Here is a 55787-nt window from a genome sequence, read left to right on the forward strand (position 1 = left end):
CCGATGTTGTTATAGCCCATTGTGGCGGCTTCCCACTGATCATTGGTGCCCATCGCCATCGGGATATAGGTGCCGTCTTCCTTGATCTTGTCGAGGGCGGCAAAGAATTCAGCCTCGGTGGTAGGAACTTCGATGCCCAGCTCGTTGAACGCATCCTTGTTGTAGATGAAGCCGTGAATCACCGACGCCATCGGGACGCAGAAGCTGGCCGATCCATCATCGGTTTGCCAGGCAGATTTGGCGACGTCGGAGAAATTGCCCATAGCGTCCAGATCGGACAAATCCGTCAGGTGGCCGTCTTCATAAAGCGCGAGCGACGCATCAAACGGACGGCAGGTGATTAGATCACCAGCCGATCCGGCCTCGAGCTTCGAATTCAGAACGGCGTTGTATTCCGCAGGGGCAGAGGGCGAGAAAATCACTTTGATGTCGGGGTGCTCGGCTTCAAAAGCCGGAATGATTTTTTCCTGCCACAGAGCCAGATCGTCATTGCGCCAGCTTTCGATTGTCAGGGTGGCCTCCTGCGCATAGGCGCTTGTGACCAAGGCCGTACTCATCAGAGCAAGGCTCAGAACTTTGCGTGTCATTTGGTTTCTCCCAGGTTGATGGTTTCTTGGTTTTGCTTAATCCGCTCCAGCGCGGGGCGGAGGTGATCATTCGCGTCGTGCAACATGGCCTGTGCCTCGCCCAGTGTCGGGACCCCTGCTGCAAGCAAGGCGGCGCATTTCAGATTGCCGCTGGCCGTCATCAATGCTGTTTCTGCTTGTTCGGGGTCAACGCCGGCCAGTTGACAAACAATCCCTTTGGCGCGGGCGCGGAGCTTATCATTATCAGCACGCAGATTGATCATCATGCCGTCCTGAATATGCCCCAACTCCATTGCCATCAGGGTCGACAGCATGTTCAGCGCGATTTTTTGTGCCGTGCCTGCCCCCATGCGGGTCGAACCCGATACCAGCTCGGGCGGTGTGGAAAGCAGAATGGGGTGATCAGACAGCCGCAACAGTTCGGTATCGCCGTTATTCGCGATCCCGACGATAGGGGCACCCTTGTCGCGCGCGATCTGGGCTGCGGCAACGGTATACGGCGTCGTACCGCTGGCAGAAACAGTGATCAAAGTGTCTTTGGGGGACAGATCCACAAGATCACGAGCAAGAGTGCTGGTCGCATCTTCAGTATCTCCGGGCATTTCGACACCCGTTGGCATGCCACCTGCCATATGAATGCGTATTTGGCTTGGAGGTATTGAATAAGTTCCGCCGAGTTCCAGCGCATCCGAAGCGGCCATCAGGCCAGATGACCCCGCCGCGAGATAATGCAAGACCCCGCCCGTGCGGATCGTTTGCGCCATTGCTTTTGCTCCGGTGCAAATGGGGGTGAGCGAGGTGAGCGGAGTGGTCGCGGCCTCAGACTGAGATAGGGCTAGCAACTCGGCAACTTCGGTCAAAGGGCGCGCGTCTAGCCCGATCGCATCCTTGTGCAGTTGTTCCGTTACTGGCGTGGCCACGTGATTCTCCCCTCAGTTCTGGACATCATACCTTTTAGATACCATTAGTCTACCATTTTCTTTTTGTGTCGATATGTTTCAGAATTTCAGCCATAATTCTGCAATTTGGTCGCAATTGGGTCTTCAAAAACTTCAATAGGTATTATAAAGGTATTTTCATGAGTCGTCTTGCTGATACCATAGTGCTCGCTGTAGATGGCGGTGGTACGCGTTGTCGTATCGCTGTTTCTGATGGCTCTGTTGCTCGCCAAATTGAGGTGGGGGCTGCGAACGTCTCGACCGATTTCGAAGCAGCTTGTGCCGAGCTGAATCGCGGTATTGCGGATCTGGCCAAGCAAGCCGGATTAAATGGCGCACAGATTGCAGGGACGTCGGCCTATTTAGGGTTGGCTGGGGTCACTGGCAAAACGCTGGCAGAGCGACTCGCAGCGAGGCTGCCGTTCGAACGCGCCCGAATTGAAGACGACAGGCCCTCCGCATTGAGGGGTGCGCTTGGGTCGAAAGATGGTTTCGTGGCGCATTGTGGTACGGGGTCGTTTCTCGCGTCACAGAGAGATGGTCAGATTCGCTTGGCCGGTGGCTGGGGGCCGGTATTAGGGGATCAAGCTTCGGCGCAATGGGTTGGCCGACAGGCTTTGGCGCGCACTCTCGAATGTGTCGATGGCATCGCGCCGAGCTCCGAGATGGCGAATGGTCTTTTGGCACGCTTTGATGGTGCCGCCGGGATTGTAGGGGCTGCATCCATGATGACGCCCACCGAGTTTGGTGCGCTGGCCCCTGTAGTCACGCTTAGCGCTGAGCAGGGGGATGCGCTTGCGCGCGCTATCATGGAGGCCGGTGCACGATATCTGGCGGATCAGATCGAGGCGATGGGCTGGAAGCCCGGTCTATCGATTTGTCTGACCGGAGGGATCGGTCCGCAATACGCGCCTTACCTCTCGGAGATCATGCAGCAGGACCTGACTGAACCACTGGGCGATCCATTGGCCGGTGCAATCGCGCTGGCCCGTGCGTTTCATGAGGAGATCGAACATGAGCGTTGCTGACTTCCTGAAACCCGAAGGATGGCTGGGTCAGACCGCTGGTCCGCGTTATGTGCAATTGCGCCATCGGTTGGAGCAGGGGATAGAAGAGGGAATTCTAGCCCCGAACAGTTCACTTCCACCCGAACGCGAGATCGCTGAGCTCACGGACCTGTCGCGCGTCACGGTGCGAAAGGCGATTCAGGAATTGGTGCGCAAAGGTGCGATTGAACAGAGGCAGGGTTCAGGCTCATTCGTGCGTCAGCCTGTTGCACGGGTTGAGCAATCATTGTCTCACCTGACCTCATTTACCGAGGATATGGAGCGACGTGGTTTTGAAACAACCTCGACCTGGTTGGAGCGCGGGGTGTTTCTGCCTTCTCCGGACGAGATGTTGGCACTAGGGCTTTCGACCAATGATCAGGTCGCCCGAATTCATCGTTTGCGCGCTGCTGGAGGACGGCCAATGGCGTTAGAGCGCGCAGCTTTGCCGCTGGATATCCTGCCCAACCCGACCGAAGTCACTGGGTCCTTGTATGCGTTCCTGGAAAGATCCGGGAACCGTCCGGTGCGCGCGATCCAAAAGATCTCGGCCATCAACCTTGAAGCCACCGAGGCACGCTTGCTTGACGTTGCAGAGGGTACAGCGGGGCTGCGCATTCAGCGTACCTCATACCTCGAAAGCGGGCGCGTCGCCGAACTCACCCGATCCATCTATCACGGCGATGCCTACGATTTTGTGGCAGAGCTGCGTCTATCAACCTGAAAGGCGGGACATATGTCCACCGAAAAAACTCAAATGCGGCGGGAAATCAACGAGATACCCTTTGCCGTTGATCGACTTTTAACCGAAGGTGCCAGGGCGATCTCCGCGACTGCTGGCGCGATCCGCGAGCATGATCCTAATTTCCTGATCTCAGTCGCACGCGGATCATCGGATCATGCCTGCAGCTATCTGAAATACGCGTCTGAACTGCTGCTGGGCCTGCCCATAGCGTCGGTCGGGCCGAGCGTCAAATCGATTTACGGGGTAGACATGCGCTGCCCCGGCGCTCTGTGTATCTCGGTGTCACAATCGGGCCAAAGCCCAGACATCGTTCAATTGACAAAATCCCTGACTGAAGGCGGATCATACTCGGTTGCAATTACCAATGATACGGGATCGGCCTTGGCCAAGGTCGCCTCTTCGGCTCTTTCGATCCACGCAGGCGCTGAACTGAGCGTGGCTGCCACCAAAACGTTCGTCACCTCTATGGTTGCCGGGCTTTGGTTGTTGGCCGAGGTCAAGGGCGATGAGGAATTGCTGTCTTCGATCCACAAACTGCCGGATGTTTTGTCGCGCGCCATCACATGCGATTGGGGGGCTGTCGTAGACGCCGTTGATGGCCAATCACTGTTCACGCTTGGGCGTGGCATGTCCTGGGCAATTTCGAATGAGGCGGCTCTGAAATTCAAGGAAACCTGCCAGATTCACGCGGAAAGTTATTCCTCGGCCGAGGTATTGCATGGTCCGGTTTCGATTGTCGATCAGGGGTTTCCAGTGATTGCCTTCGCCTCAGGTGATGCGGCCGAGGCCAATATTGCCGAGGTTGCAGATGCGCTTGCGGGCAAAGGGGCAAAGGTCTTTGCGACAACCAACAAGGTAGCTGATGCTGCGTCGCTGCCGCATGTGCGCACATCGCACTGGATGACGGACCCGGTCGCCTCGATTGCGTCTTTCTACGGTATGGTCGAGGCAGTAGCCACGCGGCGCGGTATCAACCCTGATGCACCACGCCACCTGCGGAAAGTGACGGAAACGGTATGACCGCTGCGACGATCACCTTCGCCGGAGGGCCGATTTTCGACGGCGAAATGCTGGTAGAAGGGCACGCGGCCCGCTTCGTCGGCGGGAGGTTGGATTGCATCTTGCCCGAATCTCAGCTGTCTGCGGGTGAAGTGATCGAGAACCTGTCGGGTGACATTCTCAGCCCTGGTTACGTAGATTTGCAGGTCAATGGCGGCGGAGGTGTCATGTTCAATGATGATCCGTCAGTCGAAACACTGCGGCGTATCGCAGGGGCACATCGCCAACTTGGGGCGACATCTATCTTGCCGACGTTGATTACGGATACACCTGAAAAGACCAGAGCCGCGATTGCGGCCGCAACGCAGGCCATCAAACAGGGGGTGCACGGGATTTCAGGACTGCACCTTGAGGGCCCGCACCTGTCCGTGCGTCGCAAAGGCGCGCATGACGCTGCACTGATCAGGCCCATGGAAGGTGCCGATCTTCAGCAACTGTTAGATGCAGCAAAGGTGCTGCCTGCGCTTATGGTCACGATTGCACCCGAAAGTGTCACGACGGCTCAGGTCGAAACGCTTACCAAAGCGGGAGTCATCGTCTCAATGGGGCACAGTGATGCTGCGTTTGAAACCTGTGTGGCTTACGTTAAGGCAGGCGCGCATTGTGCGACGCATCTGTTCAACGCCATGAGCCAATTGGGCAACCGCGAACCCGGCCTCGTTGGCGCCGTCCTTTCCCAAGGTGCAATGTCCGCAGGTCTGATTGCAGACGCGATTCATGTTCACCCAGAGACAATGCGCGCGGCCTTCGCCGCCAAGCAGGGGCCGGGCCGCCTGTTTCTGGTCAGTGATGCGATGGCCGTCGCTGGGACAGACTTGACAGAGTTCAAGTTGGAAGGGCGTATCATCCAACGAGAAAACGGCAGGCTAACCTTGCAGGACGGAACACTGGCTGGGGCTGATCTTGATCTGACCACTGCCTTGCGTGTGTTGACGACAAAAGTTGGAATATCACTGCCCGATGCCTTGGCAGCGGCAACGCGCATTCCCGGAGATATCATCTCGCAAAGAGCCATCTCTGATCTGAGCACGCTCACGCAGGCCATTCGAATTTCCCCGGATCTGTCACAGGCCCGACCGGTTGTTGCAGGTTGAACGCCATTTTTGGCGAAACTCATGACACCACAGATTTCGCATCTCGCCGCAGCCGCTGCGGTTGTGTAAGACGTTAGGCAAACACGGTTTGGGAATGTCCTAATGTTTCAAGATATTGGCAAAATCGACATGAGGGCGGCTGCCCAGATTTTGCCATGACCCAGAAGCGAGGCGTTTTCATTGGGCAGCGCAAGGATCGTATGGGCGCGCGCCTGTTGATGATCCTGACCTGTATTCGTCTGGCTGAAGATTTTGAGACCGACTACCGCGTGAACTGGTTCCCACAGGGCGCGGACGCACCGGAACTGGATCAGCCCGAGGAGCTGTTCACTACTGATTGGATGGATGCGCATTTTCTTAATCAGCCAGAGTTCGACGCACTGAATGAGACCGCTCTGCCGATTTGGGCTTTCCAGAACGACCCATCGCCAGAGCGGTTGATGGACCATTTAGCCTCGGGCCGTTCGGTACTGGTCGAAGAAGGGTTTGAGGTGTTGGCGTTCCCTTGGGAGGATATCGAAGCCATCCGCCCCCGTTATCGCGATTTCATCCGCGGTGTTGGGTTCGTCGATAAGGTTCGTCAGATCATGGATCGGGCGGATGAAAAACTTTCAGGGCAGGGGGTTTCTGCCTATCACATCCGTCGTGGCGATATCTTGAATGGATTGCCGTGGAAACACTCAACCTGGCCCGCCAAGATCGAGCCCGAAGAGTTTTATGAGGCCCATCTGGAAAAATCCAGGGGCCAGACGGCGATCATGTTCTCAGATCAGCCCGAGTTGATCGTACGGTTTAAGCAGCGGTTTCCGCAGCTTATGCAAATGTCGGACATTGCTGAGTTGTCGGGTCTGACACGAGCGCAACGAGACTTTCTGGAACTCTACGCAATGTCGCGGGCGGATCAGGTGATTGCACCTTATATTTCGGCCTTTTCGATGGCAGCGGCGCGGATATCGGGGCAGCAGCGCAAGGTGTTTCGCGATGTATTGACTGAGGAGGAATTGCAAGGGGCGAATGAGCGCGTCATCGAGCGGGTCGCGCAAGGACCAGCAGAGTTTCTGAACCCATCGGAGGCTGCGCATATCTATGCAAAAGCGGCGCAATATCTATCGGCTCGGGATCGCTGTGAAGAGGCGTATGAAAGTGCCAAACCCATCCTAGACACTGGGGCCGACAACGCCTTTATGCCGTTGCTGCAATCACTGAATTGTTTTTACCTGTCCAAGTGGCAGGAAAGCGAGACGCTTGCCCGTGAGGGGTTGGAGAATCCGCATCTCTGGCCCGAAGATTATGCAGTTATGTGCGCCTTGCGTGGCGCCATTCTGGGTGTGCAGGGCAAACGCTGGGCGGCGACACGGCATTTCGCAAAAGCGTTCTGGGCCAAGCCATTACGGCCGGATGTTGTAGTGCTGGGGTCCAGAATGTTGTACCGGTCACATCTGGCACATCGACTGCTGCCGCCGGTCGACTGGTCGCTACAGCGCATGGTACGCCAGCGCCGCTTTCCGCCGTTCAACAACCTGTATCTGGTTCAGCACAAAGTGGTATCATGGCGGCCGTGCAACTTTGATTTCGTTCTGCTGGATTGGGCGGAACTGGCGCTGGATCAACGCGCAAGACGTCTGTTTGATCAGCGTAAGAGGCTGGAAGCATTGAGCTCAGCATTGGACGAACTGCCTGACATACCCGCAGACGACCCGCGATTGCAGAGCGCGCAGGTGGTATTAAAAAAGCATCTGGGCGAGGTCTCCGGCGCCCAGGCCATCGACAGAACACGTCAGATCGTAGCCGAAATGCCGGAAAACACACTTTATCAGAAACGACTGGCCGAGCTTTATGAAGCGGAGGGCGATGCCGACGCCGCCCAAAAAACAATGGCCGAGGCGTTGGCCTGCGACCCCGAAAGCCCATTTCTTCTGTACGCAATGGGCCGTTTGCTGAAGCGGACGGGTCAGATCGGACAGGGCGAGAAGCTGATCTTGCAAGCCGCTGATCAGGATGAAGTCAGTGTCGCCATTCAGGGTATGGCGGGTCAGATCCACATGCGACGTGGAAACAAGAAAAAGGCGCGACCGTATCTTGAGAAAGCGCGCGATCTTTATCCGCCCTACAAGCGGTTTACCAATCAGTTGAACAGGCTTTCGGAGTAGACGCGGCCCTAGTCCAGCGCAATCTCTTGCCGCAGTTTTCCGGTTGTCTTGTCAAAGATCATAATACGGTTGTCTTCGGTCACGACCGCATACCAATTGTTGCCGATGGTCAATGCTTGGGCCTTTGCTCCGTCAGGTAACTCGATCTGATCGGGCAGCTTGGGTGTGCGATCGGATAGGCGGATGACAATCAGGGCGAATGTTACTAGAACCCCGCCAATCATAACCGCGGTCAACAGCATGACCATACGCCGCAGCAGTCGAAGCTGCGGTGTTTCCTGCGGTTCCTGAGGTTCGGAAGGGACAGTCATGGGCACTCGCCTGATAGAGTTTCAAATCGCGGCCGCTCCGCCGCCCCGCCTTGATAAGGCGCTTGCGCGGGATGTGCCAGCGGAAGAGAACCTGTCGCGTACCCGACTGACACGATTGATCAGCGAGGGGGCAGTCACCGTCGATGGAGCGGTCATAAAAGACCCCAAGGCCAAAATTTCCGAAGATGCACAGATCGGGATTACAGTGGCTGAGGCCGAAGACAGCCATATCGGCCCCGAGGATATCCCTCTGGAAGTTGTCTATGAGGATGACGATCTGATCGTGATCAACAAGGCCGCTGGTATGGTGGTGCATCCGGCACCGGGCTCTCCGAACGGCACGCTGGTCAATGCGCTGCTTCATCATTGCGGCGAAGAGCTATCAGGAGTCGGCGGTGTCAAACGCCCAGGAATCGTACATCGGATCGACAAGGAAACCAGTGGCCTGTTGGTCGTGGCCAAATCGGATGTGGCGCATCATGGGCTGGCGGCCCAGTTCGAGGCGCATAGCGTCGAGCGCTACTACCGCGCCATTTGTTATGGCGTGCCCGACGCCAACGATCCCCGATTGCGTGGGATAAAGGGCGTTAGCTTTGAGCCCGGCAACATTATGCGTCTGACGACTCAGCTGGCGCGACACAAAATGGATCGGCAAAAGCAGGCCGTGCTGTTTCACGGTGGTCGGCATGCGGTGACACGAGCGCGGATTGTCGAGGTATTCGGGTCGCCCGGTGGCCTATCGTTAGTCGAATGCTGGCTCGAGACGGGCAGGACACATCAAATCCGTGTCCATATGGCACACGCTGGCCATGGCCTTGTCGGAGACCCGGTTTATGGTGGCAAACGCAAACTGGCAGCGCGTGCGTTCGCACCCGAGGCGATTGAAGCTGTGCGAGCATTCCCGCGTCAAGCGCTGCACGCAGCGGTGCTTGGGTTCGAGCACCCAGTTTCCAGCGAAATGCTGCGATTTGAGGTGCCGTTGCCGCAGGATATGTCAATGCTGTTGGAAAACCTGAGAAAGCCGCTGAAATAATCTGCAAAGGCTTGTGAAATTCGCAATTTCAGCTTTCCTTTACATAGGGTTAATCCCAGACTTGTATTAGATCCTCTTGAATGTATCGGGTCTGGCACCCATATCCCATGTTAAGGGCTTAAACATTTGTCCAAGGGGCAGAAATAAATGGCAAATTATTCAAATCTTCCAGCACCGACACCTGAAGGTGGACTGAACCGCTATATGCAGGAGATTCGTAAGTTTCCTCTGCTGGAGCCAGAGGAAGAGTACATGCTGGCCAAGCGCTGGGTCGAGGAGCAGGATACCGAGGCAGCGCACAAAATGGTCACGTCACACCTGCGTTTGGCGGCCAAGATCGCGATGGGATATCGCGGCTATGGTTTGCCGCAGGCCGAGGTGATTTCCGAGGCCAATGTGGGCCTGATGCAGGCGGTCAAGAAATTCGACCCTGAAAAGGGATTCCGTTTGGCGACCTATGCCATGTGGTGGATCCGCGCTTCGATTCAGGAATACGTCCTGCGGTCGTGGTCGATGGTGAAGCTGGGCACAACTTCGGCACAGAAGAAATTGTTCTTCAATTTGCGCAAGGCGAAGGCGCGTATTGGCGCGTTGGAAGAGGGCGATCTGCGCCCTGAAAACGTGGCCAAGATCGCTGAAGACCTCGGTGTGACAGAAGATGAAGTGATCAGCATGAACCGCCGGATGTCCGGTGGTGATGCCTCGCTGAACGCGACCGTCGGGTCCGAAGGCGAAGGCACAATGCAATGGCAGGATTGGCTAGAGGATGAAGATGCTGATCAGGCTGGCGACTATGAGGCGCGCGATGAACTGGAAGCCCGGCGCGAGCTGCTTGCCGCTGCTTTAGACGTCTTGAATGATCGTGAAAAAGATATTCTGACCCAACGCCGGCTGATGGATCAGGCTGTCACGCTTGAGGAATTGAGCACGCAATACAATGTAAGCCGTGAACGCATTCGTCAGATCGAAGTGCGTGCATTTGAGAAGTTGCAGAAGAAGATGCGAGAGCTTGCGCGCGAGAAGGGCATGTTGAGTTCAAGTTGAGCCGCTCGCATTCGAAGCGCCAACCGGTCTGATCCACGTCAGGCCGGTTTTTTCTTGCCCAAGGGGTATGACAGTCCTGTCCTTCGCTGCTAATGATTGGTGGCGCTAACATCGCGAGGAGATGGTGATCATGCAAAAGCCGGTTCAATGGGGCATATTAGGGGCTTCGAAATTTGCGCTTCAGCACATGGGGCCAGCTATCCACGCCGCTGATGGTGCTCGCCTTGCTGGGCTGGCCACGTCCGATCCGACCAAAGCAGCGCCATTTCAACAGTTTTGCCCCGATATCAGCGTTTTCCATAGCTATGACACGCTGTTGGCTGATCCGGGGATCGAAGCTGTCTACATCCCATTACCTAATCATCTGCATGTCGAATGGAGCCTGAAGGCGCTGGATGCGGGCAAGCATTTTTTATGCGAAAAGCCGATGACCATGCGGGCTGATGAGTTTGAAACTCTGATTGCCAAGCGGGATCAGACCGGATTGCTGGCCGCCGAAGCTTACATGATCGTACATCATCCGCAGTGGCAATTGACCCGCAATATGATCGCCGACGGAGCAATCGGGAAGCTGGTCCATGTCAGCGGCGCGTTCAGCTATGACAACCGGGCGGATACTGCCAACATTCGCAACCGCGCAGAAACCGGCGGGGGTGGGCTGCGCGATATCGGGGTGTATGTGATCGGCGGCGCACGCTATGCGACGGGGCAAGAGCCGATCTCGGTCAGCGGTGCGATCAGATGGGAGAATGACGTGGACGTCTTCACCGAAATTCGCGCGCAGTTTCCCGACTTTACCTACTCCGCCTACGTCTCGACCCGAATGCATCCGCATCAGGAGATGGTGTTTCACGGCGAAGGTGGTTTGATCCGTCTGACCGCGCCTTTCAATGCGCGTGTATTTGGCGAAGCAAGGGTCGAGTTGCACCGCCCTGGGCTTGTGGTACAGGTGACGCGCTTTCCAGGGGACGATCACTATAAGCTGCAGGTCGAGGCATTCTGCCGCTCAGTCCGCGATCGGGCTGACTACCCCTGTCCGTTGGAATTCGTGCGGGGCACGCAAGAGGTTATCGATCAGGTCTTTGATACAGCTGTATCGCTCTAGCTTGCCACGCCCTTGGTGTCTCGCGTATCCTGTCCCGACCGGATCAGGAGGGTCAAATGGCGGGCGGTTGGGCGCGCGATGGCGCGGTGAGTGAACAGATCGAAGCGTCGATTTCGGATGAGCTGGCGCGGATGCAGGCGCAAAAGCGACCTGTGGGCGAAAGCCTGACCCATTGCGCCGAATGCGAGGAACCGATCCCCGAAAAACGCCGCCTTGCTTTGCCAGGCGTAAAGTTGTGCCTAGACTGCCAGCAAGAGCGTGACAGCAGCTTCAAGACCCGCGGCGGGATCAATCGGCGAGGTTCGAAAGACAGTCAGCTGAAATAACGCGAGGAGCACCCGGTGAAGGATCAGCCGCAGAGATCATCGTTGCTGCACAATGGGGTGATCCTTGGTTTTCTGGCGGCATTTCTTTGGGGAACGCACAGTGTCATTGTGCGTTACTTGACCAGCGATCTCGGCGGGTTGCAGATTGCAGTATCGCGCTTGTTCATTGCCGCACTCGCGATCTTTTGTATGTTGCGCCTGATGGGTATCCGAACCTCAATCCAGTTGGGAGATTGGAACTTCCGACTGGCGGTCCTGTCTACGGTGGTAAACTACATCCTTTTCCACATAGGACTTGAACACACCGGTGCTGCCAATGCGATGGTGCTGGAAAACACCGCGCCGGTTTTTGTGCTGATCTTTTTGTACTTCTTCGCGGATACGCCTGTTGGACGTACTGAAGTACTTGCAACGCTGCTTGCAATATTTGGTGTTTTTCTAACAGTTTATCAGGATTTTCAAGGGGGTGGAGAACCCTTGTTCGGGGACGTACTGGAAATTGGCGCGGGTCTAAGCTGGGCGGTTTTTCTGATTTCAAGCAGCCGGGCTATGCAGATGTCAGAAACGACTGGTGAGCGGTTGAATTTCCTGTTCGGTATATTTCTGTGCTCCGGTGTTCTTTTGGTGCCATTGGCGGCGTTTTCGCTACAGATGCCGACGGCGAACGACTTGGTCTTCCTGTTGCTGCTGGGCGCATTGCCGACAGCGCTGGCGTACTACCTTTGGTATGAAGCAGCGGCGCGGGTTTCGACGTTGACGGCAACGCTGATGTTCGCTGCCTCAGTTGTATTCACGTTCATCAATTCGGCGTTGTTTTTGGGGGCATCTATAACGCCGCTTGCTGTTATCGGGGCAGTCTTGATCGTGGCTGCCATTTTTCTGACCACTATGAAAAAAGCCCAAGACGATTAAGGGCAGCCAAGGTTGACTGCCCCCAGTTCCTTAACTTTCCATCGCCTCAAGTTCGTCAATGAAGCCTGAGATCATTGACAATCCTTTGCCCCAGAATTCCGGGTCGCTGGCGTCCAAGCCGAACGGGGCAAGCAACTCCTTATGGTGTTTGGAACCACCGGCTCGTAGCATCTCGAAGTATTTGTCTTCGAACCCGTCCGCACCGCTTTCGTAGACCGAATAGAGCGCGTTCACGAGGCCGTCGCCGAAGGCGTAGGCGTAGACATAGAATGGCGAGTGGACAAAGTGCGGGATATAGGCCCAGAAGGTCTCGTACCCGTCCATGAATTCGAATGCGGGGCCAAGGCTTTCGGCCTGAACGCTCATCCAAAGAGCGTTGATGTCGTCCGGGGTCAGTTCACCTTCGCGGCGGGCGGCGTGCAGCTTGCATTCGAAGTCGTAGAAGGCGATCTGACGGACGACCGTGTTGATCATGTCTTCGACCTTACCCGCCAGCAGCACTTTGCGCTGTTCTGGGGTCTCGGCTTGATCCAGCATTTTTCGGAAAGTGAGCATTTCACCAAAGACCGAGGCAGTTTCGGCCAAGGTCAGTGGAGTCGAAGACAGCATCTCACCCTGATCGGCGGCCAATACCTGATGTACGCCGTGGCCCAATTCATGCGCCAAGGTCATCACATCGCGCGGTTTGCCCAGATAGTTGAGCATCACGTAGGGATGAACCTCGGTCACGGTGGGATGCGCAAAGGCGCCGGGCGCTTTGCCGGGCTTCACCGCCGCGTCGATCCAACCCTTCGAGAAGAAGGGGGCTGCGATCTCACCCATTCGAGGATCAAAGGCGTTATAGGCATCCATCACCGTCTTCTCGGCCTCGGCCCAGTCAACGATCCGGGTGTCTTCCATCGGCAGCGGCGCGTTACGATCCCAGACTTGCATCACGTCCAGACCAAGCCATTTGCGTTTCAGTTCGTAGTAACGATGGCTCAGCTTGGGGTAGGCGGCCACAACGGCCTCGCGCAGGGCTTCGACCACTTCGGGTTCGACATCGTTCGACAGGTGACGACCGGTCTGGGCAGATGGCATTTTGCGCCAGCGGTCGACGATCTCTTTTTCCTTGGCTTGCGTGTTATGAACGCGCGCGAAGGTTTTGATGTTGCTTTGGAAAATGCTTGCAAGCTCTCGCGCTGCGGCTTCACGCTTGGCGCGATCCTGCTCGGTCAGTAGGTTCAGCGTACCTTCGATATTCAGCTCTTCACCATCTACGGTGAAGGTCAGGCCCGCGATTGTTTCGTCGAACAGGCGTTCCCACGCGTCACCGACAACGCCGAGGTCGTGCAGAAATTTCTCAAGCTCGTCGGACAGCTGATACGGTTTCATCGCACGGATGCGACGGAACACAGGTTCGTATCGCGCCAGATCAGAATTGGCGGCGAAATGCGCGGCCAGCACGTCATCGTCGATGCGGTTCAGTTCCAACGTGAAAAACACCAGCGGAGTGGTGAAAACGGTGATCTTTTCCTGCATGTCCGACAGGAACTTGGCGCGATCCGCGTCGGTGGTCAGTTGGTAATAGCGCAATCCAGCAAAGGACATGATCCGCCCAGCGATGGCGTTGATCTTTTCGTTGCGCAGCACGCAAGTCAACAGGCCAGTAGCGTCCAGATCGGCCAGCTTGCCCTCATAATCTGCGGCAAAGGACGCACATTCGCCTTCCAGCCAGTCCAGATCGCGGGCCAGTTCAGGTGCATCTTCCGAGGCGTAGAGGTCCGTCAGATCCCATTCCGGCAAATTGCCCAGATCATCGGCACCGCCACTTGCATTTGCATCACGGACGGGGAAGGGAAGGTCGCGCATGGAACACCTCGAATAAACTGCGTTGGCAAACATTTAGGCGCGGCACGTCCGGATCACAAGCAAGCTGTCGGCTTGGGCCTTAATGACAGGGCTCGGGTTTTGGTTTCGCCGCGGCTGCCGCGAAATGTGCAGCCAGTTGATCAAAGACCGGCTCGCGCACCTCGGGTGCCTCCATCAGAACTTCGTGTTCGCCGTCGGGGATCTCGACCAGAGTACCACTGGGCCAGTCGGCCATCCGGGCTCGGATCGCTTTGCGATCCACAATCTGTTCGTGACTACCCAAGAAGGTCAGGGCAGGGATGTCGGGCGCGGTCTGTTCCATCAGCCAGGTGCATTCATCCAGCGCCTCGCGCAGCCAGATGGTGGACGGGGCACCCAAAGCCAGCTCGGGATGCGCGGCCAACTGGTCCTGCATCGTTCGGTACATCGCTGGATCGCGCGTCAGCACGTTTCCTTCGAAAGGTTGCGACACCACATAGCTTTCAAGCGAAGTTGTGGGCGGCTTTTTCTCTCCCAATCCCAGACGCGGCCCCCAATAGGCGGTCAACTGGCTGAGCGGTTTCATGACCGGTGTAAAGAAGATACCCCACATCGGCCCCGTGAAGGCACAAGCCGCGAAGTCATCCCCTTCCAGAACCGCGCGCAACCCAATTGCGCCACCCATCGAGTGGCCGATCACAAACCAGGGTTTGGGTAAATCCAGTTGCGTGGCGAGTGCCAAGGTGGATCGAACGTCATGCTGGTAATCGGTGAATTGTTCGACATGGCCGATTCTCGGATCATCCAGCAAACGATCCGCCAGACCTTGTCCGCGCCAGTCAACAGAAAGACAGGCAAATCCCCTGCTCACGAACTCTTTGGCGGTATCACCGTATTTTTCGATATATTCCGTACGACCGGGGAATAGCATCACCGTGCCGCGCGCATCGCCTTCGGGCAGCCAATGTGCCACGCGGATGCGTTTGCCGTCTTCGGTGGTCAGCCAATGGGCCACTCCACCAACAGGGCCGCCGGCCACGTCTTCGAATAAGGGGGCCGGCGAAAACTCCATCAGGCCAGCACCGAGGCGAGTTTCATGGCGATTCCCATGTCTCCGTCAACGCTCAGCTTGCCGGACATGAACGCGCCTGTCGGGTTCAGATCACCGCTGAGGATCTGTTCAAACGTATCCGCGTCGGCGCTGAGGGTCACATCAGCCTCATCATCGCTGACGCGCGCACCGCTTGCATCCAGGATGATAGATCCCAGATCGGCGATGGCGAACTTTGCTGATGCGTCGAAATCGCCGCCCGACAGTTTCTCATTCAATGCCGCCGCGGCTTTTTCCAGAATATCGCTCATGGTCTTCCTCATATTGTTCATGCGCCGTGAATGGACATCCCCGGTCGCAACGCTACACTGACCATTGTTATGGGTATTGCAATCACCAATCTCAAACGTACCGTCGCGGCACTTGCCGTCATAGTCACGTTTTCCACCACTTGCACTGCGCAAGAGGCGGATTCGCGCGACGAGGCGGCGTTGTTAGAGCAACTGGCGCAATCGACGCCCGAGCAGGCCATCGGTTTGGATCGGCAATTGCAGGCGCTGTGGTCACAATCCGGTTCGGCCTCGGCTGATTTGCTGCTTGAGCGCGGGCGAGAGGCGTTGGATGATGGCGATGTCGAGGCTGCTCTGGACCATCTGACAGCGCTCACTGATCACGCACCTGAATTCGCCGAAGGCTGGCACGTGCGTGCATCGGCTTTTTTCGGCATGGAGCGGTTTGGTATGGCAGCTGCTGATCTTGAACACGCTTTGACCCTTAACCCAAACAATTATGAGGCTATCTATGGCCTTGGGCTGATCTTCGAGATTGTAGGTAAGCCCGAGCAGGCGTTCGAGGCCTATTCGCGTGCATTGGCTATACATCCCTATCATGAAGAAGTAACCAATGCCGTGAATCGGCTGAAGCCTCAGGTTGAAGGCAAGGCGCTGTAAGTCTCAGGGCGCAGGGGGCGAAGGTGAGCGGGTCATCCCGAATCGTGGCCGTACTTGGCCCAACGAACACAGGTAAAACCCATTACGCGATTGAACGTATGCTGGGGTACCGGACAGGTGTGATCGGCTTGCCCCTGCGTCTGTTGGCGCGCGAGGTTTATGACAAGATCGTTGCCATTCGCGGTCATTCGGTCGTGGCGCTGGTGACGGGCGAGGAACGTATCGTGCCGCCGCGGGCGCAATATTGGGTCTGCACGGTCGAGGCGATGCCCGAAGGAATGGGCGCCGATTTCGTTGCTATCGACGAAATCCAGCTCTGTGCCGACCCTGAACGCGGCCATGTTTTTACCGACCGTCTACTGCGCTCGCGTGGAACGAATGAGACGTTGTTCCTCGGCTCTGACACCATGCGGGGTGCGATTGCCGCGCTTGTTCCCGAGGCGCAGTTTGTCCGGCGCGAGCGGATGTCTCAACTGGTCTATTCTGGAAGCAAAAAGATCAGCCGAATGCCCTCGCGCAGCGCGATTGTCGGGTTCTCGGTCGACAATGTCTACGCCATCGCGGAATTGCTGCGTCGTCAGAAGGGCGGGGCGGCGGTGGTCATGGGGGCGCTCAGCCCTCGCACGCGGAATGCGCAGGTTGACCTCTACCAGAACGGCGAGGTTGATTATCTGGTGGCCACCGATGCCATCGGCATGGGGTTGAACTTGGATGTGAATCATGTGGCGTTTTCATCCCTGACCAAGTTTGATGGCCGCCGAATGCGGCCTTTGGCTCCCAACGAACTGGCCCAGATCGCAGGGCGGGCCGGGCGAGGTATGTCGGATGGCACTTTTGGTGTAACTGGTGAAGCCCCTCCGCTGGAGGAGGGCGTGGCCCAAGCCATTATGGACAGCCGGTTCACGCCGATGAAGAAGCTGAACTGGCGGAATGCCGCTTTGCGGTTTGGCTCGATCGAGGCATTGATCGACTCGCTCGAGATCAGCCCCGACAATGAGCACCTGATCAAGGCGCGGCCCGCCGACGACCTGAACGTTCTGAAATCTTTGTCCCAAGTCACCGAAGTTGTCGCCCGCGCCAGCGATGGACCATCGGTACGATTGCTGTGGGATGTATGCCGAATCCCCGATTTTCGCGGTATAAGCCACGCCGAACATGCCAGCCTGCTCGAAGTGATCTATGGCCACCTGCATGAGCGCGGATCCATTCCTGACGATTTCATGGCGCGGCAAATCCGCCGCATAGACCGTACGGACGGAGATATTGATGCGCTGTCCAAAAGGTTGGCATATATTCGCACTTGGACATATGTTGCGCAACGAAACAGTTGGGTGCGTGACGAATCCCATTGGCGTGATGAGACGCGCACTGTAGAAGACAGGCTGTCGGACGCTCTGCATGACCGTCTGACCCAACGATTTGTGGACCGGCGTACATCTGTTTTGCTGCGCCGGCTCAAACAGAAGGAGGCCCTTTTGGCCGAAGTAAATGACAAGGGTGAAGTGACCGTCGAAGGCGAATTCGTCGGTCGTCTGGAAGGGTTCCGGTTTTCGCCGGACAAAAGCGCGCAAGGAACCGAGGCGAAAGCTTTGAAATCGGCCTCTTTGCAAGCACTCGCGCCGCAATTCCATCTGCGTGCCGATCGCTTCTACAACGCGCCCGATACCGAAATAGATTTCACCGATCAGGGCGGACTGATGTGGGGCGAATATGCTGTCGGCAAGCTGGTTGCCGGAGCCGAGCCTCTCAAGCCAGTGGTCGAGGTTTTTGTCGATGAGGCCGCAGGCCCGGACGTCGAACAGAAAGTGCAGCGCCGGTTGCAGCATTTCATCGACCGCAAAGTGGCGGCGCTGTTTGAGCCGCTGCTGAATCTGTCGCGCGACGAAGAACTGACCGGTCTTGCCAAAGGCTTTGCATTCCGCATGGTTGAGGCGCTTGGCGTGCTGCCCCGTGCGCAGGTCGCGCAAGAGGTCAAGGATCTGGATCAGGACGCGCGCGGCGCGCTTCGCAAGCACGGCATCCGATTTGGTCAGTTCACCATCTTCATGCCACTGCTGCTGAAACCTGCACCAACGCGCCTGCGTCTGGTTCTGTGGGCATTGTCCAGCGGCTTGCAGGAATTCCCCGAAGCACCGCCTCCGGGTCTGGTCACCGTGCCGGTCGCGAAGGATGCACCGCAGGGTTATGACACCATGTGCGGTTATCGCGATGCGGGCGAACGCTCAATCCGGATCGACATGCTCGAACGTCTGGCCGACATGCTGCGGTCCGAGGACAGCCGGGGTGGTTTCGAAGCCAAGCCTGATATGCTGTCGATCACTGGTATGACGTTGGATCAGTTTGCCGACCTGATGCAGGGGCTGGGCTACAAGGCTGAACGTGGCGAACGTGAGAAAGTGAAGCCAGTACCGGTCGAAACCGCACCCGAAACTACGACAGACGCGCCCGAGCAACCTGTCGCTGAAGATAACTCTGCGCCAGATGCGCCGACCGAAGACGTCGCGACACCCGCCGAGGCGTCAGCCGAGGCCTCCGACAGCACCGAGACGGCAGACGAGACACCTGCTGCGGACGAACCCGAGGTCGAGGTGTTCTATACCTTCACCTGGGGTCGCCAGCGCCAGCAAAACCGTGGCCCACGTCGCGAGCAGGGGCAGGGTAAAGGCAAGCCGCGTGGTAAGCCGCAAGATGGTCGCAAGCCGCATGGTAAGAAAAGTGGCAAACCTCAGGGTGCCAAGTCCTTCTCGTCTCGGCCGCCCAAGAAGGAAAAGGCCATCGATCCCGACAACCCGTTCGCAGCAGCGCTGATGGGTCTGAAGGACGGTAACTGATCCGCGATGGCCGAGGCCAAGCTGCGGATCGACAAATGGTTGTGGCAGGCGCGGTTCTTCAAGACCCGCAGCTTGGCCGCTAAACAGGTCAGCGGCGGCCATGTCAGACTAAACGGAAACCGGGTGCTGAAACCGGCGCAAGCTGTGGCACCCGGGGACGTCCTAACCTTTCCCCAGGGGCGGATCGTCCGCGTTGTGCGTATCGAGGCGCTCGGGGCGCGTCGTGGCCCGGCCCCCGAGGCGCATGGTTTGTACTTCGATATGACCGAAAAGCAGGATGTACCGCCCAAGAATCCCGGATTTGAAGGAAAAGGTCGTCCAACCAAGAAGGAAAGGCGCGCGCTTGATCTTTCTCGCACCCCAAAGGGGTGATCTGACCTTGAAGAGGCGGGCAGACTGGATTAGCTAGTCGCCAAAGCGCAAACGGGAATTCCAAAATGACCTACGTTGTCACCGAAAACTGCATTGGCTGCAAATACACCGACTGTGTCGAGGTATGTCCGGTGGATTGTTTCTACGAAGGTGAGAATACACTGGTCATTCACCCCGACGAATGCATCGACTGCGGTGTTTGCGAACCCGAATGCCCCGCCGACGCAATTCGCCCCGATACCGAGCCGGGGATGGAGCAGTGGGTCGAGTTCAACCGGAAATACTCGGAAATGTGGCCGGTGATTGTGACTAAGAAAGACCCCTTGCCCGAGGCCGAGGAACGCGACGGCGAAGAAGGCAAGATGGAGAAATATTTCTCGGAAGCACCCGGCGAAGGTGGTTAACCGATTCGGCGGCCCCTAACCGTACGTTAGACAACAATCTGCGCTATAATACATTGAGGTAAAAAGGGAATCTCCCATTTGCCTCAGGTCGGTCTTTTGAGTGTCGCAATTTTGTGATATACTTGAGGTCGAATGATGACTGTGATTGGGATGTGCTCCGTAAGTATGCTCGCTTTGGAGTTCTGATTTTATGACAAATAAGCCGCCTGACGGGGCCGTTTAAGGCCTCGGCTGTGGTCTTTTTGTCGTCTCATATCCCGATCAGTAATGAAGGATGAATCTGAATGTCGAAATCGAAAAAGCTTGAGTTCCGCCCGAACGATTATGTCGTCTACCCGGCTCACGGTGTAGGTCAGATCGTATCGATCGAAGAGCAGGAGGTTGCAGGCTTCTCGCTTGAGCTGTTCGTAATCTCCTTTGAAAAAGACAAGATGACGCTGCGCGTGCCAACCAACAAGGTCACCGAATCTGGTCTGCGCTCACTCAGCTCACCTGATGTGATCAGTCAGGCCATGAAAACGCTTAAAGGCAAGGCCAAGGTCAAGCGCGCCATGTGGTCGCGTCGGGCGCAGGAGTATGAGCAAAAGATCAACTCGGGTGATCTGATCTCGATCGCTGAGGTGGTCCGTGACCTGCACCGCACCGACGACCAACGCGAGCAGAGCTATTCCGAACGTCAGCTTTATGAGGCCGCGCTTGAGCGTCTGACCCGCGAAGTTGCTGCAGTGTCTGGTGCAGATGAAATCTCGGCCGCCAAGCAGGTGGATGAGGTGCTGACCTCGCGCGCTGCCTGATCAAAGGCACCACCCATTTCAAAGCCGCTCCGGTATCGGGGCGGCTTTTTTTATGAACCGTCGCTTGGTGCTGTAGTCGTTTCAGGGTATTTTTCTCTGAATATTAGGCTGATACGGGGTAAAGATGAAGCAGGCTGTGAAGTTTCTATACATCAGCCACGACCCAATTTCGGTCTGGTTTCGGTATGGTCTGATCCTGTTCGACATCGCAACGATCGTGTTTTTTGTTGCGACCGCGCATATTCCGCACGGTCCAGGTATTACCGCAGCCAGTATTGGTGTCGGCGTGCTCATTCTCATGGATTTTTCTGCCCGACTTTGGATATCGAAAGATCGTTGGAAGCTACTACGTCAGATCTACACGTTGGCGGACATTGTTGTTATCGTTTCGCTTTTCCTTGATCCATTTCTGACCGGCAACCTGGCGTTTCTGCGCATTCTGCGCGCCTTGCGTTTGATTCATTCATACCATTTGCTCAGGGATTTGCGGCGTGACAGCAGGTTTTTCCGAACCCATGAAGACGCGGTGATCGCTGCAATCAATTTGCTGGTCTTTGTCTTTGCGACTTCGACCGCTGTATTGGTCTTTTTTGTGCCGGAAGACACCCAGACGCCCTATATCGACGCGCTGTATTTCACGATGGCCACACTGACGACAACTGGGTTTGGTGACATCACGTTGTCGACGCCGGGCGGTAAGCTGTTTTCGGTTTTCATCATGGTTGTTGGTGTGGCCCTGTTCGTGCGTCTGGCGCAGGCGATCTTCATGCCGCAGAAAGTGCGTTACAAATGCCCCAGCTGTGGTCTGTTTCGCCACGACCCGGACGCTGTGCATTGCAAGCACTGCGGCGCGACGCTGCGGATCGCGACGGGGGGTGCCAGTTAGATCAAAGCGATCAGCGTCAGCAGGAATGTGATCTCGGTTATCTGCTGCGTCGCCCCCAGAATGTCGCCGGTCTGACCTCCGATCTTGGCCTTGGCGATCTTCGCCACAATCAGGCTGGCGATCATCGCAAAAAGCATTGGGATCAACGCCAGAGCGCCTAATAAACCCAATGCCAACACTGCGGCCACTGCCAACCCCGCCAAAACCGCCGATACCGGTGGCGCGCCGACTGAATGGCTTAGCCCTGAGTGCCGTGCATTTTTTAGAAAAGTCATCAAGGCGGGCATGAGAGACCGGGAAAACACACATGCAACCAGCACGCCTGTCATCATCTCGGCGCCAACAAGGGCTGCAATGGCTGTGATACGTAGAATCTGAAATAGCAGCAGTGCCAGCACGCCGTAGGTGCCGATATGGCTGTCCTTCATGATCTCGAGCCGCCGCTCGGGCGTGAACCCTCCCCAAAGGCCATCGAACGTATCGGCCAACCCGTCTTCATGCATAGCACCTGTGATTGCGATCAACGCGGCAACGATCAGGCCAGCGACTGCATATTCGGGCAACTGCGCCCAGACTGCGATCCACCCGATACCACACGCCAGGGCACCAACTATCAGCCCTGCAAGCGGAAATGCCCAGACGGCGCGCGACTGGCGAGTAAACGCCTCTTCCGGCAAGCGTGGCAAGGGCAAGCGTGTCAGCAAGACCAGCGCAAGCGGAATATCCCATATGGAAAATGGGGCAGTGTCGTTTTTGGTCACTCCCAGGCCTTTCAGGGTCTTGTTGCTTTGTCAGGTTTGGTTAAACACACAGGACCACTCTGATGCAACGAGGCTTTCAATGCTGCCTGAACTCGACGATCTGAACAGTTTCCGCGACGCGCTGACCGGTGCGGCCGGTCCGGATACTTCTGCCGTGCAGGGCGCGCAAGAGCGCAATGGCCAACTAACCAAACCACCCGGAGCCTTGGGACGGCTTGAGGATTTGGCGATATGGTATGCGGGTTGGCGTGGTGATGCGCGGCCACGGATCAGTGCGCCTCAGGTCATTGTGTTTGCTGGCAACCACGGCGTGACCGCGCAGGGTGTTTCAGCATTTCCGCCTGAGGTCACTGTTCAGATGGTCATGAATTTCGAACACGGCGGTGCTGCGATTAATCAACTGGCCAAGGCTGCGGGCGCCAAGATGGATGTGCATGCGTTGGATCTGGACTGTCCGACCGCAGATTTCACCCAAGCCGCCGCGATGAGCGAAGATGAATTGCTGCGCGCGCTGCGCACAGGCTGGGAAGCCGTCGACCCGCAGGCTGATCTGCTGGTTGTGGGAGAGATGGGTATCGGCAACACCACCCCTGCAGCCGCCATCGCCTGTGCGCTGTTTGGAGGAGATGCATCTGACTGGACCGGGCGCGGCACAGGCGTAGATGATGCAGGGTTGGCGAACAAAACACGCGTTGTTGCCGAAGGCGTTGCCCTGCACGGTCAAGGCGACGGTCTGCGTATCCTTCAATGCCTAGGCGGGCGCGAGATTGCGGCCATGGCAGGGGCGATTGCCGCTGCACGTGTATTGCGCATTCCAGTCATTCTGGACGGATTCATCTGTGCGGCAGCAGCGGCCTGTTTGGCGCAACTTTCGGACACTGCGCTGGATCACACTGTTGCGGGCCATCAAAGTGCCGAAGGTGCACATTCCGCAATGCTGAACAAGCTAGGTAAGGAACCGTTGCTAAGCCTTAGCTTGCGCTTGGGCGAAGGTTCGGGCGGGGCGCTGGCGATCAACATTCTTAAAAGCGCCGTGGCCTGTCATTCCGGCATGGCAACGTTTGCCGAGGCCGGAGTTACAGACGGTTAAGCCGACTTCTTGGCGTGTTCCTCCGCCAGTTCCAGCAGCGCGGTTTCTAGATCTTTTTCAAGTTGCCGCGCACGCTCGATATATTTTTTGTTTTCTGCCGTGGGCATGCCGGGTATCCACAGCTCTGCCAACTCGCGCACCGATCCTCGGTCGTGGTGATAGAAAGTTTGTTCTGCTTGCGCGGCTTCATATTCACTAAGGCCGATATTCTCGAGAACATAGCGACCCGCACGTAGTGACCCATCGAACATTTCGCGCACGATGTCATTGGCCCCGGCCTGATAGAGTTCGTAAACATGAGTGCGATCTCGCGCCCGAGCGATGATGTGCAGGTCAGGCCGCTGGCGGCGCGCATATCCGACCAGACGAGTGACCTGTTTGTAATCATCCATGGCCGCGACCAAAACCGAGGCTTTTTCAATCCCGGCGGCGCGCAGCAGTTCGGGACGCGTCGGATCGCCCAAGAATCCTTTCACGCCAAACCGGCGCATAAGCTGGATGGTTTCAATGTCGTGATCCAGAACCACGGTCTTGAATCCGCTTGCCTGTACCAGGCGATTCACGATCTGACCAAAGCGACCGATCCCTGCAATTATGACAGGCCCTCTCTCATCAATCTCATCTGGTTCGACCTTTGGCTTGTTCTCGCCGATATAGCGAGAAAGCAGATCGTAGAGGATAAACAGGAGAGGGGTGATCAGCATGGTCAGGGCGATGATCATAAGCAGTTTTTGCGACAAGCCCGGAGGGATCACGTTTTGCTGTGTCGAGAATGCCAGCAATACAAACCCAAACTCGCCAGCCTGGGCCAATCCCAAAGTAAACAGCCAGTGATCACGTCCACGTAGTTTGAAAGCACGCCCAACGATGAACAGGATGATACCTTTGGCCAAGATCACAAGTAGCGCCAGCCCGATCAGATCAAATGGATCGGCGAAGAAATAGCCCACATCGATCCCGGCACCAACGGTGATGAAGAACAGACCCAGCAGCAGACCTTTGAAGGGCTCAAGGTCGCTTTCCATCTCATGCCGGAATTCCGAACTGGCCAGAACAACGCCCGCAAGAAACGCGCCAAGGGCGGGGGAAAGGCCCACCAGGGTCATCAAGAACGAGATGCCAACCACGATCATTAACGCCAGTGCCGTGTACATCTCGCGCAAGCGGGTGGCGTGGATGAACCGAAAAAGGGGGCGGGTCAAGTAGATTCCCGCCAACACGACAAAGGCGACCACTCCGATTGTAACCAGGGTGACGGCCCAACCAGGCAAACCCTCGACCAGCGATAGTGTGGCGTGATGATCGGCTCCGTGGGCGGAATCCACACCTCGATTGATCGAGCCATCGTCTTCAATGTGGACGCTGGCGGGCAGTGCAAGAAGGGGCAGAAAGGCCAGAATAGGTATGACGGCGATATCTTGTGTCAACAGAACCGAAAATGTGGCGCGCCCGCCATTGGTTTGCATCAACCCTTTCTCGGACAAGGTTTGCAGAACGATAGCGGTGGATGACAGTGACAACGTAAGGCCGACAGCCAGCGCCACCGACCATTGATGGCCCGCGTAGAACGCCACAGCTGCGATCACGGCGGTGGACAGGCCAACCTGCAGCCCGCCCAGCCCCAACAACTTGTCGCGCATGTCCCAAAGGGCGCGGGGCTCAAGTTCCAGCCCGATCAGGAACAGCATCATGACAACGCCAAACTCGGCGACGTGTTGAAGGCTTTCTGTTTCTGCGCCTACAAGGCCCAGAATCGGTCCGATTGCAATTCCGGCGGCCAGATATCCCAGCACTGAACCCAGGCCCAGACGCGCGGATAACGGAACGGCGATCACCGCTGCTGCCAAATAGATCGATGCCTGATAAAGGAACTCGTCCATTATTGTCCTCTTAAATCCGCTCAGGTCGGGAGCGGCGCGTCACGTTTCAATTGGTCCATCACGATCTGGCTTTGCACACGTGCTACTGCAGGATGCGGCAGGATGACTTCGTGAAGCAAGCTGTTGAGTGCGGATAAGTCGTCACAATAGACATGAAGCAGGTAATCTGCCTCACCCGTCATCGTCCAGGCACTCGTGATCTCGGGGCGCGTGTTGACCATGCGGGAGAAGCTGGCGGATTGTTCGGGGCCATGTGTGCCCAGATGCACCTGAATGAACCCTTGAACCTGCAACCCCAGCATCAGCGGGTCCAGCCGGGCCGTATATCCGGTGATATAGCCCTCAGCCTCAAGGCGCTGTCGGCGGCGGCCCGCCTGACTGGCCGACAGGTTTAAAATCTCACCCAATTGATGTGCCGTCAGGTGCGCATCTTTCTGCAAAGCTGACAACAGTCGTGTGTCTGTTGCATCCAGCATGTGCGGTGAATCTCCGGTTTTTGTGTGTTTCGTGCGGATGTTCCGCGCTCAAATTCAGTCTACATGAAAACAATGCGCAGAAACAGCACCGAATAAGGCGTATTTTTGAATCAGCAAAGAAATTCCTGTTTTCCGAGGAGACGCGCCATGGGTCCTTTCCCGCATAACGCCCCGAAATCTGTCATCAGCGAAGAAAACCCAGCCGGCACCGACGGGTTCGAGTTCGTTGAATTTGCCCACCCCGAACCGCAGGAACTGCGCGATCTGTTTGCGCGGATGGGGTTCGAATATGTCGGCTACCACCGCGACACCCCCAAGGTCGAGCTGTGGCAGCAGGGCGATGTCACCTACATCCTGAACGCGGACCCCGACAGCTTTGCCGCGAAATTCGTCGCCGAGCATGGTCCTTGCGCCCCTGCGATGGGCTGGCGTGTTGTGGATGCGCAGAAGGCTTATGAGCACGCGATTGCCAAAGGGGCCGAGCCCTATGACGGTGCCGACAAGACCATGAATGTCCCGGCGATCAAGGGTATCGGTGGCTCGCTGATCTATTTCATCGATCAGTATTATGACACCTCGCCCTATAACGAGGAGTTTGAGTGGCTGGAGCAATCGAAACCGCGCGGTGATGGGTTCTATTACCTCGATCACCTGACCCACAACGTGTTCAAGGGTAACATGGACAAGTGGTTCAAATTCTACGGCGACCTGTTCAACTTCCGCGAAATTCGCTTCTTTGATATTCAGGGCAAGCATACAGGTCTTTTCAGCCGAGCGCTGACTTCTCCTTGCGGTCGCATCCGCATTCCGATCAATGAGGACCGGGGTGAAACCGGGCAGATCGTGTCTTACCTGAAGAAATACAATGGCGAGGGTATCCAGCATATCGCGGTGGGTAGCGATGATATCTATGGCTCGACCGATGCGATTGCCGAAAAGGGGTTGAAGTTCATGCCTGGCCCGAACGAGACATATTATGACATGTCTTACGACCGTGTGTCTGGCCATGATGAGCCCAAGCATCGAATGATGAAGCATGGTATTCTGATCGACGGCGAAGGCGTTGTTGATGGGGGTGAGACCAAGATCCTGCTTCAGATCTTCTCGAAAACCGTAATCGGCCCGATCTTCTTTGAATTCATTCAGCGCAAAGGCGACGATGGGTTTGGTGAGGGTAACTTCAAAGCCCTGTTTGAATCGATTGAACGCGAGCAGATTGAATCAGGTGAGATTTCGGCCGCCTGATCTGAGATCAATGAAAATAACTGAGCGCTCTGTTTACCAAACAGGGCGCTCTTCTTTTATCCGCGTGGCATCTTGAGGGTAATGTTCTTACCGCGTTTCTGATAGCGCAATTCGCTATCTCCGATGGCCACGACATTCCCACCATCGATACGATCACCCACTTTCAGCTTCTTGTAGCGCCCGCTGGGCAGGCGCACCAGGGCACGGCGATTGGCCGGGGTGCCATATACACCGATCAGGTTGAGTTTGCGTAGGTTGATGGCATTGTCGATGGTCGCCTGTCGCGCAACCGAGGCGGTTGTCGGTATCTTGGGTTTTACAGCCCTGGGCTGGAATGAACCGGCCTCATCACTGCTGGTTGCCACATTCGCGGTCGATCCCAGCGAAGCACTTTGGGTGCTGGGTTTCTTGGCAACCAATGCGGCGATATTCGCAGGGCGTGGCTTGGGGCGTGGAACAAGAACCACCGCCAGAGCGGTTGGTGTTTCGTCAACCTCGGGCTTGGATTGCAGGCTTTTCGGGCGCAGTTTTGGTCGCACCGAGGCCAATTCCTGACGAGACCGGCCACCCAATTGTTGTCTTTCGAATTGATCAACGAGGTTGTTGGGCCTTGGGCGGGGTCGGATTGATGCGAGCCTTTCGTCAACCTCTTCAACAACAACGGGCTCTGTCTCAAACCGTGTAGGGGATTCCGGAGGCACCGATGAAGGGCGGCCCAGGTAGACCATCACACCGGCTGGATTCAGAGTGCCCTCTGCGGTCGGCGTCACCAGACCACGTTCGTCCAACTCAAACCTCTGACCCGCGGCGCCGGGCAGGGTGGTCAACTCAAAAGCTTCGTCAGTTTCGAGGCTTTCATGCGGTGGCAGGGCAACGGTGTCGGTCGACAGATCAGCGCGATCAACCGAAGTTAGATAGACATCAGCAAGCTGTTCCAGCGGTGGTTCGGCCAACGGGTTCGGTTCAACAGGCGCGGTCCCAGTGAAGTCATGAAACTCTGTCCCGAAATCTGGCAGGCCAGAAATTTCTTCAACCGGTTCAGGAGCAACCTTCAAAGCTTCGAGAATGGCCTCATCAGTTGCAGACAGATCAGTTTCGTCACCGGTGTTCGGCTCGGCGGGTTCAGGTTCAATTGCGAGTTCCGCAACATCTGGTGCGCTGGGTTCCACAGTTGTCGGGACATCTTGCTGTGGCTCTGGAACTAAAACGGGCGCCTCTGCCACGACTGGTTCTGGGGCATCGACCATAGGTTCATCGCTGTTCAGTGACCAGAGACCAAGTACCATGCCCAATAGAACGGATGCAGCAACCGCCGGAATGACATATTTTTTCACCTCTACCGACGAAGAGATCGCGGGCGATTCAGCGCTTTGAGCGGAACGGAAAGCGGTCGGATCAGCGGTATCCGCGATGGGATGAATGGGAATACTCGATGCCTCATCAGGCGTGGCTGCCGGCGATTTTGCCACGAGCGCAGAGCTGATTTCATTTGACTGGAAGTCCATCTCAGACGCAGGCACTTCGTAAACGGACCCTGATAGAGCGTCTTCACCATTGGCACTAAGCCAGAACCCTTCTGGGATAAATCCATGTTCCACCGCAAATGAGTGCGCTTCTTTCAAAGTTTGCTGCGCGACTGCTGCGACGTGAATGTCCGAACCGTTCGGAGTTGCGACAAAGGTCAGCTCGGACAACTGGTATGGTGTTGCTGAGGCTAATGTTTCTTCAACTTTCTGCGTTGCCGCTTCGGTATCCATTCCATCGGTATCGACCGTCAAAAGACGTACCTGATCCGAAGGAATCACGAGCTTGCAGCTTAGGTTGTTTTCTAGTGCGAATCCCTGATCGCGAAGGGTCCGGATCTGATCAGTGAAATCCGGTGCATCCAACGGGATAGTGCCAATGCAGTACCAGTCTCCATCCGACTGGTGATGCAAGGAAATACCGTTTTCAGAAAATGACAGCACAAAGGCGGGTTTCATGATCGCGATGAACCATAATTGTCAGCTTCAATGCAAACGCTTGGATGTCTGCCCGACGAGATTAGAGCAGGAACTCGCCGAGGGAAAGAAAAAGGCGCGTTTCCCCCTTGCCGTGTACGGAGTATGACACCCATCTTAGCGACAAGTCATAAGGAGAGATCACCTTGAAGACACTTGCTTTTCTGGCTGCCATGACCGCAGCCGTCGCGGCGTTGCCTGCCCATGCGGAAGAACGTCGCATCACCGTCAGTGGAACCGGAACGGCCGTGGCTGCGCCAGATATGGCAACCATAACGCTTGGCGTGACGAACCAGGACGCCCAGGCATCGGTTGCGATGCAGGCGACCTCTGACGCTGTGACACAGATTCTAAAACGGTTGGATGAGATGGGCTTGGAATCACGGGATGTTCAGACCCGCGATCTGTCGTTGTCACCAGTCTGGTCTGGGCACAGGAACTCAAACGACGAAGCACCCAAGATCACCGGATTTACAGCCTCAAACCGTGTTTCTGTTCGAGTTCGGGATTTGGATAAACTGGGTCAGATTATGGATGCCGTCATCAAGGACGGGGCCAATGATTTTGGCGGCTTGAGCTTCAGTGTACAGGAGCCTAAGCCGCTTGAGGTTGAAGCGCGCGCGAAAGCGGTCGTAGACGCAACCGATAAGGCGCAACAATTGGCCGAGGCCTCAGGCGTGACTTTGGGTCCGGTGATTTCGATAAACGATCACGGTGGGGGCGTTCGCCCGATGGCCCAGATGCGCGAAATGGCGATGTCTGACGCCGGTGGCGTTCCTGTAGCGGGTGGAGAGATTTCCGTATCAGTCAATATCGCTATGGAGTTCGAAATCGCGGACTAAGCTACGCTTCAACGCGGGCTTGCAGCGGTTGTCGCTGCTGGCCCGCTGCATCGAAATTCCCCGGTGCAAGCCAATTCTCGAATGCTGCGCGAATGCGCGGCCATTCGCTGTCGATAATCGAGAACCAAGCGGTATCCCGGTTACGCCCTTTGTAATGGGTCGCTTGTCGGAAAATACCTTCGAACGTAAATCCCAAGCGTTCGGCCGCGCGCTTTGAGGGTGCGTTCAAAGCGTCGCATTTCCATTCGTAGCGGCGATAGCCAAGTTCATCGAACACCCGACGCATCATCAGATACATCACTTCGGTCGATTGCGGTTTACGTTGGAGCAGGGGTGAGAAATGGATATGGCCCACCTCGATTGCACCCGCTGCTGGTTCGACACGCAAATACGAGGCCATACCCACGGGCGTTTCTTCGGCATCCAACACCGTATGGAACATGGGATCGGCGTCCATGCAGTTGTTCTGCGCCCATGTGGTGAAATCAGCCTCAGAGGCGAAGGGGCCATAAGGCAAATAGGTCCAGTTATGGCCATCCGTGTCACTGGCAAACGCCCGGTACAATCCGGGCGCGTGCCGGTTCACATCCAGTGGCACAACGGAACAGAACCGGCCCTGCATCGGTGTGTAAGGCGGGGTGGGGCGAGGAAATTCGCCCGTGACCGGCAAGCCGATGGGTTGACCCAGTTCATTTGTGTTGTGCTTGGTCATTGGATTAGGCGCTCGCCTTGGACAGCGCTTGATCCAGATCGGCGATCAGATCGTCTGCGTCTTCGATGCCGATGGAGACGCGCACGACACCCGGGCCCGCGCCTGCAGCTTCCTGCTGCTCAGGCGTCAACTGCCGGTGGGTCGTCGAGGCCGAGTGGATGATCAGCGAGCGCGCATCGCCCAAGTTGGCCACATGGCTGAAGATTTCCAACGCGTTGACCAGCTTGATGCAGGCGTCATATCCGCCCTTGACTGCAAATGTGAACAGCGCACCAGCCCCGCGCGGGTAATGCGCTTTGACCCGATCATGATAAGGTGACGAGGGCAAGCCCGCATAGGTCACGTAGTCCACGCGATCATCCGCTTCCAGCCAGGCGGCGATCTTCTGGGCATTATCGACATGTCGCTCCATCCGCAGTGAGAGTGTCTCGATCCCCATAAGGGTATAATGTGCTGCCTGCGGGTTCATGGTCATACCCAGATCGCGCAGACCGATGGCAATGCCGTGGAAAGTGAAGGCCAGCGGGCCGAAAGTCTCGTGGAATTTCAGGCCGTGATACGCAGTCTCGGGCTCGCTGAGCGAGGGGAATTTGTCATTCGCAGACCAGTCAAACTTACCCGAATCCACGATACAACCGCCGGTGACAGTGCCGTTACCGGTCAGGTACTTGGTGGTTGAATGCACGACCAGAGTCGCGCCATGCTCGATCGGACGGCACAGGTAAGGCGTGGCCGAGGTGTTGTCGACGATCAGCGGGATGCCAGCCGCGTCTGCGACGTCCGCAAGCGCGCGGATGTCAGTGACATAACCGCCAGGGTTGGCGATGGATTCGCAGAACACCGCGCGGGTGTTTTCGTCGATGGCGGCTTTTACGGCGTCCAGATCGTCGGTGTCGACAAATTTGGCCGACCATCCGAAACGTTTGATGGTCTGGCTAAACTGCGTGACCGTGCCCCCGTACAAGCGGGTTGAGGCGACCACGTTGCAGCCCGGACCCATCAGTGGGAATAGCGCCATGATCTGCGCCGCGTGACCCGAGGAACAGCAGACAGCGCCGACGCCGCCCTCAAGCGTTGCCACGCGTTCTTGCAAAACAGCGACGGTCGGGTTGGTCAGACGCGAATAGATGAACCCAACTTCCTGCAAGTTGAACAACGCAGCAGCATGGTCGGCATCGCGAAACACATAGGCCGTAGTCTGGTAGATCGGTGTCTGACGCGCGCCGGTAGCGGGGTCGGGGCGGGCCCCGGCGTGAATCTGCAGCGTGTCGAAACCATAGGTGGGGCCATCAGACATCTTCGAAATCTCCTGTTGGAATGAGCGTTAGTAAATCTCTAGGACATTGCTTTGCACCACACAACGTCCACGTCACCGCAGCCAAAGTCCCTTGGCCTTGATGGTCTTGCGTATGACCTGTTCGCGTGCTGGTAGGTTGTTTCTGTCGAACATTGCCCGGATTTTTGCGCCTTTGCGCTGGATCACCAGTTTCTTCATCGGGTCATAGCCTTTGAGCACCTTCTTGATCTTGTTGGGGGCCACAACGGTCTCTAGCACCTCGACCACATGATCGCTTTCTCGCGCATAGAGCATCGGAAACAGGTGATAATGGCAGCTGACTGACCCATCCAACAGACCTTCTGGCAGCGCATCCCGACCACCGCCGAACGAGTGGATGACCAGCGGCAATGCCACCTGATCCAGCCAGGGGTCTAGGACCTGCCCGGTGAGTTCGGGGATACCTTCGTCCCGAATGGTACGGGCGTAATCAAGATACCGCCGACCAAACTGGTGAGGGCATTTGTAGAAGAAGTATCCCGCATTGAAATACAGGTAGTGTCGCCAATATCCCGGTGGCTGTCTGGAATCGAGCGAGCTTTCGAAATCCAGCCCGAATCGGTCATAAAGCGCGCGCCAGATGCCGTCATAACCGGGGCCATAAAGTGTGGGCTTCGGCCATGTGCCCTCGACACGGAGCGAGGCGCCGGGCCGGTTGAAATCAAATGGTACATCGGCAATTTCACCGGTGATCAATGTATCGGTGTCGAAGAAGACAAATGGCTCGCCTTCCGGCATCGCCAGCAGCGCTTCGATCTTGTTGCCGTGGGGATAGCTTGCTCCAAAGATTTGCGATTCGAAGGGCAAGATCTCAGCACCCAATTGCCGCAAGGCTTGCAACACGTCCTCATCCTGAATGCTCGGGTCTTGGGACCACAAGGGGCCTTTCTGAGGAACGCCAACAAAGAAACGTCCGGTAAATCCGGGTGAGCTATGGCGCAGCGATGCCGCGAACAATAGTGCCTCGTATTGCAGACGGTTGTTTTGCCCGATGATGAGGATGTTGAACGTCGTTGGGCTTGCCTGCATCTTTTCGCGCTTTCTAAACGGGCCGGAATTGGGCACCGGTCTCGACCGGAAGTACAACAAGCTGTGAAGGGCGTCAAAACCCCAGACGTGCCCGGTTTGAAATTCCGCGTCATGCTCCCATCTAATGTGACAGCAACGCAGGAGGATTGCAGATGCGCGTCAATGCAGATTTCACCCAGCGGGTCGCCGTTCACTTTGATCAGACCGCATGGGTCGCGTCACCGGCTGCCGGCGTTGAACGTAAGATGCTGGACCGCATTGGCGAGGAAGTGGCGCGGGCCACAACCATCGTGCGTTTTGCCCCTGGCAGCGCATTTTCAGCGCACACCCATGACGGAGGCGAGGAATATCTGGTGCTGGATGGTGTGTTTCAGGATGAAACCGGAGATTTTCCGGTCGGCAGCTATGTGCGTAATCCTCCGACCTCATCCCACACTCCTTCGGCCAGCGAAGGCGCGACGATCCTCGTCAAGCTTCACCAGTTCGACCCCAAAGACCGCACCGAAGTGCGTCGTTCCATCAACGGGGGCGGAGATATCGATTTGTTTAAGGATGCGCATGAGGATGTTCAGGTGCAATGCTGGGCTGCTGGTGAGCAAATTGAACTGGACTCTGGCAAGGGGCTTGAGGTCTTCGTTCTCGAAGGCAGCTTTATCGAGACAGGCGAAGAATTTGGTGTTTGGGATTGGCTGCGACTACCACCTGGATCACGCTCGACAGCCATCGCAGGAGAGGGTGGAGCCCGTGTTTGGATCAAATCCGGCCACCTAAGTGGGATGATCTGACGCCAAACGTGCTAACAATGTGAGCAATTATTAAGGAAATCCGGGCCATTTTTCCCGGATTTCTATTTTTTTGACCATTTGGTAAATTTACCAATTGATAAAAAATCAGAATGTGGCAAGCTGAAGCTCATAACAAACATATCTACAGGGAGTAGAGTGATGGCACAGGGCCAGATGGCACCCGGGATCGTCTCCGGGCGGCTTTCCAGCGATGAGCTGACCTCGAATTTCACCGATCTGCATCCGCCACTGGCCCCGCATGAGGCAGCCGTGGCCGCGGATCGTTGCTATTTCTGCTATGACGCACCATGTGTAACGGCCTGTCCGACGGATATCGATATTCCGTTGTTCATTCGTCAGATTCAGGCCGGGCAACCGCAGGCAGCAGGGCAGACTATTCTGGAACAAAATATCCTAGGCGGCATGTGCGCCCGGGTCTGTCCGACGGAGACGCTTTGTGAAGAGGCATGCGTGCGTGAGACGGCCGAAGGCAAGCCGGTCGAGATTGGACGCCTGCAGCGATATGCAACCGATGACGTGATGGCCTCGGGCGCGCATCCGTTCGAGCGCGCCGCGCTAACGGGCAAGACGGTCGCAGTGGTCGGGGCAGGGCCCGCTGGTCTGGCCTGTGCCCACCGTCTGGCGATGCTGGGGCATGATGTGGTGATCCACGAAGGCAAGCCCAAGCCGGGCGGTCTGAACGAATATGGCATTGCGGCGTATAAATCGACCAATGATTTTGCGCAGGCCGAGGTCGATTGGCTGTTAAAAATCGGTGGAATTGCGATTGAGACCGACTCGGTTCTGGGTGAGACGATTTCACTGGAAGGGCTGCAACATAACTATGACGCTGTGTTCCTGTCGATCGGACTGGCAGGGGTGAATGCGCTACGTGCAGATGGGGTCGATAAAGACGGGGTGCGCCCGGCGGTCGACTTTATCTCGGATGTGCGACAGGCCAGCGACCTGGCTGATCTCCCGGTCGGTCGGAATGTCGTTGTGATTGGCGGCGGCATGACTGCGGTGGATGCGGCAGTGAAATCGAAGCTGCTGGGGGCAGAGCACGTCACCATCGCCTATCGCCGAGGTCGCGACGCAATGGGGGCCAGCCGGTACGAACAGGATTTGGCGGCGTCGCACGGTGTTCGTATTCTGTGCAACGTTCAACCTGTGGCCATTCACGGAAATGGAGCCGCGGCAGAGATCGAATTGGAGTATACTGCTAGTCATGATGGTCGACTGACCGGTACAGGAGAAACCGTTCGTGTGCCTACCGATCAGGTTTTTAAGGCCATCGGTCAGACGCTTGACGGTGCGCCGGAAGGGCTAAGGCTGGATGGCAATAAGATTGCTGTAACCGGGGCAGGACGCACCTCGATTACCGGTGTGTGGGCTGGCGGAGACTGTGCAGCAGGTGGCGAAGACCTGACCGTTACCGCAGTGGCCGAGGGCCGCGATGCAGCGATGGATATCCATGCTGCTCTGAGCGCGTGAAACTCAAAGACAAAGATGCAGAACTGCATCAGGGAGGCCGGATAAATGGCTGATTTAACATCAAACTTTCTGGGAATTTCAAGTCCAAACCCTTATTGGCTGGCCTCCGCGCCACCGACGGATAAGGAATACAATGTTCGCCGCGCCTTCGAGGCCGGTTGGGGCGGTGTGGTATGGAAGACTTTGGGGTCCGAAGGCCCTCCGGTCGTAAACGTAAACGGGCCACGCTATGGCGCGATCTACGGCGCGGACCGCCGGTTGTTGGGTCTTAACAACATCGAACTGATCACCGACCGCCCGCTAGAGGTGAACCTTGAGGAAATGGCCCGCGTGAAGGCGGATTATCCGGATCGCGCCCTGATCGCCTCGATCATGGTGCCTTGTGAAGAGGCTGCGTGGAAGGCCATTCTGCCGCGTGTCGCTGAAACGGGCGCAGATGGGATCGAGCTGAATTTCGGTTGCCCACATGGGATGAGCGAGCGCGGCATGGGCTCGGCTGTGGGGCAGGTGCCGGAGTATATCGAAATGGTGACCCGGTGGTGCAAACAGTATTACGATCGCCCGGTTATCGTGAAACTGACGCCGAACATAACCGATATCCGCAAACCCGCCGCGGCCGCTAAGAACGGCGGTGCGGATGCGGTGTCGCTGATCAACACGATCAACTCGATTACCAGTGTAGATCTGGATACGTTCAGCCCCGAACCATCGATTGACGGCAAAGGCAGCCATGGTGGCTATTGTGGTCCGGCGGTGAAGCCGATTGCCTTGTCCATGGTGTCCGAGATTGCGCGTGCCGAAGCCACGCGTGGCCTGCCGATCTCGGGCATCGGCGGCGTGACCACTTGGCGTGACGCTGCCGAGTTTATCTCGCTTGGTTGTGGTAATGTTCAGGTCTGCACCGCAGCAATGACCTATGGCTTTAAGATCATCGACGAACTGACTGCAGGCTTGTCAGAATGGATGGACGAGAAAGGCTATACCAGCATCGATCAGGTGATCGGCCGCGCGGTGCCCAATGTCACTGACTGGCAATATTTGAATCTCAACTACATCGCAAAAGCGAAAATTGATCAGGACCAGTGTATCAAGTGTGGCCGCTGCTATGCCGCCTGCGAGGACACCAGCCATCAGGCGATTTCGATGTCGGCAGATCGGGTATTCGAAGTCATCGATGAAGAATGCGTTGCCTGCAACTTGTGTGTAGATGTCTGCCCGGTCGAAGGCTGTATCTCGATGGAGCCAATGGCAGCCGGAGAGGTTGATCCGCGCACGGGCAAAGTGGTTAATCCCGAATATGCCAACTGGACAACGCATCCGAACAATCCGATGGCCAAAGCCGCCGAGTAAGAGATACCGGAATCCCGCTACAACTGGTTCGGTGATACACTGCCGCTGACGGACAGGATCAAAGGAGCATGTCATGTCAGCGGCACCAATGGGTCGGAACAAGGGTGGCAACCGGGTCACAAAGCTTGATCGGGATACATCCAAGAAGAATGTCGCCCTTTCCAAAGCGAAACAACGCGACGCGCTTGCTGCAAAAAATTTTGTGAAACATCAAAAGCAGGTCAAAAAGGATCTGGAACAATTGATCAAACTTCGACGCTCGATCGAAGAGATGCTTAAGAAGCTGAAAGAGGACCGGCAACTGGATCAGAGATTTCTGAACCAAGTTACAAAAAAGGTTAAATCTCTCAAGGACTTTAGCGCTTTCATCAAAGCATCCGAACGTGAGCATTCGGTAGGTGTTCAGCAGCCCAAGATGTACACCGCAATTGTACGGGATGCCAGAAAAGTACCCAAAATCAATACAGTCAATACAATGGGCGACTTGACCATAATTCTGGCCATGACCATCGTAATTTTGAAGCGTATTCTTGCCTTGAAACCGGCGAAGTAACGTCTATGGCGTTAGAAGTTTGCGATAGAGTGTATCAACGAAAGTCTCGGCGCCTTCAAAAGGATCTTCGTCGCCCAAGATTGCGCGAACCTGCACGTCAAAATCTGCATAATGCTGGGTCAGAGCCCAGATTGAGAAAATCAAATGATAGGGATGCAGGCGCGCAATCTTTCCCTGATCCATCCAACGGGTAAGGATGGCTATTTTTTGATCGACCAGATTCTTGAGATCGCTGGATAAAGCATCGTGAATGCGGGGCGCTCCCTGAACCAGTTCATTTGCAAACAGGCGGCTTTCGCGGGGGAGGTCGCGACTCATCTCAAGCTTTCGGCGGACGTAAGATAAGATCTCTTCCAGCGGCTCTCCGTTTTCGTCAAGCTCGTGCAAAGGTGCCAACCATACCTCAAGTAAGCCAGTTAGAAGGGCAGTGTGAATCGCCTCTTTTGACGGGAAGTAATAGAGCAGATTGGGTTTACTCAATCCCGCCTCGGCGGCGATTTGGTCAACGGTGGCCCCGCGATATCCATGTGCAGAGAACACATTCAGGGCAGCGTCCAGAATCGCTGCTCGGTTTTTTTGCTGAATCCGTGTTGGCGCGCGGTCCTTGGGCATGTTTCCCTGTGCCTATTTTTGGTTTTCTGCGTGGCGGATATGTCGAAAATTTCGGCAATACCATGCATTTTCTTGACTGATGTCGAACCCGTGATAGCGTGAGTTTGACCAGATGGTCAAATCAAGACACTAAAAGCGAGCTAAATCGCAAGCAACAGGGAAGAAAAAGATGGCAGCTCCGGCGCAGAATCTCAGGATCAATGGCGACAGGTTATGGGACAGCCTGATGGAGATGGCCAAGATCGGGCCCGGTGTGGCGGGTGGCAATAATCGCCAGACGTTGACTGATGAGGATGCCGAAGGGCGCGCATTGTTTCAAAAGTGGTGCGAGGACGCGGGTTGCACCATGGGATTGGACCAGATGGGTAACATGTTCGCCCGTCGAGAAGGCGCTGATGCTGAAGCGTTGCCGGTATATGTTGGGTCGCATCTGGATACTCAGCCGACTGGCGGCAAATACGACGGTGTGCTTGGCGTGTTGGGTGGATTGGAGATCATTCGCACGTTGAATGATCTTGGGATCAAAACCAAGCACCCCATCGTCGCGACCAACTGGACCAACGAAGAGGGGACGCGATACGCGCCTGCGATGTTGTCTTCGGGCGTATTCGCCGGAATGCACACGCAGGATTGGGCCTATGATCGTGAGGATGCCGAGGGCAAAAAATTCGGGGATGAGTTGAACCGTATCGGCTGGCGCGGTGATGAAGAGGTGGGCGCGCGCAAGATGCACGCGTTCTTCGAACTGCACATCGAACAGGGCCCCATACTGGAAGCCGAGGGCAAGGATATCGGCGTTGTCACGCATGGCCAGGGGCTAAGCTGGACCCAAGTCACAGTGACTGGCAAGGATGCGCATACCGGGTCTACTCCGATGCCGATGCGTAAGAATGCCGGGCTGGCAATGGCACGTATTCTTGAGAAAGTGGATGAGATTGCGTGGTCACATGCGCCTCATGCCGTTGGTGCGGCGGGTCATATCGACGTGTACCCGAACTCGCGCAATGTGATCCCGGGAAAGGCGGTGTTTACGGTCGATTTCAGATCACCCGAGTTGGATGTGATCACCGATATGGAGAACCGGCTGCGCGTCGCGGCAGAGGATATCGTCAATGAGATGGGATTGCAGATCGAATTCGAGAAGGTTGGCGGCTTTGATCCAGTAAAATTCGATGAAGGTTGCGTTGCTGCGGTGCGCGACGCGGCTGAACGGTTGGGTTATTCACATACAGATATCATTTCAGGCGCGGGACATGATGCCTGCTGGATCAATCGAGTTGCCCCGACAGCGATGGTGATGTGCCCCTGCGTGGATGGGCTCAGCCACAATGAGGCTGAAGAAATCAGCAAGGATTGGGCTGCAGCCGGGGCGGATGTTTTGCTGCACGCCGTCGTTGAAACGGCCGAGATCGTGGAATAGGGGGCTCTGGCCCCGTCGCCCGATGGGCGAGTCCCCCGGAGATATTTTTAGCCAGATGAAGCAAGCGGCGCAGACCGCATCAGGGAGTTTAACATGAGCACTGTGATCAAGAACGGAACCGTTGTGACCGCTGATCTGACCTATAAGGCGGACGTGAAGGTTGAAGGTGGCGTGATTACTGAGATTGGGCCGGACCTGCGAGGTGATAAGGAACTGGATGCGTCGGGCTGTTATGTGATGCCGGGTGGAATCGATCCTCATACGCATCTTGAGATGCCGTTCATGGGGACCTATTCCAGCGATGATTTCGAAAGCGGGACGCGCGCAGCGCTGGCGGGCGGGACCACGATGGTGGTGGATTTTGCGCTGCCCAATCCGGGCGAAAGCCTGTTAGACGCGCTGAAACGCTGGGACAACAAGTCAACGCGTGCAAACTGTGATTATTCGTTCCACATGGCGGTGACCTGGTGGGGTGAGCAGGTGTTTGATGACATCAAAGCCGTCATCGAGACCCGCGGCATCAACACCTTCAAGCACTTTATGGCCTATAAAGGCGCGCTGATGGTGAACGATGATGAACTTTTTGCCTCGTTCAAACGTCTTGCGGAGCTAGGTGGCACCGCGATGGTCCATGCCGAGAATGGAGATGTGGTTGCTGAGCTGAGTGCGAAGTTGTTGGCCGAAGGAAATACAGGGCCAGAAGCGCATGCCTATTCCCGTCCACCGCAGGTGGAAGGCGAGGCAACCAACCGGGCGATCATGATCGCAGATATGGCAGGTGTGCCGCTCTATGTGGTGCATACCTCCTGCGAAGAGGCGCATGAGGCCATTCGGCGCGCCAAGATGCAGGGCAAGCGTGTATGGGGCGAGCCATTGATCCAACACCTGACCTTGGATGAAAGCGAGTACTTCCACCACGATTGGGAACACGCGGCACGTCGGGTTATGAGCCCTCCGTTCCGGAACAAGCAGCATCAGGACAGCCTTTGGAATGGTCTACAGTCTGGAACGTTGAGCGTTGTGGCCACAGACCATTGTGCGTTTACGACGGAGCAGAAACGGTATGGCGTGGGTGATTTCACCAAGATTCCGAACGGGACCGGAGGGTTGGAAGATCGGATGCCGATGCTATGGACCCATGGGGTGAATACCGGGCGTCTGACGCCGAATGAGTTCGTGGCTGTTACTTCAACTAACATCGCCAAGATATTGAATTGCTATCCGAAAAAGGGCGCAATTCTTGTGGGCGCGGATGCTGATTTGGTTGTTTGGGACCCGGACAAGGCCAAGGTAATCTCGGCCGAGACACAGCAATCCTCCATCGACTACAACGTCTTCGAGGGCAAAGAGGTGCGCGGGTTGCCTCGGTTCACGCTGACCCGCGGTGCGGTAGCCGTACATGATGGTGAGATTCAGACTCAGGAAGGGCACGGGAAGTTCGTCGCGCGTGAGGCCAATACCCATGTGAACAAGGCGCTAAGCACCTGGAAAGAGTTGACAGCGCCCCGGCCTGTTGAGCGGACAGGTATACCGGCAACGGGTGTGTAAACCTCTTGGGTCGCCTTTCCGGCGACCCGGGTCTGAGCTTCTTCAAGGCAATGGAATGAATACAGAAAATACTACTAAGCCCGTTATTGAGGCAAGGCAGCTGGATCTTACATTTCAGACGAATGATGGGCCTATTCATGCGCTGAAAGATGTGAACTTGTCGATTGGCAAGGGGGAGTTTGTCAGTTTCATCGGCCCATCTGGCTGTGGCAAAACCACTTTCCTACGCTGCATCGCGGCGCTTGAGACACCGACGGGTGGGTCTTTGAACGTGAATGGTATGACGCCGGATGAGGCGCGGAGAAACCGGGCTTACGGGTATGTGTTTCAGGCAGCGGGGCTGTATCCATGGCGAACGATTGCGAAAAATATCAAGCTGCCGCTCGAGATTATGGGCTATTTGTCTGCTGAGCAGGATGAGCGGGTTAAAAAGGTCTTGGAACTTGTTGATCTTGAAGGGTTTGGGGGCAAATTCCCCTGGCAGCTATCAGGCGGCATGCAGCAGCGAGCCAGCATTGCGCGAGCCCTGGCCTTTGATGCAGACATCTTGCTGATGGATGAACCGTTCGGTGCTTTGGATGAGATTGTACGCGACCATCTGAACGAACAGCTCTTGGCGTTGTGGGCGAGGACCGAGAAGACCATCGGCTTCGTGACCCATTCGATCCCCGAGGCGGTGTATCTCAGCACCAAGATCGTGGTCATGAGTCCGCGGCCTGGTCGGATCACGGATGTGATCGATAGTCCTCTGCCGAAAGAGCGGCCTTTGGATATCCGCGATACGCCCGAGTTTATCGAAGTCGCTCATCGCGTGCGCGAGGGGCTGAGGGCCGGTCATGGGGATGATGTTTGATGGCGGGTGACGGCATCAGACGGGCATCTTTGGATGATGTGACAGATTGCGCGCGGATCATTTGGACCTGGGCGAAGCAGACGGGCTGGATGCCCGATGAACTGCCGCAAGAGGAACTTGCAAGCCTGATCCGTGAGGCGTTTCCCAACCGGGACATCTGGGTCGCCGGAGATCCGCCTGATTGTTACATGTCGGTTGATCCGGTCGAGAACAAAGTGGGCGCGCTTTATTGTCTGCGGACGGGACGGGGTGTCGGAAAACGGTTGTTGGATAAAGCGAAGGAGGGGCGCGACCATCTTTGGCTAACGACGCATGTGCCGAATGTGGACGCTCAGCGGTTCTATCGTCGTGAAGGGTTTATCGAGACGGGACGGGAGCCTCCGGTGCCGCCTGACACGGTACCTGTCATTCGGATGGAGTGGCAGGCATGAAGCAAATTATTGCAGTCCTCACTGTCCTCGCCGCCATTGTTATCGTGTGGTACGCGGCTTGTATCCCGATGAATATCAAAGGGGTTCTGACTGAACAGGAGCGTGCGGGGGCCGAAGTCCAGCCGCCCTCAGCCAAAGATCGCCGAGACATGGGCGAGATCGGATTGGCCCTGAATAACGCTTTCGCCATACCTGCGACATGGGAGCAAGAGCGTCCGCGCCTTCCAGCGCCCCATCAGGTTGCGATTGAAATGTGGGAGACCACGGTTCAGAAGAAAATCACCTCTAAACGCTCGCTGATCTATCATGGCTGGGTCACGTTAAGTGCCACAATGTTGGGTTTCGTTATCGGGACCGGGCTGGGCATTCTTCTGGCCGTTGGAATCGTGCATAGCCGGGTGATGGACTTGTCGGTGATGCCTTGGGCGATTGTTAGCCAGACCATCCCGATCATCGCGTTGGCGCCGATGATCATTGTTGTCCTGTATTCGGTCGGCGTGCAGGGGATCATTCCTAAGGCGATCATTTCGGCCTATCTCAGCTTTTTCCCGGTTGTCGTAGGCATGGTCAAAGGTCTGCGCAGTCCGGATGCCATGCAGCTTGATCTGCTGCGGACGTATAGTGCCAGCCGCTCGCAGGGGTTCTGGAAGCTGCGCCTGCCGGCCTCGATGCCCTATCTGTTTACATCGCTGAAAATTGGCGTCGCTGCGTCTTTGGTAGGGGCCATCGTTGGAGAGCTGCCGACAGGTGCTGTGGCGGGGTTGGGCGCGCGATTGCTCGCAGGCAGCTATTACGGCCAGACCGTGCAAATCTGGTCAGCGCTGTTTGCCGCGGCCATTCTTGCCGCTTGTCTTGTAGGGTTGTTGGGGCTGATTGAGCGGACGGTTCTGAAACGGATGGGGATGGCACAATGATACCTATTCTTGGTGCAATAGCTGTCTGGTTATTGGGCTGGTGGTTGAACAGCCGTCTGGCCAGCGGACCCTATTCCGACACACGGATGGTGCGGTTTCTTGCGCCTTTGATCTTCGGTCTAACCGTCATTGGCATCTGGGAGTTGGTCGTGCGCGGCCTCGAGGTGCCATTGGTCATCCTGCCGGCACCATCTGTCATCTGGGTTCGTTTCTGGGACAGCTTGCCAACTCTTTGGGCGGACTTTGTACAAACGATCATCAAAGGTGCGCTGAGCGGCTACATCATTGGCTGTGGCTCGGCATTCCTGATGGCGATTGCGGTGGATCGCTGGGATTTCCTGCGTCTCGGGTTGCTGCCCGTCGGAAACTTCGTCGCAGCACTGCCGATCGTTGGCACCGCGCCTATTCTGGTAATGTGGTTCGGCTTCGACTGGCATTCGAAGGCGGCCGTTGTCGTAGTGATGGTGTTCTTCCCAATGCTGGTGAACACGGTGGCGGGGCTGCGCGAAGCCACTGCGATGCAGAGGGATTTGATGGAGACCTATGCGGCCACCTATTGGCAAAGCTTTCTTAAACTGCGCCTGCCTGCCGCGATGCCATTCATTTTCAACGGGTTAAAGATTTCTACCACACTCGCCCTGATCGGGGCTATCGTGGCTGAGTTCTTTGGCTCACCCACCCTGGGCATGGGCTTTCGGATATCCACCAGCGTCGGGCAATTGTCGCTGGATATGGTGTGGGCCGAGATCGTGGTCGCAGCGCTGGCCGGGACGGCCTTTTATGGCCTTGTGGCGATGATCGAAAAGGCGGTGACCTTCTGGCATCCGTCTCAGAGAGGATAAATGGAATAATTCAACAGACCCCACAAACGGGGCAAACATAAGCAACTAGGAGATATGATGATGAAGAAGCTACTCAGCGGGGCGGTTGCCGCCTTTAGTCTGGCAGCCAGCGCGGCACTTGCTGCGGATGAGGTGACGCTGCAATTGAAGTGGGTCACGCAAGCCCAGTTTGCAGGCTACTATGTGGCGAAAGACAAGGGGTTCTATGAAGAAGAGGGGCTGGACGTTACTATTCTGCCCGGTGGTCCCGACATTGCACCCACTCAGGTGATTGCAGGCGGTGGTGCAGACGTGACGGTTGAATGGATGCCAGCCGCGTTGGCCGCGCGTGAAAAGGGTTTGCCTCTGGTAAACATCGCACAGCCCTTCAAAAGCTCAGGCATGATGCTCACTTGCTGGAAGGATGCTGGAATTGCTGCACCCGAGGACCTGAAGAACCGTACTTTGGGTGTTTGGTTCTTTGGCAACGAATTCCCGTTCATGAGCTGGATGAGCCAGCTGGGTATCAGCACCGATGGAAAAAGCGACAGCGGTGTCGAGGTTCTTAAGCAGGGCTTCAACGTTGACCCGCTACTGCAGCGCCAAGCTGATTGCATCAGCACTATGACCTACAATGAATACTGGCAGGTCATCGATGCCGGTGTCACGCCCGAGGAACTGGTGACCTTCAAATACGAAGATCAAGGCGTCGCCACGCTTGAGGATGGCCTCTATGTGCTTGAGGAAAACCTGAGCGATGCGGCCTTTGCCGACAAGATGGAGCGTTTTGTCCGTGCCTCGATGAAAGGCTGGAAATACGCCGAAGAGAATCCGGATGAGGCTGCTGAGATCGTTCTTGAAAATGATGCAACCGGTGCCCAGACCGAAGAGCATCAGAAACGCATGATGGGTGAGATTGCCAAGCTAACCGCAGGGTCGAATGGTGCTCTGGACCCGGCTGATTTCAATCGTACGGTTGAGACTCTGCTGGCCGGTGGTTCCGATCCAGTTATCACCAAGCAGCCTGATGGTGCTTGGACACACCAAATCACGGATGCTGCGCTGAACTAAGTTCAGCAACGCGCGCAACATCTAAACGCGGTCCCATTGGGGCCGCGTTTTCTGTTGTAGATGCCGGAATCGTGCCTGTACTTACTGCTTGAAAGGTATAGTATTTCACTGAAATTACCGGCAATTAGTGACGCCGTAAAACCTATCAGGTAGAAAATGCATAGTTTTGCATCAGAATTCAATCAAGCGATCTCGTTGATCCTGAATGGGGATGCCGAGTTGTGGGCAATTGTTCTGTTGTCGCTGCGTGTTTCGGTATTTGCGGTGCTGATTTCGGCAGTCATTGGAATGCCTGTCGGGGCAGCATTGGCAGTCGCCCGATTTCCAGGGCGGCGCGCGCTTATCATTTTGATGAACGCTCTGATGGGATTGCCACCGGTTGTCGTCGGATTGCTGGTTTACCTGATGTTATCCCGATCTGGCCCATTGGGTGTGTTGGAACTGCTCTACACACCTACCGCCATGATCATAGCGCAAGTGGTTCTGGTGACGCCGATCATGGCCGCGCTTACCCGCCAGGTGGTTGAAATGCTGGCCGAGGAATATTCCGAACAGCTCCGCTCGCTTGGGGTATCGAGGTTGGCCTCGGTTCCGGTGTTATTGTGGGACGCGCGGTTGGCGCTGGTTACCGCCTTGTTGGCTGGGTTTGGCCGGGCGATTGCCGAGGTTGGTGCGGTGATCATAGTGGGTGGAAACATCAATCACGTCACACGCGTGATGACGACCACGATCGCTCTTGAAACCTCCAAAGGTAACCTTGCGATGGCGCTGGCCTTGGGGGTGATCCTGATCGGCTTGGCCGTGGCGGTAAACGCGATGGTCAGTGCGCTGACACTTCGTGCCGAGCGGGAAGGGCTGCGCCATGCGTGATGTCGTGACCGGGGCGCCGGGTATTCTGGACGTGAGCGGCCTGAGTATTGCACGTAATGGCAAGGCATTGCTGGACGTCCCGCACCTTTGTCTGGATGGTCCGGGCCCGACCCTTATTCTTGGACCGAATGGGGCGGGTAAAAGTCTGCTGCTGCGTTGCCTGCACGGACTGATACAACCAGATCGGGGACGGGTTTGTCAGAACGGTGCTGTGTTGAATGCCCGCCACAAGGCACGACAGGCGATGGTATTTCAAAGCCCTGTTTTGCTGCGCCGTTCTGTTGCTGCCAATCTGGACTTTGTTCTGAAACGGCGATCCATGCCGCGCGCGGAAAGGAAGCATCGTATTGAATCCTTGCTGGATGAGGGCGGGCTAGGTGGCAAGGCGCGTCAACCCGCGCGTTCGCTTTCCGGTGGTGAGGCGCAAAGGCTCGCAATATTGCGCGCATTGGCCTTGGACCCCGAGACGTTGTTTTTGGATGAACCCACCAGCGCACTGGATCCCAGCGCAACGCAGATGATCGAACGGATGATCCTGCGCGCCTCTGAGCGGGGCGTACGCATCGTTATGGTGACGCATGACATTGGACAAGCACGCCGGTTGGCATCTGACATAGTGATGATGCAAGCAGGGCGAGTTGTTGAACACGGTAAAGCAATGCAGGTTCTGGAAGCACCAGAAAGCGACGAGTCGCGCCGGTATCTGGCCGGTGGCCTCGTTACCTGATTTATACAGATGGAGAAATGGGATGATCCCTGATTTCATTCGGGCATCAATTGTTGCGCTTGGGCTAACCGCTGGCGCAAGTTTGGCGGAAGAACCCTTTATTATCGTGCAGTCTACGACCTCTACTCAAAACTCGGGTTTGCTGGATTATATTTTGCCCGGGTTTGAGGCCGAAACCGGTATTGACGTGCGGGTTGTGGCTGTTGGAACTGGTCAGGCGATCCGAAATGCAATCAACGGGGATGGTGATGTCCTGTTGGTTCATTCCAAAACAGCCGAAGAGCAGTTCGTTGCTGATGGTTGGGGGGTTGAGAGGTTTGATGTCATGTATAATGACTTTGTTCTCGTCGGCCCGAAATCTGACCCGGCCGAGGTCAAGGGCGATACCGATATCATCGCAGCCCTTGCGGCAGTGGCCAGCTCCAAAGCGCCCTTCGTTTCGCGCGGCGACGACAGCGGAACCCACAAGGCCGAGATGCGTTATTGGCAGGTGACAGATGTCGACCCGACAGTTGCGTCGGGAACATGGTATCGCGAGGCCGGAGCGGGCATGGGCGCATCGCTTAATATCGCGAGCGGAATGGGCGCTTATATCCTGACGGATCGCGCAACATGGCTTTCATTTGGAAATCGAGGTGATCTGGAAATCCTGGTTGAAGGCGACCCTCGAATGTTCAACCAATATGGCGTGATACTGGTGAACCCAGAGAAGCACTCAAGAGTTCGTGCAACTTCGGGGCAGAGGTTCATTGATTGGTTGATTGGCCCTGATGGTCAGGCGGCGATTGAATCCTATGAGTTGGATGGGCAGCAGATGTTCTTTCCGAACGCAAAATGAATTTCATCTTTGGCAATTATCATTGGAAAAATGGAAAGATCAGCCACTTGCGCCGTTGTGGTGAATCTGGCCCAGATTCCTGAGGTCATATCCGCCCAGGTCGGTAGCGCGTTCAGAGAAACGCTCGGATTGCAGAAACTGGATTAAAGTCTGCATCGGCGGCTCAAAGAAAGCACGTCGCCAGATGGCAAGATCTAACCGTTCAGAGTGAGTGGGCACAAAGCTCAGTCCATAAGGACCCGCAAGTGCACCGAGGCCGAACCCTGCTTCGGCTTTGCCATCCCGTACGGCAATCGCCAGTTCTTCTTCGGTGCGGGCGCAGATTGGGAGGGCATTCAAATCTTCTCGGCCGAGCCCATGCTTGCCAAGCTCTGCATCGAACAGATGCTGACTGGCGGCACTGTCCTGTCGTAGGATGACGCGACGGCCTTTCAAGTCCTGAATACCAGAGATCTCAGGTGTGCCAGTCGCAAGCAGCAGACCGCGCTGCCTATGCGCGATTTGGTAGAGGATCACTGGAGCGTTGCCCATTCTGTCGCGCAGAGACTGGGTGTTAAAGCCTTCGGGTTCATGGATATGCAACGCAGCCGCTTGTGCTGTGCGGTCAGATAGGCGGTTCAGCCCGTCGAATGAACCGTCATAATAGGTGGCCAGCCCCGAGCCACTTTCCCTCAGCGCCCAATCCAGCAGCGGATCATGGCTGCCGGCGACAATGGGGGGCAGGGGCGGTTCAGCCACCTGCGGACCAGAGCGCGAGGCATTGAGCCATGCGATGATCTCTGCCTTCGGGAACAGCAGTTTTCCCATTGCCCGCACGCAAGGGATTTCACCAGAGGACGCCAGATCATAGGCTTTCCGCTCACCAATGCGCAGCAGATCCGCCAATTCGCGTGTTGTCAGGTATTGCGACATTCAGTCTAGACGCACCGAAGAGCCGGAACCCGACGCTGCAGCGCTGAATCCGATCTTGTCCAGAACGATCGGCGCGGCAGCGGCAATGACGACCATCGCAACGACGGCGGAAAGGAAGGCTTTCATTATTTCCTCCGGCTCAGTTTTCGGGTGCCGTGGCGTGTCGTAAAAAGGTGACCAGATCAATGCGGTCTTGCGATCCGCTAATCCGCTGCATTGGCATCTTTGATCCCGGAATGTAATGATCCGGGCCCTTGTCGAAAAGAGCGTTTATTGTCTCTTCATCCCAAATGATATCAGAAGTTTGCAGTGTATCTGAATAAAGATAGTCCGGTACTGTCCCTGCTTTGCGTCCAAACACCCCATACAGGGTTGGACCCGCGCGCCGCTGGTCATCCGGTGAAAGGCTATGACAGATTGAGCATTTGCGGGCAAATTGGCGTTCCCCATTTCCCATCTCGTTCGGGTTCTTCAGGAAACTGGGTTCGGCCGCCGCCATCTGCTCGCGGTCTTCCGAGGCCGCGATCGGCCAGCTATACATCGCTTCGTCAATTCCGCCAGCATGAATATTTTGCCCATCGTTCGAAAAAGCCAGAGCCCAGACAGGCCCGCGTAGCGTAGCCCTGAAATCTTGCGAGATACGCCAGTTCAGGGTGTCGATGACCATGATAAAACCTTCACCATCACCGACAGCGAGAAGGCTTCGATCAGGGCTGAGGGCAAGCGCCAGTATCGGCCTTCGGTCCAGGGTGAAATCGCGTTCCTCGCCGGTTGCTAGGTCAAGGATGCGGGTGACGCCATCAACGGCACCGTAGGCGATCCAGTTGTCGATAGAATTCAAGACCAACCTGTTCACGCCGAACCCGTGCTCGATAAGGCGATCCACCTCCTGACCGCTCGCGACATCCCAGAGGCGGACCGAACCATCCACACCCGCCGAATAAAGCTGTGACCCATCAGCAGTGAACTCCACGGCATTTACCCCGCTGCCCGTTGGCCCGAGCAACATAGGTTCTGACCCATCGACCGGCCAAAGCCCGATCATTCCGTCCCAGCTTGCCGTCGCGACATGAGTTTTTGATGCAGTGAGCCCGACGATCTTTCCTTTGTGTCGTCCAACGATTTCGCCTCCGGGCCAACGCCGTAGCGTGAAATCATCACCAGCTGAATAGATTGCGGTACCGTTAAACACGACAGTGTTGACGGCAGCTTCATGGCCTTCCAGCCATTCCGGGGTCTGTCCGGTCCATAGGCCAACCGAATTGTCGAAACTCGCCGTTGCAATGCGCCCGTCTTGTGCGATTGCGATCCCCATGATCGGCCCGCCATGGCCTTTGAGCGTGAAGAACTCGGACCAAGCGGGCAGGGGGATCAAGCCAAGCGTCAAAACCAGCCAGCGCATTTATTCAGCGGGTGAGGCCGCCGCTTTGCTGGCCTCTTTTTCCTGCACCTCTTCCAGCCACAGTGAGTGATGCTCGCGCGCCCATTGTTCTTCGACTTCACCAGTGCCCATGGCGTCAAAAGCACCTTCCATGCCGACTGAGCCGAGGTAGATATGCGCTATGATGATCGCAATGAACACATAGGCCACCATGACGTGCCAAACCTGGGCATATTGCATCTCTTCTTGAGGCGACATCTGCACGGGTAGGTTCAGGCCCAGCATCTGTGGAATGCCGGTTGCGTTGGCGATTTGGAATGTCTTTGCGAACATCGGCAGCTCAAACGGGAACAGTAGCGAAAGGCCCGATAGGCTGATCGAGGCGCCGAGTAGTATACAGGCCCAGAAAATCACCTTTTGACCTGCGTTGAACTTCTTTGCGGGCGGGTGGCTGTTCTTGGTGAACAAACCACCACCGGCTGCGAGCCACTTCAGGTCGGTCTTGTTGGGTATGTTATGTGAAATCCAGTTCACGGTGACGATAATCAGACCAAGCATGAAGGCCCAGGCGAGGTTGTTATGTAGCCATTTACCCCCCTGAGCGATGGTTGCGAACCCTTCCTTGCCGAAGATCGGGATCAGGAAGTCACGGCCATAAAGCGCCAGCAGGCCGGTGATGCCAAGGATCAGGAATGAACCGGCAAATAACCAATGTCCGAACCGTTCGAAACTGTTGAACCGCAGGACCTTGCGCCCGGTCTTTTCGCCATCTATGCGGATTTTTCCGCGGATCAGGAAGAACAGAAAGATGACCGCAAGCATTCCCGCGATGATGTATGTACCGTATTCGCGCAGTGGCCCGGTACGGAAACTCAGCCACCACATACCGCCATCTTGAATCAAAACGCTGTCTGCTGGTCCATGGGATGAAACGGTGACATCTGCCGATCCATAGCGCAGCGCGCGATAGACATCGCTGTCTGAGGCGACGCCGCGCGTGCCGATTTGCCCAAGCAGACCTTCCACATTGCCCTGTCCGGTATTTTCCGACCGATAGCTGTTGTCGACCTTCTCGCCGCGCTGACGGGCCAGAATGTCCTCAAGCGTTGTCGCTCCGCCAGTCGAAGCGCGTTCATTAGTGGTTGCGGGTGCCTCAGCATCGTTGGTTTGGGCAACGGAAGCGTGGACCAGCCCGATGGTGAACAGCAATGCGAAGAGTAAGCGGAACATCTGAACCTCGGTCAAAATCCCTGATCAGGCGACCCACGGATGCGGGTCGCCTGTTTGGTTCATGAAAGCGGAGTTATCCGTCTTTCTGGTCGTAGGCTGTACCCCAACCCCAAGCGCCCGAGCCGAAGCCGCGCGCCACGACGCGTTCGCGGTAAACGGCAGACACCACGTCGCCGTCACCGGCAAGCAGGGCTTTGGTGGAACACATCTCGGCGCAGATCGGCAGTTTGCCTTCGGCGATCCGGTTGCGACCGTATTTGGCGAACTCCGCGGTCGAGTGCGTTTCCTCGGGGCCGCCAGCACAGAAGGTACATTTGTCCATCTTGCCGCGCGATCCGAAGTTGCCCGCCTGCGGATATTGCGGCGCGCCGAAGGGGCACGCGTAGAAGCAATAACCACACCCGATGCACAGGTCCTTGGAGTGCAGGACGACGCCTTCTTCGTTCTGATAGAAGCAGTCGACCGGGCACACCGCCATGCAAGGCGCATCCGAACAATGCATACAGGCCACCGAGATCGAGCGTTCGCCCGGGTTGCCGTCATTGATCGTCACCACCCTGCGGCGGTTGATGCCCCAAGGCACCTCGTGCTCGTTCTTGCACGCGGTTACGCAAGCGTTGCACTCGATGCAGCGTTCAGCGTCGCAGAGAAACTTTGCTCTAGCCATTATCGTCCTCCTTACGCTGCCCAGATCTTGCAGAGAGTACACTTGGTCTCTTGCATCTGGGTCACTGAATCATAGCCATAGGTCTGGGCGGTGTTGGTACTTTCACCCAGCACATAGGGGTCTGCACCGGCGGGATATTTGTGCCGCTGGTCTTCGCCCTGGAAATGGCCGCCAAAGTGGAAGGGCATGAAGGCGACACCGGCACCAACCCTGTTGGTCAGCATCGCCATCACCTTGACCTTGCCACCCTCAGGACCTTCGACCCAGACCTGTGATCCGTCACGAATGCCAAGGTTGTTGGCATCGCGCGGATTGATCTCGACGAACATGTCCTGCTGAAGCTCGGCCAGCCACGGGTTCGATCGTGTCTCATCACCGCCGCCTTCATATTCGACCAAACGACCAGACGTTAGGATTATCGGGTAATCCTTTGAAAAGTCGTTCTTTTGGATCGAAGCATAAAGCGTGGGCAGGCGGTAGGCATGCCGGTCCTCGTAGGTTGGATAGTCCGCCACCAGATCGCGACGCGGCGTGTAAAGCGGCTCGCGGTGCAGTGGGATCGGATCCGGGAAGGTCCAGACAACCGCGCGGGCTTTGGCATTCCCGAAGGGCGCACAGCCATGGGCAATTGCAACCCGCTGGATGCCGCCGCTAAGGTCGGTCTTCCAGTTGGTTTTCTCGCCCGCAACAGCGTCAATGGCCGCGCGTTCTTCTGCGGTTAGATCGCCGTCCCAGCCAAGATCCATCAGCATCTGCATCGTAAATTCGGGATAGCCATCCTGAATTTCCGATCCAACGCTATAGACCCCTTCGGCCAGCAGGTTGTCGCCGTCACGTTCCACGCCGAATCTGGCGCGGAAGGTCAGGCCGCCTTCGGCCACCGGTTTGGACATGTCATAGAGGTTTGGTGTCCCTGTATGACCCATCTCGGCGGTTCCCCAGCAGGGCCACGGTAGACCGTAATACTCGCCGTCGTTTGGTCCACCAATGGCTTGCAGCGTGGTCCTGTCGAACGTATGCTGGTTGGCCATATGGCTTTTCAGACGTTCCGGCGACTGACCGGTATAGCCGATGGTCCAGAGACCCGAGTTGAACTCACGCGTGATGCTTTCAACATTCGGGGTTTCGGGATCTTCCATCTCGATATTGCGGAAGAACCGGTCTGCCCAGCCAAACTTGTTGGCGAACTTGGCCATGATGACCTCGTCCGGCAGGCTTTCGAACAACGGATCAACCACCTTGTCGCGCCACTGCAACGACCGGTTCGATGCCGTGACCGAGCCACGGGTTTCGAACTGCGTACAAGCAGGCAACAGATAGACGCCGTCAGTACGGTCATGCAGAACGGCCGAAACTGTTGGATACGGGTCGATCACGACCAGCATGTCCAGCTTCTCCATCGCCGTCTTCATTTCCGTCATCCGGGTCTGCGAGTTGGGCGCGTGGCCCCACAGAACCATGGCGCGGACATTGTTGTCCTGGTCCATGTTGGCCGGGTCTTCCAGAACGCCGTCGATCCAACGAGAGACCGGGATGCCGCGCTCATTCTGAAGCGGTTTATCCTTGCCTTCCTTGTCCTTGATCGTGGCGAATTGGCCTGCGAGCCATTCGGGCTCTTCACCCCAAACGCGCGCCCAGTGACCCCATGCGCCTTTCGACAGACCATAGTAGCCGGGCAGGGTGTGGGACAGAACACCAAGGTCCGTCGCGCCTTGCACGTTGTCATGGCCACGGAAGATGTTGGTGCCACCACCCGTGGTGCCCATGTTTCCAAGTGCCAGCTGAAGCACACAGTAGGCGCGGGTGTTGTTGTTGCCGTTGGTGTGCTGAGTACCACCCATGCACCAGACGACTGTACCTGGACGGTTGTTCGCCATTGTGCGGGCAACGCGCTTCAATTGCGATCCCGGAGTTCCAGTAACGCGTTCCACCTCATCCGGGTTCCAATTAGCAACCTCTTCGCGGATCTGGTCCATGCCCCAGACACGGGTGCGGATGAACTCTTTGTCTTCCCAACCGTTGTCGAAGATGTGCCACAGGATTCCCCAGATCAGCGCAACGTCTGTACCGGGGCGGAAGCGGACATACTCATCCGCATGCGCTGCCGTGCGTGTAAAGCGCGGATCGCAGACGATCAGAGGGGCGTTATTCTGCTCTTTCGCGCGCAGAATATGCAGCAGTGAGACAGGGTGTGCCTCGGCCGGGTTGCCGCCGATGATGAAGATCGCCTTGCTATTGTGCATGTCATTGTACGAATTGGTCATGGCGCCATAGCCCCATGTATTCGCAACACCCGCAACAGTGGTTGAGTGGCAGATACGGGCCTGGTGATCCACGTTGTTCGTGCCCCAGTAGGCAGCGAACTTGCGGAACAGATAGGCCTGTTCGTTGTTATGCTTCGCAGAACCCAACCAGTATACGCTATCCGGACCGGATTCTTCGCGGATGCTCATCATGCCGTCGCCGATCTCGTTGATCGCCTCTTCCCAACTGATGCGCTTCCACTCGCCGCCTTCCTTTTTCATCGGATACTTGAGGCGGCGCTCGCCATGGGCGTGCTCGCGGACCGCGGCCCCCTTGGCGCAGTGTGCGCCCAGATTGAACGGGCTGTCCCAGCCGGGTTCCTGCCCGATCCAGACGCCGTTCTGTACCTCGGCTACGACCGTGCAGCCCACCGAGCAGTGAGTGCATACGGATTTGATATTCTCAACAGCGGTGTTTGCCGCTGTCTGGGCGCTGGCGGGCGTCACGGTTCCACCCGTGGCGCTGATCGCGGCAAGGCCGCCGATCGTCAGGCCCGAGCCACGCAGGAATGCGCGGCGATCGACGGTTTTCTCGCCGACCTGGGACAGGATACTTGTCCGCTGGGGGCGTCTCGCAACCCCGTTGGTCTTTTTCCTAAGCATTTCTTTCCTCCCTTGCGCGCCGTGTAAGCCACGGCTGGCTTGGTACTGCTGATCCTGACGTCAGGGCCAATCGCAACCGTCTGTCAGGTATGAAAACGTCCAGTCCTAGAACCGGGTGCTTTCGATGTATGCGCGCGTATGCGCGGTATCCTGCATCCGGGTTTCGTCCGTTGGCAGCTCGGCTGCTTCGGCCTGTCCGGTCAGGCTGGCTGCGGCAACAGCAGCTGGGGCTGCGGTTCCGGCCAGTTTCAGGAAGTCGCGGCGGGTTGCGCCTTCTTCCTTTGTCTTGCTCATGGGCTCCTCCTGTCCCAATTGCGGTTTGGCGCTGCAAGGCACCGGCGAGTAGCGGACTAATCCGCCGTCATTCGGAAGGCTTCGCGCTCGATCTCCATGAACACCCGACCGGCGGTGCCGACCGAGGCATAGAGAACCGAGTTCTCAGCGCCTTCCAAATCTGAATAGAAATGTGCGGCCCAGGGGCCGATGTGTTTACTCCAGAACGCCTTCTGGTCTTCCAGCGAGGCAGGCGCGCCGAAACGCCCGACGATCATGCCCGCCATCATCTCCATCAGAGAGGCAATGTTGTCTTCGGGTTCGTAAACATTTTGCGCCCTCGTGATACCGCGTGCTGCCATATCATTGCGAAGCTGGGCCAGCGGTTTTTCGTTCAGAAAACCGGTCAGATAGAAGCTGGCATAAGGCAACAATTCACCACGCCCCAATCCGATGAAAAGCGCATTGAACTCACGCTCGGCAGCGGCGGGCTTAGTGACCTTTGCCACGCGCGCCATCGCCTCTATGGCCTGACCCAGATCAGAGGCGTCACCGCTCAGCCCTGCCATCTGGTCCAGCAGCAACTGATCGGGTGGACCAGCCAGAAGCAAACCCAGAAAATTGTAGAAATCCGCGCGCAGACGATCCTCGGCCGAGATATCAATGGTTTGCGCGTTGTCTGCGGTCATAGAGTTATCCTTCGAATTCAAATTTCATGCGGCGCGGAGCAGGGGGGACTTCAAGCTCCTCTGGTTCTTCCACATTAGCCACGGTCATGGGTTCCGGCGCAGGTTCTTCTGCCTTGGCCGGTTCTTCACGCGCCTCGATCACATCAAGCGTATCTGTCTCTGGATCGCATTCTTGCTCTTCAGCCTCGTCAGCGAGCGCTTCGACATGAGCCAACATGCCCTTGCCTACCTGATACGCGGTCTGAAGGTTCTCAATCACGCAGGCTGCGTCGGTGTAGTCCTCGCCGTAGTCGACCAGCCCGTCGACATTGGCCAGAACAGGGTTCAGCCGCCATAGGCGCCGCAAGGCGCGGCGGCGCAGGCGGTCAGGCACGGCTTTGGCCATGAAGCCCGAGACATCATCACCTGCTTGCAGCGTATCGGGATCGGGCAGATCAAACTCGGACAGAATTTCGGCGTCGCTTTTTTCTTCCAGCTCAACTTGCCGCGTTGTGATGATCTGTTCCTTTGCGGCCAAAGCTTCTGCTTCGGTCTCGGCCTGAACGGCGGCCTTGCGGCGGGACCAGAAATCGCGCGCTTGGGTCATTGCAGCACCCGACGCGG

57 protein-coding genes (2 of these 57 running past the window's edge) are annotated in these 55787 nt (G+C 56.6%); 33 read left to right on the plus strand and 24 right to left on the minus strand.

Annotated features, from left to right (window positions below):
- Both ACR0DU_RS01385 and ACR0DU_RS01390 read right to left on the minus strand, forming a co-directional pair.
- Positions 1-587, minus strand: partial view of an ABC transporter substrate-binding protein gene (locus ACR0DU_RS01385; RefSeq protein WP_010439357.1) — the start only. Its footprint begins 664 nt before the window's first position; 587 of the gene's 1251 nt are visible here — the first part of the coding sequence; the start codon lies at positions 585-587; its stop codon lies beyond the left edge, outside the window.
- A complete protein-coding gene (locus ACR0DU_RS01390) occupies positions 584-1507 on the minus strand; it encodes an N-acetylmuramic acid 6-phosphate etherase (protein WP_480872058.1) in 924 nt (307 codons plus the stop codon). Before ACR0DU_RS01390 ends, ACR0DU_RS01385 begins: the two co-directional genes overlap by 4 nt.
- A gap of 158 nt (positions 1508-1665) precedes the next feature.
- Between ACR0DU_RS01390 and ACR0DU_RS01395 the strand changes: the two genes are divergently transcribed.
- From ACR0DU_RS01395 to ACR0DU_RS01415, 5 genes are all read left to right on the plus strand, one after another.
- On the plus strand, positions 1666-2553 hold the full coding sequence (locus tag ACR0DU_RS01395) for a glucosamine kinase nucleotide-binding domain-containing protein (RefSeq protein ID WP_480872060.1): 888 nt from the start codon (positions 1666-1668) through the stop codon (positions 2551-2553).
- Complete coding sequence (locus ACR0DU_RS01400) at positions 2540-3295, plus strand: GntR family transcriptional regulator (protein ID WP_170469405.1); 756 nt, start codon at positions 2540-2542, stop codon at positions 3293-3295. The genes ACR0DU_RS01395 and ACR0DU_RS01400 overlap by 14 nt, the downstream gene beginning before the upstream one ends.
- 12 nt (positions 3296-3307) lie before the next feature.
- Positions 3308-4336: an SIS domain-containing protein gene (locus ACR0DU_RS01405; protein ID WP_480872062.1), complete on the plus strand. Its 1029-nt coding sequence runs from the start codon at positions 3308-3310 to the stop codon at positions 4334-4336.
- Complete coding sequence (gene nagA, locus ACR0DU_RS01410) at positions 4333-5469, plus strand: N-acetylglucosamine-6-phosphate deacetylase (protein ID WP_480872064.1); 1137 nt, start codon at positions 4333-4335, stop codon at positions 5467-5469. The genes ACR0DU_RS01405 and nagA overlap by 4 nt, the downstream gene beginning before the upstream one ends.
- 155 nt (positions 5470-5624) lie before the next feature.
- Positions 5625-7619, plus strand: coding sequence for a hypothetical protein (locus ACR0DU_RS01415; protein WP_480872066.1), 1995 nt, complete (start codon positions 5625-5627; stop codon positions 7617-7619).
- Positions 7620-7627: 8 nt separating this feature from the next.
- On the opposite strand, the gene ACR0DU_RS01420 is transcribed toward ACR0DU_RS01415, so the two are convergent.
- Entirely contained in the window at positions 7628-7930 is a 303-nt protein-coding gene (locus ACR0DU_RS01420) for a DUF6476 family protein (RefSeq protein ID WP_010439370.1), read from the minus strand.
- Here ACR0DU_RS01420 and ACR0DU_RS01425 point away from each other — a divergent pair.
- From ACR0DU_RS01425 to ACR0DU_RS01445, 5 genes are all read left to right on the plus strand, one after another.
- Positions 7929-8963 carry an RluA family pseudouridine synthase gene (locus ACR0DU_RS01425; protein WP_480872067.1) on the plus strand — a complete coding sequence of 345 codons (1035 nt, stop codon included), beginning with the start codon at positions 7929-7931 and terminating at the stop codon, positions 8961-8963. The genes ACR0DU_RS01420 and ACR0DU_RS01425 overlap by 2 nt on opposite strands.
- A 147-nt stretch (positions 8964-9110) precedes the next feature.
- Positions 9111-10007 (plus strand): RNA polymerase sigma factor RpoH, encoded by an 897-nt coding sequence (gene rpoH / locus ACR0DU_RS01430; RefSeq protein WP_170469420.1) that lies wholly within the window; start codon positions 9111-9113, stop codon positions 10005-10007.
- Between the two features lie 130 nt (positions 10008-10137).
- Entirely contained in the window at positions 10138-11112 is a 975-nt protein-coding gene (locus tag ACR0DU_RS01435) for a Gfo/Idh/MocA family protein (protein ID WP_480872069.1), read from the plus strand.
- A gap of 56 nt (positions 11113-11168) precedes the next feature.
- Positions 11169-11438, plus strand: coding sequence for a DksA/TraR family C4-type zinc finger protein (locus ACR0DU_RS01440; protein WP_010439380.1), 270 nt, complete (start codon positions 11169-11171; stop codon positions 11436-11438).
- A 15-nt stretch (positions 11439-11453) separates the two neighbouring features.
- On the plus strand, positions 11454-12350 hold the full coding sequence (locus ACR0DU_RS01445; RefSeq protein WP_480872071.1) for a DMT family transporter: 897 nt from the start codon (positions 11454-11456) through the stop codon (positions 12348-12350).
- Positions 12351-12380: 30 nt separating this feature from the next.
- Here ACR0DU_RS01445 and ACR0DU_RS01450 read toward each other — a convergent pair whose 3' ends face one another.
- From ACR0DU_RS01450 to ACR0DU_RS01460, 3 genes are all read right to left on the minus strand, one after another.
- The gene (locus tag ACR0DU_RS01450; RefSeq protein ID WP_480872073.1) at positions 12381-14201 is read right to left on the minus strand and encodes a M3 family oligoendopeptidase; all 1821 of its coding nucleotides are present in this window, start codon (positions 14199-14201) and stop codon (positions 12381-12383) included.
- Between the two features lie 79 nt (positions 14202-14280).
- A complete protein-coding gene (locus ACR0DU_RS01455) occupies positions 14281-15252 on the minus strand; it encodes an alpha/beta fold hydrolase (RefSeq protein ID WP_480872075.1) in 972 nt (323 codons plus the stop codon).
- Complete coding sequence (locus ACR0DU_RS01460; protein WP_010439389.1) at positions 15252-15542, minus strand: SCP2 sterol-binding domain-containing protein; 291 nt, start codon at positions 15540-15542, stop codon at positions 15252-15254. The genes ACR0DU_RS01455 and ACR0DU_RS01460 overlap by 1 nt, the downstream gene beginning before the upstream one ends.
- A 30-nt stretch (positions 15543-15572) precedes the next feature.
- Between ACR0DU_RS01460 and ACR0DU_RS01465 the strand changes: the two genes are divergently transcribed.
- The 6 genes from ACR0DU_RS01465 (at position 15573) to ACR0DU_RS01490 (ending at position 21468) form a co-directional block, all read left to right on the plus strand.
- Positions 15573-16181 carry a tetratricopeptide repeat protein gene (locus ACR0DU_RS01465; protein WP_480872077.1) on the plus strand — a complete coding sequence of 203 codons (609 nt, stop codon included), beginning with the start codon at positions 15573-15575 and terminating at the stop codon, positions 16179-16181.
- Positions 16182-16204: 23 nt separating this feature from the next.
- The gene (locus ACR0DU_RS01470; RefSeq protein ID WP_480872079.1) at positions 16205-19012 is read left to right on the plus strand and encodes a helicase-related protein; all 2808 of its coding nucleotides are present in this window, start codon (positions 16205-16207) and stop codon (positions 19010-19012) included.
- A gap of 6 nt (positions 19013-19018) precedes the next feature.
- Entirely contained in the window at positions 19019-19384 is a 366-nt protein-coding gene (locus ACR0DU_RS01475; RefSeq protein WP_480872080.1) for an RNA-binding S4 domain-containing protein, read from the plus strand.
- Positions 19385-19449: 65 nt separating this feature from the next.
- Positions 19450-19788, plus strand: a complete 339-nt coding sequence (gene fdxA / locus ACR0DU_RS01480) for a ferredoxin FdxA (RefSeq protein WP_010439399.1) — start codon at positions 19450-19452, stop codon at positions 19786-19788.
- A 284-nt stretch (positions 19789-20072) separates the two neighbouring features.
- Positions 20073-20582, plus strand: coding sequence for a CarD family transcriptional regulator (locus ACR0DU_RS01485; RefSeq protein WP_010439402.1), 510 nt, complete (start codon positions 20073-20075; stop codon positions 20580-20582).
- A gap of 124 nt (positions 20583-20706) precedes the next feature.
- On the plus strand, positions 20707-21468 hold the full coding sequence (locus ACR0DU_RS01490; protein ID WP_170469450.1) for an ion channel: 762 nt from the start codon (positions 20707-20709) through the stop codon (positions 21466-21468).
- On the opposite strand, the gene cobS is transcribed toward ACR0DU_RS01490, so the two are convergent.
- Positions 21465-22229: an adenosylcobinamide-GDP ribazoletransferase gene (gene cobS, locus ACR0DU_RS01495; protein WP_480872082.1), complete on the minus strand. Its 765-nt coding sequence runs from the start codon at positions 22227-22229 to the stop codon at positions 21465-21467. The two genes, ACR0DU_RS01490 and cobS, sit on opposite strands and share 4 nt — an antisense overlap.
- A 79-nt stretch (positions 22230-22308) precedes the next feature.
- Between cobS and cobT the strand changes: the two genes are divergently transcribed.
- Entirely contained in the window at positions 22309-23319 is a 1011-nt protein-coding gene (gene cobT, locus ACR0DU_RS01500) for a nicotinate-nucleotide--dimethylbenzimidazole phosphoribosyltransferase (RefSeq protein WP_480872084.1), read from the plus strand.
- Here cobT and ACR0DU_RS01505 read toward each other — a convergent pair.
- Together ACR0DU_RS01505 and ACR0DU_RS01510 are read right to left on the minus strand one after the other, a co-directional pair.
- Positions 23316-25199: a monovalent cation:proton antiporter-2 (CPA2) family protein gene (locus ACR0DU_RS01505; protein ID WP_480872086.1), complete on the minus strand. Its 1884-nt coding sequence runs from the start codon at positions 25197-25199 to the stop codon at positions 23316-23318. The two genes, cobT and ACR0DU_RS01505, sit on opposite strands and share 4 nt — an antisense overlap.
- Positions 25200-25219: 20 nt before the next feature.
- Positions 25220-25675 carry an Lrp/AsnC family transcriptional regulator gene (locus tag ACR0DU_RS01510; RefSeq protein WP_480872087.1) on the minus strand — a complete coding sequence of 152 codons (456 nt, stop codon included), beginning with the start codon at positions 25673-25675 and terminating at the stop codon, positions 25220-25222.
- Between the two features lie 147 nt (positions 25676-25822).
- Here ACR0DU_RS01510 and hppD point away from each other — a divergent pair, with 147 nt between their 5' ends.
- Positions 25823-26920, plus strand: coding sequence for a 4-hydroxyphenylpyruvate dioxygenase (gene hppD, locus ACR0DU_RS01515; RefSeq protein ID WP_010439415.1), 1098 nt, complete (start codon positions 25823-25825; stop codon positions 26918-26920).
- Positions 26921-26976: 56 nt separating this feature from the next.
- On the opposite strand, the gene ACR0DU_RS01520 is transcribed toward hppD, so the two are convergent.
- On the minus strand, positions 26977-28902 hold the full coding sequence (locus ACR0DU_RS01520; protein ID WP_480872089.1) for a hypothetical protein: 1926 nt from the start codon (positions 28900-28902) through the stop codon (positions 26977-26979).
- A 164-nt stretch (positions 28903-29066) separates the two neighbouring features.
- On the opposite strand from ACR0DU_RS01520, the gene ACR0DU_RS01525 reads away from it, so the two are divergent.
- Complete coding sequence (locus ACR0DU_RS01525) at positions 29067-29762, plus strand: SIMPL domain-containing protein (protein WP_480872091.1); 696 nt, start codon at positions 29067-29069, stop codon at positions 29760-29762.
- A 1-nt stretch (position 29763) separates the two neighbouring features.
- Here ACR0DU_RS01525 and ACR0DU_RS01530 read toward each other — a convergent pair whose 3' ends face one another.
- The 3 genes from ACR0DU_RS01530 to ACR0DU_RS01540 all read right to left on the minus strand — a co-directional run bounded on the left by ACR0DU_RS01530 (position 29764) and on the right by ACR0DU_RS01540 (position 32839).
- Entirely contained in the window at positions 29764-30474 is a 711-nt protein-coding gene (locus ACR0DU_RS01530; protein WP_170778971.1) for a GNAT family N-acetyltransferase, read from the minus strand.
- A gap of 4 nt (positions 30475-30478) precedes the next feature.
- Entirely contained in the window at positions 30479-31771 is a 1293-nt protein-coding gene (locus ACR0DU_RS01535) for an O-acetylhomoserine aminocarboxypropyltransferase/cysteine synthase family protein (protein WP_480872093.1), read from the minus strand.
- Between the two features lie 72 nt (positions 31772-31843).
- Positions 31844-32839 (minus strand): hypothetical protein, encoded by a 996-nt coding sequence (locus tag ACR0DU_RS01540; RefSeq protein WP_170778967.1) that lies wholly within the window; start codon positions 32837-32839, stop codon positions 31844-31846.
- 152 nt (positions 32840-32991) lie between these two features.
- On the opposite strand from ACR0DU_RS01540, the gene ACR0DU_RS01545 reads away from it, so the two are divergent.
- The 4 genes from ACR0DU_RS01545 (at position 32992) to ACR0DU_RS01560 (ending at position 37021) form a co-directional block, all read left to right on the plus strand.
- On the plus strand, positions 32992-33624 hold the full coding sequence (locus ACR0DU_RS01545) for a cupin domain-containing protein (RefSeq protein WP_170770482.1): 633 nt from the start codon (positions 32992-32994) through the stop codon (positions 33622-33624).
- A gap of 159 nt (positions 33625-33783) precedes the next feature.
- Complete coding sequence (locus tag ACR0DU_RS01550) at positions 33784-35118, plus strand: NAD(P)-dependent oxidoreductase (RefSeq protein ID WP_480872095.1); 1335 nt, start codon at positions 33784-33786, stop codon at positions 35116-35118.
- Positions 35119-35163: 45 nt separating this feature from the next.
- On the plus strand, positions 35164-36468 hold the full coding sequence (gene preA / locus ACR0DU_RS01555) for an NAD-dependent dihydropyrimidine dehydrogenase subunit PreA (protein WP_480872096.1): 1305 nt from the start codon (positions 35164-35166) through the stop codon (positions 36466-36468).
- Positions 36469-36541: 73 nt separating this feature from the next.
- Positions 36542-37021: a hypothetical protein gene (locus tag ACR0DU_RS01560; RefSeq protein ID WP_480872098.1), complete on the plus strand. Its 480-nt coding sequence runs from the start codon at positions 36542-36544 to the stop codon at positions 37019-37021.
- Between the two features lie 3 nt (positions 37022-37024).
- Here ACR0DU_RS01560 and ACR0DU_RS01565 read toward each other — a convergent pair whose 3' ends face one another.
- On the minus strand, positions 37025-37633 hold the full coding sequence (locus ACR0DU_RS01565) for a TetR family transcriptional regulator C-terminal domain-containing protein (protein WP_480872100.1): 609 nt from the start codon (positions 37631-37633) through the stop codon (positions 37025-37027).
- 169 nt (positions 37634-37802) lie between these two features.
- Here ACR0DU_RS01565 and ACR0DU_RS01570 point away from each other — a divergent pair, with 169 nt between their 5' ends.
- The 10 genes from ACR0DU_RS01570 to ACR0DU_RS01615 all read left to right on the plus strand — a co-directional run bounded on the left by ACR0DU_RS01570 (position 37803) and on the right by ACR0DU_RS01615 (position 47126).
- Positions 37803-39053: a Zn-dependent hydrolase gene (locus tag ACR0DU_RS01570; RefSeq protein ID WP_319546961.1), complete on the plus strand. Its 1251-nt coding sequence runs from the start codon at positions 37803-37805 to the stop codon at positions 39051-39053.
- Between the two features lie 93 nt (positions 39054-39146).
- A complete protein-coding gene (gene hydA / locus ACR0DU_RS01575) occupies positions 39147-40601 on the plus strand; it encodes a dihydropyrimidinase (RefSeq protein ID WP_480872102.1) in 1455 nt (484 codons plus the stop codon).
- 55 nt (positions 40602-40656) lie between these two features.
- Positions 40657-41454, plus strand: coding sequence for an ABC transporter ATP-binding protein (locus tag ACR0DU_RS01580; protein WP_480454691.1), 798 nt, complete (start codon positions 40657-40659; stop codon positions 41452-41454).
- Positions 41454-41885: a GNAT family N-acetyltransferase gene (locus tag ACR0DU_RS01585; RefSeq protein WP_480872104.1), complete on the plus strand. Its 432-nt coding sequence runs from the start codon at positions 41454-41456 to the stop codon at positions 41883-41885. The genes ACR0DU_RS01580 and ACR0DU_RS01585 overlap by 1 nt, the downstream gene beginning before the upstream one ends.
- On the plus strand, positions 41882-42799 hold the full coding sequence (locus ACR0DU_RS01590) for an ABC transporter permease (protein ID WP_480872106.1): 918 nt from the start codon (positions 41882-41884) through the stop codon (positions 42797-42799). The genes ACR0DU_RS01585 and ACR0DU_RS01590 overlap by 4 nt, the downstream gene beginning before the upstream one ends.
- The gene (locus ACR0DU_RS01595) at positions 42796-43641 is read left to right on the plus strand and encodes an ABC transporter permease (protein WP_319546966.1); all 846 of its coding nucleotides are present in this window, start codon (positions 42796-42798) and stop codon (positions 43639-43641) included. The genes ACR0DU_RS01590 and ACR0DU_RS01595 overlap by 4 nt, the downstream gene beginning before the upstream one ends.
- 60 nt (positions 43642-43701) lie before the next feature.
- Entirely contained in the window at positions 43702-44691 is a 990-nt protein-coding gene (locus ACR0DU_RS01600) for an ABC transporter substrate-binding protein (protein ID WP_010439453.1), read from the plus strand.
- Between the two features lie 156 nt (positions 44692-44847).
- Positions 44848-45561: an ABC transporter permease gene (locus ACR0DU_RS01605; RefSeq protein ID WP_170469511.1), complete on the plus strand. Its 714-nt coding sequence runs from the start codon at positions 44848-44850 to the stop codon at positions 45559-45561.
- Positions 45554-46288, plus strand: a complete 735-nt coding sequence (locus tag ACR0DU_RS01610; RefSeq protein WP_010439458.1) for an ATP-binding cassette domain-containing protein — start codon at positions 45554-45556, stop codon at positions 46286-46288. The genes ACR0DU_RS01605 and ACR0DU_RS01610 overlap by 8 nt, the downstream gene beginning before the upstream one ends.
- A 22-nt stretch (positions 46289-46310) precedes the next feature.
- Positions 46311-47126, plus strand: coding sequence for an ABC transporter substrate-binding protein (locus ACR0DU_RS01615; protein WP_480454696.1), 816 nt, complete (start codon positions 46311-46313; stop codon positions 47124-47126).
- Positions 47127-47165: 39 nt separating this feature from the next.
- On the opposite strand, the gene ACR0DU_RS01620 is transcribed toward ACR0DU_RS01615, so the two are convergent.
- The 10 genes from ACR0DU_RS01620 to ACR0DU_RS01665 all read right to left on the minus strand — a co-directional run.
- On the minus strand, positions 47166-48038 hold the full coding sequence (locus ACR0DU_RS01620; protein ID WP_480454697.1) for a substrate-binding domain-containing protein: 873 nt from the start codon (positions 48036-48038) through the stop codon (positions 47166-47168).
- Positions 48039-48164: a hypothetical protein gene (locus ACR0DU_RS01625; protein WP_480454698.1), complete on the minus strand. Its 126-nt coding sequence runs from the start codon at positions 48162-48164 to the stop codon at positions 48039-48041.
- Between the two features lie 13 nt (positions 48165-48177).
- Positions 48178-49440 carry a c-type cytochrome gene (locus ACR0DU_RS01630; RefSeq protein WP_480872109.1) on the minus strand — a complete coding sequence of 421 codons (1263 nt, stop codon included), beginning with the start codon at positions 49438-49440 and terminating at the stop codon, positions 48178-48180.
- Entirely contained in the window at positions 49441-50649 is a 1209-nt protein-coding gene (locus ACR0DU_RS01635; protein WP_480872111.1) for a formate dehydrogenase subunit gamma, read from the minus strand. It abuts the gene before it with no gap.
- 73 nt (positions 50650-50722) lie between these two features.
- Positions 50723-51316: a formate dehydrogenase FDH3 subunit beta gene (fdh3B, locus tag ACR0DU_RS01640; RefSeq protein WP_010439472.1), complete on the minus strand. Its 594-nt coding sequence runs from the start codon at positions 51314-51316 to the stop codon at positions 50723-50725.
- An 11-nt stretch (positions 51317-51327) separates the two neighbouring features.
- Positions 51328-54222 (minus strand): formate dehydrogenase subunit alpha, encoded by a 2895-nt coding sequence (locus ACR0DU_RS01645; protein WP_480872113.1) that lies wholly within the window; start codon positions 54220-54222, stop codon positions 51328-51330.
- 105 nt (positions 54223-54327) lie between these two features.
- Complete coding sequence (locus ACR0DU_RS01650) at positions 54328-54516, minus strand: ubiquinol-cytochrome c reductase iron-sulfur subunit N-terminal domain-containing protein (RefSeq protein ID WP_170469532.1); 189 nt, start codon at positions 54514-54516, stop codon at positions 54328-54330.
- A gap of 56 nt (positions 54517-54572) precedes the next feature.
- A complete protein-coding gene (locus ACR0DU_RS01655; protein ID WP_170469535.1) occupies positions 54573-55184 on the minus strand; it encodes a TorD/DmsD family molecular chaperone in 612 nt (203 codons plus the stop codon).
- A 4-nt stretch (positions 55185-55188) separates the two neighbouring features.
- Entirely contained in the window at positions 55189-55770 is a 582-nt protein-coding gene (locus tag ACR0DU_RS01660) for a DUF3306 domain-containing protein (RefSeq protein ID WP_480872116.1), read from the minus strand.
- Positions 55767-55787, minus strand: partial view of a DUF3305 domain-containing protein gene (locus ACR0DU_RS01665; protein WP_480872118.1) — the end only. 534 nt of this gene lie beyond the right edge of the window; 21 of the gene's 555 nt are visible here — the last part of the coding sequence; the start codon falls outside the window, past its right edge; its stop codon occupies positions 55767-55769. Before ACR0DU_RS01665 ends, ACR0DU_RS01660 begins: the two co-directional genes overlap by 4 nt.

It is taken from the genome of Ruegeria sp. G2 (assembly GCF_056533505.1).

What these genes read in the sequence shown, in the direction of transcription:
- ACR0DU_RS01635 (WP_480872111.1), bottom strand. Translation starts at nt 50,649, where the DNA reads ATGTTCCGCTTACTCTTCGCATTGCTGTTCACCATCGGGCTGGTCCAC.
- ACR0DU_RS01510 (WP_480872087.1), bottom strand. Translation starts at nt 25,675, where the DNA reads ATGCTGGATGCAACAGACACACGACTGTTGTCAGCTTTGCAGAAAGAT.
- ACR0DU_RS01535 (WP_480872093.1), bottom strand. Translation starts at nt 31,771, where the DNA reads ATGTCTGATGGCCCCACCTATGGTTTCGACACGCTGCAGATTCACGCC.
- ACR0DU_RS01490 (WP_170469450.1), top strand. Translation starts at nt 20,707, where the DNA reads ATGAAGCAGGCTGTGAAGTTTCTATACATCAGCCACGACCCAATTTCG.
- hppD (WP_010439415.1), top strand. Translation starts at nt 25,823, where the DNA reads ATGGGTCCTTTCCCGCATAACGCCCCGAAATCTGTCATCAGCGAAGAA.
- ACR0DU_RS01605 (WP_170469511.1), top strand. Translation starts at nt 44,848, where the DNA reads ATGCATAGTTTTGCATCAGAATTCAATCAAGCGATCTCGTTGATCCTG.
- ACR0DU_RS01580 (WP_480454691.1), top strand. Translation starts at nt 40,657, where the DNA reads ATGAATACAGAAAATACTACTAAGCCCGTTATTGAGGCAAGGCAGCTG.
- ACR0DU_RS01440 (WP_010439380.1), top strand. Translation starts at nt 11,169, where the DNA reads ATGGCGGGCGGTTGGGCGCGCGATGGCGCGGTGAGTGAACAGATCGAA.
- ACR0DU_RS01465 (WP_480872077.1), top strand. Translation starts at nt 15,573, where the DNA reads ATGGACATCCCCGGTCGCAACGCTACACTGACCATTGTTATGGGTATT.
- ACR0DU_RS01550 (WP_480872095.1), top strand. Translation starts at nt 33,784, where the DNA reads ATGGCACAGGGCCAGATGGCACCCGGGATCGTCTCCGGGCGGCTTTCC.
- ACR0DU_RS01460 (WP_010439389.1), bottom strand. Translation starts at nt 15,542, where the DNA reads ATGAGCGATATTCTGGAAAAAGCCGCGGCGGCATTGAATGAGAAACTG.
- ACR0DU_RS01415 (WP_480872066.1), top strand. Translation starts at nt 5,625, where the DNA reads ATGACCCAGAAGCGAGGCGTTTTCATTGGGCAGCGCAAGGATCGTATG.
- fdh3B (WP_010439472.1), bottom strand. Translation starts at nt 51,316, where the DNA reads ATGGCTAGAGCAAAGTTTCTCTGCGACGCTGAACGCTGCATCGAGTGC.
- ACR0DU_RS01505 (WP_480872086.1), bottom strand. Translation starts at nt 25,199, where the DNA reads ATGGACGAGTTCCTTTATCAGGCATCGATCTATTTGGCAGCAGCGGTG.
- ACR0DU_RS01645 (WP_480872113.1), bottom strand. Translation starts at nt 54,222, where the DNA reads ATGCTTAGGAAAAAGACCAACGGGGTTGCGAGACGCCCCCAGCGGACA.
- ACR0DU_RS01485 (WP_010439402.1), top strand. Translation starts at nt 20,073, where the DNA reads ATGTCGAAATCGAAAAAGCTTGAGTTCCGCCCGAACGATTATGTCGTC.
- ACR0DU_RS01600 (WP_010439453.1), top strand. Translation starts at nt 43,702, where the DNA reads ATGAAGAAGCTACTCAGCGGGGCGGTTGCCGCCTTTAGTCTGGCAGCC.
- ACR0DU_RS01395 (WP_480872060.1), top strand. Translation starts at nt 1,666, where the DNA reads ATGAGTCGTCTTGCTGATACCATAGTGCTCGCTGTAGATGGCGGTGGT.
- ACR0DU_RS01655 (WP_170469535.1), bottom strand. Translation starts at nt 55,184, where the DNA reads ATGACCGCAGACAACGCGCAAACCATTGATATCTCGGCCGAGGATCGT.
- ACR0DU_RS01435 (WP_480872069.1), top strand. Translation starts at nt 10,138, where the DNA reads ATGCAAAAGCCGGTTCAATGGGGCATATTAGGGGCTTCGAAATTTGCG.
- ACR0DU_RS01595 (WP_319546966.1), top strand. Translation starts at nt 42,796, where the DNA reads ATGATACCTATTCTTGGTGCAATAGCTGTCTGGTTATTGGGCTGGTGG.
- ACR0DU_RS01425 (WP_480872067.1), top strand. Translation starts at nt 7,929, where the DNA reads ATGGGCACTCGCCTGATAGAGTTTCAAATCGCGGCCGCTCCGCCGCCC.
- ACR0DU_RS01620 (WP_480454697.1), bottom strand. Translation starts at nt 48,038, where the DNA reads ATGTCGCAATACCTGACAACACGCGAATTGGCGGATCTGCTGCGCATT.
- ACR0DU_RS01610 (WP_010439458.1), top strand. Translation starts at nt 45,554, where the DNA reads ATGCGTGATGTCGTGACCGGGGCGCCGGGTATTCTGGACGTGAGCGGC.
- ACR0DU_RS01590 (WP_480872106.1), top strand. Translation starts at nt 41,882, where the DNA reads ATGAAGCAAATTATTGCAGTCCTCACTGTCCTCGCCGCCATTGTTATC.
- ACR0DU_RS01400 (WP_170469405.1), top strand. Translation starts at nt 2,540, where the DNA reads ATGAGCGTTGCTGACTTCCTGAAACCCGAAGGATGGCTGGGTCAGACC.
- ACR0DU_RS01650 (WP_170469532.1), bottom strand. Translation starts at nt 54,516, where the DNA reads ATGAGCAAGACAAAGGAAGAAGGCGCAACCCGCCGCGACTTCCTGAAA.
- ACR0DU_RS01585 (WP_480872104.1), top strand. Translation starts at nt 41,454, where the DNA reads ATGGCGGGTGACGGCATCAGACGGGCATCTTTGGATGATGTGACAGAT.
- ACR0DU_RS01545 (WP_170770482.1), top strand. Translation starts at nt 32,992, where the DNA reads ATGCGCGTCAATGCAGATTTCACCCAGCGGGTCGCCGTTCACTTTGAT.
- ACR0DU_RS01625 (WP_480454698.1), bottom strand. Translation starts at nt 48,164, where the DNA reads ATGAAAGCCTTCCTTTCCGCCGTCGTTGCGATGGTCGTCATTGCCGCT.
- ACR0DU_RS01475 (WP_480872080.1), top strand. Translation starts at nt 19,019, where the DNA reads ATGGCCGAGGCCAAGCTGCGGATCGACAAATGGTTGTGGCAGGCGCGG.
- ACR0DU_RS01530 (WP_170778971.1), bottom strand. Translation starts at nt 30,474, where the DNA reads ATGACCAAGCACAACACAAATGAACTGGGTCAACCCATCGGCTTGCCG.
- ACR0DU_RS01630 (WP_480872109.1), bottom strand. Translation starts at nt 49,440, where the DNA reads ATGCGCTGGCTGGTTTTGACGCTTGGCTTGATCCCCCTGCCCGCTTGG.
- fdxA (WP_010439399.1), top strand. Translation starts at nt 19,450, where the DNA reads ATGACCTACGTTGTCACCGAAAACTGCATTGGCTGCAAATACACCGAC.
- ACR0DU_RS01420 (WP_010439370.1), bottom strand. Translation starts at nt 7,930, where the DNA reads ATGACTGTCCCTTCCGAACCTCAGGAACCGCAGGAAACACCGCAGCTT.
- ACR0DU_RS01615 (WP_480454696.1), top strand. Translation starts at nt 46,311, where the DNA reads ATGATCCCTGATTTCATTCGGGCATCAATTGTTGCGCTTGGGCTAACC.
- ACR0DU_RS01450 (WP_480872073.1), bottom strand. Translation starts at nt 14,201, where the DNA reads ATGCGCGACCTTCCCTTCCCCGTCCGTGATGCAAATGCAAGTGGCGGT.
- ACR0DU_RS01660 (WP_480872116.1), bottom strand. Translation starts at nt 55,770, where the DNA reads ATGACCCAAGCGCGCGATTTCTGGTCCCGCCGCAAGGCCGCCGTTCAG.
- ACR0DU_RS01455 (WP_480872075.1), bottom strand. Translation starts at nt 15,252, where the DNA reads ATGGAGTTTTCGCCGGCCCCCTTATTCGAAGACGTGGCCGGCGGCCCT.
- ACR0DU_RS01570 (WP_319546961.1), top strand. Translation starts at nt 37,803, where the DNA reads ATGGCAGCTCCGGCGCAGAATCTCAGGATCAATGGCGACAGGTTATGG.
- ACR0DU_RS01565 (WP_480872100.1), bottom strand. Translation starts at nt 37,633, where the DNA reads ATGCCCAAGGACCGCGCGCCAACACGGATTCAGCAAAAAAACCGAGCA.
- rpoH (WP_170469420.1), top strand. Translation starts at nt 9,111, where the DNA reads ATGGCAAATTATTCAAATCTTCCAGCACCGACACCTGAAGGTGGACTG.
- preA (WP_480872096.1), top strand. Translation starts at nt 35,164, where the DNA reads ATGGCTGATTTAACATCAAACTTTCTGGGAATTTCAAGTCCAAACCCT.
- ACR0DU_RS01520 (WP_480872089.1), bottom strand. Translation starts at nt 28,902, where the DNA reads ATGAAACCCGCCTTTGTGCTGTCATTTTCTGAAAACGGTATTTCCTTG.
- ACR0DU_RS01540 (WP_170778967.1), bottom strand. Translation starts at nt 32,839, where the DNA reads ATGCAGGCAAGCCCAACGACGTTCAACATCCTCATCATCGGGCAAAAC.
- ACR0DU_RS01405 (WP_480872062.1), top strand. Translation starts at nt 3,308, where the DNA reads ATGTCCACCGAAAAAACTCAAATGCGGCGGGAAATCAACGAGATACCC.
- hydA (WP_480872102.1), top strand. Translation starts at nt 39,147, where the DNA reads ATGAGCACTGTGATCAAGAACGGAACCGTTGTGACCGCTGATCTGACC.
- nagA (WP_480872064.1), top strand. Translation starts at nt 4,333, where the DNA reads ATGACCGCTGCGACGATCACCTTCGCCGGAGGGCCGATTTTCGACGGC.
- ACR0DU_RS01560 (WP_480872098.1), top strand. Translation starts at nt 36,542, where the DNA reads ATGTCAGCGGCACCAATGGGTCGGAACAAGGGTGGCAACCGGGTCACA.
- cobT (WP_480872084.1), top strand. Translation starts at nt 22,309, where the DNA reads ATGCTGCCTGAACTCGACGATCTGAACAGTTTCCGCGACGCGCTGACC.